Source organism: Bifidobacterium sp. M0399, assembly GCF_016100595.1.
GTDB classification, from domain to species: Bacteria; Actinomycetota; Actinomycetes; order Actinomycetales; family Bifidobacteriaceae; genus Bombiscardovia; species Bombiscardovia polysaccharolytica.
In genome coordinates, this window is the sequence record NZ_JACFSD010000004.1 from 1 (window position 1) to 57,671 (window position 57,671).

At 58.2% G+C, this 57,671-nt stretch carries 41 protein-coding genes and 2 tRNA genes (1 of these 43 running past the window's edge); 20 read left to right on the plus strand and 23 right to left on the minus strand.

All coding sequences use genetic code 11. The annotated features are described in order from the left end of the window. The first annotated feature begins 390 nt into the window (after window positions 1–390). The 4 genes from H3V09_RS08270 to H3V09_RS08285 all read left to right on the plus strand — a co-directional run bounded on the left by H3V09_RS08270 (window position 391) and on the right by H3V09_RS08285 (window position 3,481). Window positions 391–1,056 carry an NAD(P)H-binding protein gene (locus tag H3V09_RS08270; RefSeq protein WP_198191631.1) on the plus strand — a complete coding sequence of 222 codons (666 nt, stop codon included), beginning with the start codon at window positions 391–393 and terminating at the stop codon, window positions 1,054–1,056. A gap of 194 nt (window positions 1,057–1,250) precedes the next feature. Continuing rightward, entirely contained in the window at window positions 1,251–2,003 is a 753-nt protein-coding gene (locus tag H3V09_RS08275) for a tyrosine-protein phosphatase (RefSeq protein WP_198191632.1), read from the plus strand. A 68-nt stretch (window positions 2,004–2,071) separates the two neighbouring features. Next, window positions 2,072–3,010 (plus strand): aldo/keto reductase, encoded by a 939-nt coding sequence (locus tag H3V09_RS08280; RefSeq protein ID WP_110424647.1) that lies wholly within the window; start codon window positions 2,072–2,074, stop codon window positions 3,008–3,010. Window positions 3,011–3,229: 219 nt separating this feature from the next. Then, window positions 3,230–3,481, plus strand: a complete 252-nt coding sequence (locus tag H3V09_RS08285; protein ID WP_046322106.1) for a hypothetical protein — start codon at window positions 3,230–3,232, stop codon at window positions 3,479–3,481. A gap of 213 nt (window positions 3,482–3,694) precedes the next feature. Here the strand turns inward: H3V09_RS08285 and H3V09_RS08290 are convergent, their stop codons facing one another. The 10 genes from H3V09_RS08290 to H3V09_RS08330 form a co-directional block, all read right to left on the minus strand. Next, a complete protein-coding gene (locus H3V09_RS08290; protein ID WP_198191633.1) occupies window positions 3,695–4,513 on the minus strand; it encodes a nitroreductase family protein in 819 nt (272 codons plus the stop codon). A gap of 327 nt (window positions 4,514–4,840) precedes the next feature. After that, on the minus strand, window positions 4,841–4,999 hold the full coding sequence (locus H3V09_RS08295; RefSeq protein WP_198191634.1) for a hypothetical protein: 159 nt from the start codon (window positions 4,997–4,999) through the stop codon (window positions 4,841–4,843). Window positions 5,000–5,092: 93 nt separating this feature from the next. After that, complete coding sequence (locus H3V09_RS09090) at window positions 5,093–5,224, minus strand: hypothetical protein (RefSeq protein WP_269748592.1); 132 nt, start codon at window positions 5,222–5,224, stop codon at window positions 5,093–5,095. Window positions 5,225–5,349: 125 nt separating this feature from the next. Then, window positions 5,350–6,192, minus strand: coding sequence for a formate/nitrite transporter family protein (locus H3V09_RS08300; protein ID WP_232339546.1), 843 nt, complete (start codon window positions 6,190–6,192; stop codon window positions 5,350–5,352). Window positions 6,193–6,313: 121 nt separating this feature from the next. Then, complete coding sequence (locus H3V09_RS08305) at window positions 6,314–9,139, minus strand: ABC transporter ATP-binding protein/permease (protein ID WP_198191636.1); 2,826 nt, start codon at window positions 9,137–9,139, stop codon at window positions 6,314–6,316. Window positions 9,140–9,242: 103 nt separating this feature from the next. Beyond that, window positions 9,243–12,701 (minus strand): FtsX-like permease family protein, encoded by a 3,459-nt coding sequence (locus H3V09_RS08310; protein WP_198191637.1) that lies wholly within the window; start codon window positions 12,699–12,701, stop codon window positions 9,243–9,245. A gap of 2 nt (window positions 12,702–12,703) precedes the next feature. Beyond that, complete coding sequence (locus tag H3V09_RS08315; RefSeq protein ID WP_198191692.1) at window positions 12,704–13,405, minus strand: ABC transporter ATP-binding protein; 702 nt, start codon at window positions 13,403–13,405, stop codon at window positions 12,704–12,706. A gap of 163 nt (window positions 13,406–13,568) precedes the next feature. Next, entirely contained in the window at window positions 13,569–15,020 is a 1,452-nt protein-coding gene (locus tag H3V09_RS08320) for an ABC transporter ATP-binding protein (RefSeq protein ID WP_198199051.1), read from the minus strand. Further along, entirely contained in the window at window positions 14,998–15,696 is a 699-nt protein-coding gene (locus tag H3V09_RS08325) for an energy-coupling factor transporter transmembrane component T (RefSeq protein WP_110412247.1), read from the minus strand. Before H3V09_RS08325 ends, H3V09_RS08320 begins: the two co-directional genes overlap by 23 nt. Continuing rightward, a complete protein-coding gene (locus H3V09_RS08330; RefSeq protein ID WP_198191639.1) occupies window positions 15,693–16,301 on the minus strand; it encodes an MptD family putative ECF transporter S component in 609 nt (202 codons plus the stop codon). Before H3V09_RS08330 ends, H3V09_RS08325 begins: the two co-directional genes overlap by 4 nt. Window positions 16,302–16,520: 219 nt before the next feature. Here H3V09_RS08330 and H3V09_RS08335 point away from each other — a divergent pair, with 219 nt between their 5' ends. The 5 genes from H3V09_RS08335 (at window position 16,521) to H3V09_RS08355 (ending at window position 29,150) form a co-directional block, all read left to right on the plus strand. After that, entirely contained in the window at window positions 16,521–18,656 is a 2,136-nt protein-coding gene (locus tag H3V09_RS08335; protein ID WP_198191640.1) for an ATP-binding cassette domain-containing protein, read from the plus strand. 4 nt (window positions 18,657–18,660) lie between these two features. Next, window positions 18,661–20,388, plus strand: a complete 1,728-nt coding sequence (locus tag H3V09_RS08340) for an amino acid ABC transporter ATP-binding/permease protein (protein WP_198191641.1) — start codon at window positions 18,661–18,663, stop codon at window positions 20,386–20,388. Between the two features lie 592 nt (window positions 20,389–20,980). After that, complete coding sequence (locus H3V09_RS08345; RefSeq protein WP_198191642.1) at window positions 20,981–21,763, plus strand: Na+/H+ antiporter NhaC family protein; 783 nt, start codon at window positions 20,981–20,983, stop codon at window positions 21,761–21,763. A gap of 639 nt (window positions 21,764–22,402) precedes the next feature. Next, the gene (locus tag H3V09_RS08350; protein WP_198191643.1) at window positions 22,403–23,443 is read left to right on the plus strand and encodes an Abi family protein; all 1,041 of its coding nucleotides are present in this window, start codon (window positions 22,403–22,405) and stop codon (window positions 23,441–23,443) included. Window positions 23,444–27,317: 3,874 nt separating this feature from the next. Next, window positions 27,318–29,150, plus strand: coding sequence for a DUF262 domain-containing protein (locus tag H3V09_RS08355; RefSeq protein WP_198191644.1), 1,833 nt, complete (start codon window positions 27,318–27,320; stop codon window positions 29,148–29,150). A 921-nt stretch (window positions 29,151–30,071) separates the two neighbouring features. Here the strand turns inward: H3V09_RS08355 and H3V09_RS08360 are convergent. Beyond that, window positions 30,072–30,983: an MT-A70 family methyltransferase gene (locus H3V09_RS08360; RefSeq protein ID WP_198199052.1), complete on the minus strand. Its 912-nt coding sequence runs from the start codon at window positions 30,981–30,983 to the stop codon at window positions 30,072–30,074. Here H3V09_RS08360 and H3V09_RS08365 point away from each other — a divergent pair. Beyond that, a complete protein-coding gene (locus H3V09_RS08365) occupies window positions 30,977–31,762 on the plus strand; it encodes a BglII/BstYI family type II restriction endonuclease (protein ID WP_198191646.1) in 786 nt (261 codons plus the stop codon). The two genes, H3V09_RS08360 and H3V09_RS08365, sit on opposite strands and share 7 nt — an antisense overlap. A gap of 539 nt (window positions 31,763–32,301) precedes the next feature. Here H3V09_RS08365 and H3V09_RS08370 read toward each other — a convergent pair. Next, window positions 32,302–32,374, minus strand: a tRNA-Ala gene (locus H3V09_RS08370). A 36-nt stretch (window positions 32,375–32,410) separates the two neighbouring features. Further along, window positions 32,411–32,484: transfer RNA gene (locus H3V09_RS08375), tRNA-Ile, on the minus strand. A 104-nt stretch (window positions 32,485–32,588) separates the two neighbouring features. On the opposite strand from H3V09_RS08375, the gene H3V09_RS08380 reads away from it, so the two are divergent. Together H3V09_RS08380 and H3V09_RS08385 are read left to right on the plus strand one after the other, a co-directional pair. Next, window positions 32,589–33,197 (plus strand): M48 family metallopeptidase, encoded by a 609-nt coding sequence (locus H3V09_RS08380; RefSeq protein WP_198191647.1) that lies wholly within the window; start codon window positions 32,589–32,591, stop codon window positions 33,195–33,197. 479 nt (window positions 33,198–33,676) lie between these two features. Further along, window positions 33,677–34,444, plus strand: coding sequence for an SDR family oxidoreductase (locus tag H3V09_RS08385; RefSeq protein WP_110412254.1), 768 nt, complete (start codon window positions 33,677–33,679; stop codon window positions 34,442–34,444). A gap of 109 nt (window positions 34,445–34,553) precedes the next feature. Here the strand turns inward: H3V09_RS08385 and H3V09_RS08390 are convergent, their stop codons facing one another. The 3 genes from H3V09_RS08390 to H3V09_RS08400 all read right to left on the minus strand — a co-directional run bounded on the left by H3V09_RS08390 (window position 34,554) and on the right by H3V09_RS08400 (window position 38,529). After that, window positions 34,554–36,062, minus strand: a complete 1,509-nt coding sequence (locus tag H3V09_RS08390) for a Na+/H+ antiporter NhaA (protein ID WP_269748593.1) — start codon at window positions 36,060–36,062, stop codon at window positions 34,554–34,556. A gap of 235 nt (window positions 36,063–36,297) precedes the next feature. Then, a complete protein-coding gene (locus tag H3V09_RS08395; RefSeq protein WP_015021094.1) occupies window positions 36,298–36,777 on the minus strand; it encodes a Dps family protein in 480 nt (159 codons plus the stop codon). Between the two features lie 375 nt (window positions 36,778–37,152). Further along, window positions 37,153–38,529: a hemolysin family protein gene (locus H3V09_RS08400; protein ID WP_232339547.1), complete on the minus strand. Its 1,377-nt coding sequence runs from the start codon at window positions 38,527–38,529 to the stop codon at window positions 37,153–37,155. A 158-nt stretch (window positions 38,530–38,687) separates the two neighbouring features. On the opposite strand from H3V09_RS08400, the gene H3V09_RS08405 reads away from it, so the two are divergent. From H3V09_RS08405 to H3V09_RS08420, 4 genes are all read left to right on the plus strand, one after another. Continuing rightward, window positions 38,688–39,251: a peroxiredoxin gene (locus tag H3V09_RS08405; RefSeq protein WP_046322122.1), complete on the plus strand. Its 564-nt coding sequence runs from the start codon at window positions 38,688–38,690 to the stop codon at window positions 39,249–39,251. Window positions 39,252–39,371: 120 nt separating this feature from the next. Continuing rightward, on the plus strand, window positions 39,372–41,123 hold the full coding sequence (locus H3V09_RS08410; RefSeq protein WP_198191650.1) for an FAD-dependent oxidoreductase: 1,752 nt from the start codon (window positions 39,372–39,374) through the stop codon (window positions 41,121–41,123). Between the two features lie 432 nt (window positions 41,124–41,555). Then, complete coding sequence (locus H3V09_RS08415) at window positions 41,556–43,676, plus strand: alpha-galactosidase (RefSeq protein ID WP_198191651.1); 2,121 nt, start codon at window positions 41,556–41,558, stop codon at window positions 43,674–43,676. Window positions 43,677–44,048: 372 nt separating this feature from the next. Continuing rightward, window positions 44,049–44,420 carry a hypothetical protein gene (locus H3V09_RS08420; protein ID WP_198191652.1) on the plus strand — a complete coding sequence of 124 codons (372 nt, stop codon included), beginning with the start codon at window positions 44,049–44,051 and terminating at the stop codon, window positions 44,418–44,420. Window positions 44,421–44,729: 309 nt separating this feature from the next. On the opposite strand, the gene H3V09_RS08425 is transcribed toward H3V09_RS08420, so the two are convergent. The 3 genes from H3V09_RS08425 to H3V09_RS08435 form a co-directional block, all read right to left on the minus strand. Further along, window positions 44,730–47,561 (minus strand): InlB B-repeat-containing protein, encoded by a 2,832-nt coding sequence (locus H3V09_RS08425; RefSeq protein WP_198191653.1) that lies wholly within the window; start codon window positions 47,559–47,561, stop codon window positions 44,730–44,732. Window positions 47,562–47,577: 16 nt separating this feature from the next. Then, window positions 47,578–47,895, minus strand: coding sequence for a hypothetical protein (locus H3V09_RS08430; RefSeq protein WP_198191698.1), 318 nt, complete (start codon window positions 47,893–47,895; stop codon window positions 47,578–47,580). 287 nt (window positions 47,896–48,182) lie between these two features. Then, window positions 48,183–50,942 carry a phosphoenolpyruvate carboxylase gene (locus H3V09_RS08435; RefSeq protein ID WP_198191654.1) on the minus strand — a complete coding sequence of 920 codons (2,760 nt, stop codon included), beginning with the start codon at window positions 50,940–50,942 and terminating at the stop codon, window positions 48,183–48,185. A gap of 306 nt (window positions 50,943–51,248) precedes the next feature. On the opposite strand from H3V09_RS08435, the gene H3V09_RS08440 reads away from it, so the two are divergent. After that, the gene (locus H3V09_RS08440; protein WP_415873517.1) at window positions 51,249–53,186 is read left to right on the plus strand and encodes a threonine/serine ThrE exporter family protein; all 1,938 of its coding nucleotides are present in this window, start codon (window positions 51,249–51,251) and stop codon (window positions 53,184–53,186) included. Here the strand turns inward: H3V09_RS08440 and trpS are convergent. Next, window positions 53,183–54,268 (minus strand): tryptophan--tRNA ligase, encoded by a 1,086-nt coding sequence (trpS, locus tag H3V09_RS08445; RefSeq protein ID WP_198191656.1) that lies wholly within the window; start codon window positions 54,266–54,268, stop codon window positions 53,183–53,185. The genes H3V09_RS08440 and trpS overlap by 4 nt on opposite strands. A 153-nt stretch (window positions 54,269–54,421) precedes the next feature. On the opposite strand from trpS, the gene H3V09_RS08450 reads away from it, so the two are divergent. Continuing rightward, window positions 54,422–54,805 carry a DUF3073 domain-containing protein gene (locus H3V09_RS08450; RefSeq protein WP_198191657.1) on the plus strand — a complete coding sequence of 128 codons (384 nt, stop codon included), beginning with the start codon at window positions 54,422–54,424 and terminating at the stop codon, window positions 54,803–54,805. A 27-nt stretch (window positions 54,806–54,832) separates the two neighbouring features. Here H3V09_RS08450 and H3V09_RS08455 read toward each other — a convergent pair whose 3' ends face one another. Both H3V09_RS08455 and H3V09_RS08460 read right to left on the minus strand, forming a co-directional pair. After that, on the minus strand, window positions 54,833–55,252 hold the full coding sequence (locus tag H3V09_RS08455; protein ID WP_121913226.1) for a sterol carrier family protein: 420 nt from the start codon (window positions 55,250–55,252) through the stop codon (window positions 54,833–54,835). Between the two features lie 133 nt (window positions 55,253–55,385). After that, window positions 55,386–55,616 carry a hypothetical protein gene (locus H3V09_RS08460; protein WP_046322139.1) on the minus strand — a complete coding sequence of 77 codons (231 nt, stop codon included), beginning with the start codon at window positions 55,614–55,616 and terminating at the stop codon, window positions 55,386–55,388. 154 nt (window positions 55,617–55,770) lie between these two features. Between H3V09_RS08460 and H3V09_RS08465 the strand changes: the two genes are divergently transcribed. Next, the gene (locus H3V09_RS08465) at window positions 55,771–56,532 is read left to right on the plus strand and encodes a rhomboid family intramembrane serine protease (protein WP_198191658.1); all 762 of its coding nucleotides are present in this window, start codon (window positions 55,771–55,773) and stop codon (window positions 56,530–56,532) included. Window positions 56,533–56,911: 379 nt separating this feature from the next. Here the strand turns inward: H3V09_RS08465 and crgA are convergent, their stop codons facing one another. After that, window positions 56,912–57,358, minus strand: coding sequence for a cell division protein CrgA (gene crgA / locus H3V09_RS08470; protein ID WP_046322141.1), 447 nt, complete (start codon window positions 57,356–57,358; stop codon window positions 56,912–56,914). Window positions 57,359–57,448: 90 nt separating this feature from the next. On the opposite strand from crgA, the gene H3V09_RS08475 reads away from it, so the two are divergent. Further along, window positions 57,449–57,671, plus strand: the 5' end (the start) of a protein-coding gene (locus H3V09_RS08475; RefSeq protein WP_046322142.1) for a DUF881 domain-containing protein. 533 nt of this gene lie beyond the right edge of the window; 223 of the gene's 756 nt are visible here — the first part of the coding sequence; its start codon is at window positions 57,449–57,451; the stop codon falls past the right edge of the window.

Consider the following 57,671-nt stretch of genomic DNA (forward strand, 5'->3'; position numbering starts at 1 on the left):
ACCCGGAAGCTAAGACCCAGCACGGCAATGGTACTGCACCCGGAAGAGTGTGGGAGAGTAGCACACCGCCGCCACAACACGAAAATATGGGAGGCATCCTCAGGAGACAGTTCCTGAGGATGCCTCCTTTTTTATACCCGTCTCAGACCTATATTTGAAAATTCCAGTTTCCGTGCATAAAGACACATGCCAAGCAAGGGAACACGGTTAATCGGGACAAGCAAGGTTGCCTTTCACTTGGGCAGTCTGCGATTTGATCTTCGGGAGCACTGATGCCGCAGCTGTCGCTCGCTTTGCCACCTTGACTTTGCCACCTGTTGTTTATTGTCTAGGACACCTAAAATGAAAACAGCCGAACCAGGCGCGTAAACACATAGGCGAAGAAAGCGGATGAGCATGGGCAAAAGAATCATTCTTGTAGGAGCTACCGGCAGAGTGGGTGCATTGACACTGGAGGATCTGGTCCAAGCCGGCCATGAGGTGGTGGCCTGCGCGCGAGGAGCTTCGAAGATTCCGGCCAGCCAGCAGGTGGAGCCTACGACCCTGGATCTGCATGACCCACTCTCCCAGATAACCGACGCGTTCCGCAAGATGCATGCGGACGCCGTTGTTTTCACTGCTGGTTCGCGTGGCAAAGACATCAACCAGATTGATGCCCTGGGAGCGATGAAGACCATAGAGGCCGCCAAAGCGGTCGGCATCACCAGGTACGTCATGTTGGGGGCCATGTATGCAGCCGACTGGCTGCGTTGGGAGCAGCCCCGGGTCAAGCCTGCCATTGACGCACTCGCTGATTACTACGTGACCAAGAACATGGCAGACCAGTACCTGATCGGCTCCGGACTGGACTACACCATCATCGAGCCGGGTAGCCTGACCGAGCAGAAGGGCACCGGAGCCATTCAGGTAGAGCCAGACGGGCCCGGACCCATACCGATCCCCGATGTGGCACGATGCCTGGCTGACTGCGTCGACCTGCCGCAGACCGTAGGCAGGATCTACAACATCGTCGGAGGCAGCACTCCCATCAGACAAGCCCTCACCGGAACGCGGTGACAGAAACCCATCTAGTTCCTAACAGCGGCTTTTGACGCCCACCTTGGCGTGTCTGCATAGCAACTGGGATGGTACCTTTGGTGCAATGCTTGTTGCTCGTTGCTTGTTGATTGCGCGCTGGTACACCGGGCTCCTGTGATTTTTATGGAGGCGGGAATGGCTTAGAGACAGGGCGGATCTTAAGGAGGTCGTCGATGAACATTACCAATTTTCGGGATTTGGGAGGTATACGGACCATTCATGGCCGTCTAGTCCGTCCCCATAAGTTCATCCGCTCCGGGCAATTAGTGGGTCTAGACGAAGACACTAAGAAGGAGCTGGTCGACCGCTACCAGGTGACCCAGGTCGTGGACTTCCGCCGGCCTTTCGAGATACAGGAAAGTCCAGACGACCGGCTTGAAGGTGTAACCTTTACCAACATTGATCTGCTGGAGCAAAGCGGCACCAACAGCGCCAGCCTGGACGATTTCGCCTCGATAGGTTCGGCGGATCAGGTCAACGGGCACATGCTGAATGTCTACCATGACCTGGTCATGAGTCCTGCGGCCCAGCAGGGGTATGGGAGATTCCTGCGCATCGTCGTGGACAACACCCAGGGGGCCACTCTTTTCCACTGCTTTGCCGGCAAGGACCGAACCGGGTTCGCCGCGGCACTGGTGCTCTGGCTGCTGGAGGTGGACGACGACCAGATATTCGCGGATTATCTGAAGACCAACAAAGAGAGGGTTGCTGCCAACAATCAACTGCTGGACCAATTCCGCGCCAAAGGCTTCGCCCAGGATTCGTTGGATGCGCTGCAAATTGCGCTCTGCGTCAAGAAAGAATACCTAATTCATGCCCAAGAAGCCATGGTCGAGGCCTACGGGGATGTCTTCGCCTATGCGCGTCAGGCTTTGGGGTTCGGGCCGGACCAGGTGGAGGCCCTGCGTAGCAACCTGCTGGAGTAGCCGAACCAGGCTGGAGGTAGCTGATACGGGTAGACTCGAGCTTAGACGTCAATCACGAGGAGGACATTGTGCGATACATGAATTTAGGACGGTCAGGATTCCGGGCCTCCCGTGTGGCCCTGGGGGTCATGCGGATCGATCAGAAGAGCCGCGAGGAGGCGCGGACCATTGTGGAGACGGCCATGAATGCGGGCGTGGACTTCTTTGATACAGCAGACTGCTACCATGCCGGGGCCAGCAGCCGCGCCCTGGGGCAGGCTCTGAAGGATCTGAGCGTAGACCGTGACAGCGTGGGCATCCAGACCAAGTTCGGCATTTTCCGCAACCCGGACAGCGACCAGATCACTCGCTATGACTTCTCCAAGGATCATCTGCTGAAGGCCCTGGATGAGGAGCTGGTCAATCTGCAGACCGACCATGTCGACTTCGTGCTGCTGCATCGCCCCGACACCCTGGTCGACTTGGACGATCTGGCTGAGGCCTTCAACGAACTGCAGTCCAGCGGGAAGGTTCGGCACTTCGGTGTCAGCAACGTCAACCCCATGCAGGTGGAGCTGCTACAGAGCGCGGTAAGCCAGCGGCTGGAGGTCAACCAGCTGCAGTTCGGTCTGGGACACACCGGCATGGTCGACCAGGAGATCCATGTCAATATGGGCGACGATCCCAGCCTGGATCACGATGGCGGTCTTCTGGCCTATTCACGGCTGAAGTCCATGACCATTCAGGCCTGGAGCCCCTTCCAGACCGGATACTTCGACGGGGTCTTCCTGGACAATCCCCACTACCCCGAACTCAATGCGGAGCTGGACAAACTGGCCAAGCAGCATGGAGTGACCAAGAGTGCAATCGCAGTGGCCTGGATTCTGCGGCACCCCGCCGGCATACAGGTGCTCCTGGGATCCATGAACCCTGAGCGCATCACCCAGATGGCCGCTGGTGCAGATGTGGATCTGACCGCCCAGGAATGGTACGACCTCTATCTGAGCGCCGGTCACGACCTACCCTGATCCCTGCCTGCTGTAGGGTCGCTCACGTCCGTTCGGTTTCTGCCCTTACCGCTTCAGATCATGAAGGATTGTGCTCTGCTGGTCTGATCTTGTGTCAATCTTCGTGCATCATCGGTTTGCGTCATTTGGCAGGGTCTATCTGGTCGGGCATTGGGCGTCATGAGTGCAAAAGTGCGCAGAAGGATAGTCGGATCGGTTTCGAGGTAGTCGTACGCTGTCATGCATTATTTTACCCCACGACGTTGCGCCGCTACGTCCAAGATCATGTATCACGATCGGGCCAAGGCCCAGCAGGCCGCCGACCGCAGCATGGTCGAACGCAACGTTCTTCTGTGGGTCTACCGCTGTGATTACTGCGGAAGCTGGCATCTGACCAGCCATGAGCCGGGCTCTTACCAGCGTATGAGGACTGCCTCGCGAGCCTTGAAACCACACAGCCGCAAACGTGGGTACAAGCCCCGTCGCAGGTGAGGCAGTCATTGCCTCTGCAACCCAGCGTTCTTGGTAATTGCCAAGCTGATTCTGATTGATTCCGACGGCCCCGAGCAGCAAGATTGGATTCCACTGATCTCGCTGTTTGGGGCCGATTGGACTTTGTCTATTCACCCAAGGCTGGTGAACTAGGCGGATGTGAACTTATCGGGTGGCCATTGCGGTTGACTGGCTGGCAGGGATTTCGTCGCCTTAGCAGGCTGGGTCGAATCCCTGTCGGCGGATCGAATCCAGCATGGGTTCATGACCAGATGCGGGATTGCGGACCTTGTCAGCCATAATGGCACTGAATGAGCGGTGTGGAGCGTCCATGTGCCGGATGTCCCGATAATAGCGGGTGACCGTCTGGTCGAAGTCAGCCAGGGCATCTTTTATATCCACATCGTCGTCGGCCCTCTGATAGGTGTTGGTGAAGATTTGCGCCTGACGAGGCATCCTGGGCTTGGGATCTGGATCCTGGGCCGGGTGGCCGATGGCAAGCCCCAAGACCGGATAGACCAGTTTGGGCAGCTTGAGCAGATCAATCAATCTGTTGGTGTCATTGATGACGCTGCCCAGAATGACTCCGCCCAGGCCCAAGGCGTTGGCTGCGGTCTCCATGGCGTGCAGGGCCAAGACCGCATCGTTCTGCGACTGCAGGAAGACATACCCGGTGTTGAGCAGGGTGGTATCGGGATCCACATCATCGGCGAAGCGTCGAACCAGATCTGCATTGCGACGCTGGTCGGCTAGGAAGATGTAGAGCAGCGGGGCTTCGGCGACATAGCGCTGATGGGCCATATCGGCGATGGCAAGCGCCTCATCATGATCAGTGACCCTGATGGCCGACCATTCATGGAAATACCGGCTGGTCGCCGCATGCTGGGCCGCCTGCTCCAGCAGGGCGACGGTCTGGTCGTCAACCGGCTCGTCGGTGAATCCGCGGATGGAGCGCCGTTCTAGCAAGGTCCGTATGGTGGGATTGTCGGCCGGATTCGTGGCCGGGGTTTTTAGTGCGTTTGATAAGGTCATTTTGACATTCTGGCCGTCAATGCCTGCCAATGCAAGACCTTGTCGTCAAAATCACGCAATCAGCGTTATCAGGTTCAGCCTGGTTGCCGGTCAGCTCCTATGCTTTCAGCGCTGGTGGCAGCGACCAACCCGAGCCTGGGGACACCACACCTGGGCAGGCCGGAACCAGGGCGGTGACGGCGGCTGACAGAACGCTGAAGAGGGGACCTGGAGGCCCGGACCATTGTGAAGAAAGTCATGGATGCATGAGTGGATTCTCTTCCACACAGACGGGTTGCCGAGCAGGCTGCGATTATAGCGTCGGCAGAACGACATGGAAGCTGGAGGTCAGAAGAGGACGTTGCCGTTGTGGGACTGAACATCTTCCACGTTGTGTTCGATGATGTCCCAGTGCTCAGCCAGCTGGCCGTCCTGCAGCCGGTAGATGTCGCAAACCTTGTTGACATGGCCGTTCTTCAGCGTGCACTTGAAGAAGACATAGACCATGTCGTCTTCGCCGTTCAGTCTGATGATCTCGATTTGCGGGCCCAGAGACAGGAAGCCTTTGATGAACTCCAGGAATCCCGCCTTTCCGTCGGCTCAGGTGGGGTTGTGCTGGATGTAGTCGTCCCGCACGAACCTGTCGATATTGCTGGTGCCTCCCCGAGTGAAGACCTGGTCGTAGAATGCTTGCACCAGGGACTTGTAGGCTGCCGTTTCGGTCTCGCTCATCAGGAATCTTCGTTTTCTGCTTATACATAGGCTTTCGAGTTTTTCATGATGGGTGTCTTCGCTCAGGCTCGTAGGCACGCATAAAACCAAGATGAGCAGGTGGATGGCGGCTGACGGGAAGGCTATCAGGCCTTGAAGTGGCGCTCGTCGTTCATTGTGGCGAAGTTCAGGCCGATCAGGATGCCGCCGCCTATGTAGTTACCAAGCATAGCCACCAGGACCACCAGAATCGTCTTCCAGGCGTTGACCCGCCCGAAGAGACCCAGGATGAGGAAAAGGGCCGAATCCGCTATCGAGTGCTCGAAACCGCAGAAGGCGAAGACGAAGACGGCCACGACCATGATGATGCACTTGGTGAAGTCGTTGGAAAGCTTGCCGTTGTAGACCATGAGCATGGCGATGTTGATGCAGAAGTTGCACAGGATGCCGCGCACGAACAGGTCAGCGAAGCCCATGGGGCCGCCGGAGACGTAGCCGGTCTTGGTCGCCGCGGCCGCAAGCATCTGGTCCAGGGTGGGACCGCTGACGATGGATGAGAAGCGCAGGATGACGGCCACGATCAGGGCTCCGGCCAGGTTGCCCAGAAGGCAGAGGACGAGGATCCTCAGGGAGGCCAGCCAGCCCAGGCGCTTGTGATAGGCGCCTATGGTGACCACCATCATGTTGGACGTCAGCAGTTCCGAGTTGGTGTAGTAGATCAGGACCAGGGCCCAGCCGAAGGTGGTCGCCGCCAGGACCCGGCCTGCCAGGATCAGGCCGTGGTCGGCGGGGTTCTGGCCGGCCTGGCCCATGATGACGAAGAAGGCCGTGAAGAAGATACCCACAAAAAGGCCCGCCATGGTGGCTCGCTGCATGTACTTGCCGGTCAGGGCGCCGCTCATGGTCTTCTTGCTCTCGACCACGTCCAGGACGGTGCTGATGAAGGCCCGCCCGGGGAAGAGGGGCTGTCTGTTCTGTTGATCTGTCATCTGATTGGGTTGCTCATTCACGGGGTTCATTATGGCATTCCAGAGTAAAGTGAGACCGCCCTTAGGGCCCGACTGTGCGGGAATTCACTTCTTTGCCAGTGTCGCCCAGTGTCACCCAGCCTCACTCGGTGCGCAGGGCGGTGGCAGGATCCTGCTTGGCTGCCTTCCGTGAGGGGATCAGGCCGCCGATCAGGGTCAGGACCACGCTCAGAATGACCAGAGCCACGCCGCCCGAGGCAGGTAGGGCTGCATTGACTTCGGTAGTCCCCATGAAGTGATGCATGATGCTGTTGGCCGGAATGATCAGCAGCAGGGTGATGCCCACCCCCAGCAGGCCGGCCAGAAGACCGATGAGGCCGGTCTCGGCGTTGAAGACGTTGGAGACGTTCCGCTTGGAGGCCCCCATGGCGCGCAGGATGCCGATCTCCTTGGTCCGCTCCAGAACCGATATGTAGGTGATGATGCCGATCATGATGGAGGAGACCACCAGCGAGACCCCGACGAAGGCTATCAGCACGTAGGTGATGACGTTGATGATGGTGGTGACCGAATTCATCATCAGGCCCACGTAGTCGGTATAGACGATCCTGTTCTTCTCCGCAGCCTTGTCGTTGTAGTGCTTGATGGAGTCGCCCACAGAATTCTTGTTCTCGAAGCTGTCCGTGTAGATGCTGATCCGGGAGGGGGCGTCCCGGGAGATCAGGCCGAAGTCACTTAGGTTGTCGGCGTAGGTTCCTGTGGAGACGTACTGGTTGTATATGGCGACCAGGGCCTCCTGCGGGGCGGTGGCGATGTACTGGTCGAAGGCCTGGGCCGTCTGTTGCTCAGCTGAGGCTCCCGTGGGGATGCCTGCAGAACCTTGGGCTCTTGCAGCGGCTCCGGCCCGACCCTGGGCCTCCTGGCCGGCCATGGCTGCCGAGCCTTTCATGATCTCCTGGGCCATGCTGGCCTTCTGGCTAACGCCCAAGGATGCGATGTAGGCCTTGGCATCGTTGGCCTTGGCCGCATCGTCGGAGGGAGCGAAGGCCATTCCGTTGAGGACGCTGTGGCCCTGGTCAGCCTCCTGGTCGGTGACGATGGGGCTGGTCTTGGCCTGGTCAATCAGGTAATCGGTCAGCTGGCGGGTATACCCGACGCCCACCTTGAGCGGCGTGGCCTTGGCCCCCTGGTTGGGGCGAACGATGCCGACGATGTGTAACTGCAGACCCTGGTCGGCGGCCTTGGACATCTGGTCGGTGCTGTCGCCGATGTAGTGGTAGTGGCCGTCGGTCCCCTTGGCATACTGGTTCGCAGCGGGCACCAGGGAGAGCTTCTGGTCCATGGCCTTGGCGTATTCGATGGGCTTGGTGTCGACCTTGACCTCCTGGCCGCTGTTCAGCTTGTTCATCATGTCGGTGTACTGGCTGGAGGGGAGGATGCCCAGTTTGTAGAGGCTGGTGACGGGCATCTGGTTGTTCTTGTCCAGCACCAGGACCACCTGATCCTTGGCCTTGGGCCATGTGCCGTTCACCACCTGGTAGTTGTCGGTCACCACCTTGCTGATGGTGGTCTTGGCATCGGCACCCGGCATGATCTCGCCGAAGATCTCCGGGGCCTTGTTCTTCTCGGTTTTGCCGGTCAGGTAGGACATCTGCATGGACTGGATGTCGCCCATGTCGCTGTCGGTGTTGGCCGTGGCCATCTGGCTGGCGGTGGAGCTGGCGTCGTCCTGCCCGCTCATGGTCACCTTGTCCGCAGAGACCAGCTTGCCGTCCGGGTCGTGCCCGAAGACCGAGAACTTGGTGGCGTAGGAGTACTGGATGCCCACGGACCCCACGTACTGATGGATTTCGCTCTTGGGATTGTCCAGGTATTTTTTGAAGTCTGTCAGATTGTTCTGGGTGATGCTGCTGGTAAGGCTGGAGGCCCCCTTGATGCTGGAGTCGTCCGGCTGGATGGCCTTGAGATCCTTATGGGCCTTGGCCTCCTTCTGGGATTCCTGCGCGGAGTCCACTATCTTGTTCAGGTCGAAGGACTGCTCCTGAATGGTGATGGGGTAGGAGGTCATGGTCTCCCGCTGCACCCTGTCTATGTAGCGGTTGACCCCAGTGGATACGGACAGGATCAGGGCGATGCCGATGATGCCGATGGATCCGGCGAAGGATGTCAGGGCTGTTCGGGCCTTCTTGGTCCGAAGATTGTTGAAGCTCAGCGACAGTGAGGTCAGCAGCCCCATGGAGGCCTTGCCGAAGGTGCGGTGGCGGGCCCGGCGAATGGGCACCTGGTCGTCGGGCAGGGGGTCGGAGTCGCTGATTACGGAGCCGTCGTGCAGCTCCACAATCCTGGTGGCGTACTGGTGGGCCAGCTCGGGGTTGTGAGTGACCATGACCACCAGCCGGTCCTGGGCCACCTCCTTGAGCAGGTCCATGATCTGGATGGAGGTCTCGGAGTCCAGGGCTCCGGTGGGCTCGTCGGCCAGGAGGATGCGGGGGTTGTTGACCAGGGCCCTGGCGATGGCCACCCGCTGCATCTGTCCGCCCGAGAGCTGGTTGGGTCGCTTATTCACGTGCTGGCCCAGCCCCACCTGCTCCAGGGCCTTCCTGGCCCGCTCCCGCCGCTCCTGCCGGTGCACGCCCGAGATGGTCAGGGCCAGCTCAACGTTGGACAGGATGCTCTGGTGGGGGATCAGGTTGTAACTCTGAAAGACGAAGCCCACGGTGTGGTTGCGGTAGGAGTCCCAGTCCCGGTCCTTGTACTTTTTGGTGGAGGTGCCGTTGATGATCAGGTCGCCCTGGTCATAGCGGTCCAGCCCGCCGATGATGTTGAGCAGGGTGGTCTTGCCGGAGCCGGAGGGGCCCAGGATGGCCACGAACTCGTTGTCGCGCAGGTTGACGCTGACATCATTCAAGGCCTGCTGGACGAAGTCCCCTGTTTTGTATTGTTTGGAGATGTGTTCGATCTGCAGCACCGTCGTCCTCCGCTTTCTGGATTCTCAATGGCTCAATGGCATGGACTTATGGACTCTTGGAGTGCCAGCTTACGCCATGAGCATGGGTAAATGCCGATATGGCCTAGTCCACCGACTTAAGAGCCTCGAGCATGTCCACATGCTTGAGCTTGTTGTTGACCATCCAGCCCAGGCCGGCCGTGATGACGGTGATCATGACCAGGGGCACGACGAAGGCCACCCAGCTGATGGAGGGGTCAAAGAGGACGTTGTCCGGAGGGACGGTGGTGATGATGTAGTGGTGCAGCCAGGCCCCGAACCCGTACCCGGCCAGGACGCCGATAGCCGATAGGAGGATGGTCTCCCGGTAGATGTACATGGTCACCTCGCGGTCGTAGAAGCCCAGCACCTTGATGGTGCTCAGCTCGCGGATCCGCTCCTCCACGTTCAGGTTGGTCAGATTGTAGAGGATGACCAGGGCCAGCAGGGTGGCCACGATGATCAGCACTTGCATGATCATGTTCAGGGACGTGACCACGGTGTCAATCTGGCTCATCAGAGTCGTGTTTTGCACCACTCCCTGGATCCCGTCGATCCGCATGAAGGAGGCGGCCTGTCTTCTGGTGTTCTCCGCGCTGGAGTCCTTGAAGGTGACCAGGTGGGCGTTGGGCGAGAAGTCCTGGTGGAAGACGGTCCTGTAAGCCGATGGGCTCATGAAGACGAAGTGCCCCAGGTACATCTCGCAGATGCCATCCACCCGCATGGTTCTGTTCCTGCCACCTGAATCCTGCAGGGTGATTCTGTCGCCGGTCTTGGTCCCTGTCAGCTGAGCGATTCGCTCGGAGAGGATCACACCGTCGCCCTTGAGGTTCAGGGGCTTGTGCCCAGACCGGGTGTTTATGCGGATGAAGTCGTCCAGGTGCTCGGCGCTGGCCGGCGCGATCATGGTGATGGACTGCTTGTCGGCGTTGTGGCCGGCCGTCTTGCTCATCTCTTCGTAGCGCACGTTCAGGGAACGGCTCACATCGGGCTTTTCCAGCCGTTTTTTGATGGATTGACGCTGGTCGGTGGTTGCCTGGCTGTTCTCGGCAGCAATCAGGTCGTAGCGAATGACTTGGCCGAACTGGTGCTCGTTGATGGCCGAGATGGATCCCTGCACGCCGAATCCTGCCATCAGCAGGGCCACTGACCCGCAAACCCCGAAGATGGTCATCAGCATCCGCTGCTTGTAGCGGAAGATGTTCCGGGCGGTGACCTTGTGGGTGAAGTTGAGCCGGTTCCAGATCAGAGGTATGCGCTCTAGGAAGATCTTCGAACCGGCGCTGGGCGGCTTTGGCAGGAGCAGCGCCGACGGCTTCTCGCGCAGCTCCCGCCAGGCGCTCAGGAAGGCCGGAACCACGGCGCTCAGGAAGGCCAGCAGGCAGGCCAAGAGGGTGATGGGCAGGTGGAAGCCGTAGTGGATGGGCGGCATGTCGAAGGCGTGGGCATAGGCCTGGTAGACGATCCAGGGCAGGAGGGTGTGGCCGGTGATGATGCCGAGGAGGGCGCCCAGGGCGGAAGCTGCTCCGCCATAGACCAGGAACTTGGCCATGACATCCCGGTCCCTGTAGCCCAGGGCCTTGAGCGTTCCGGCGTTGATTCGCTCCTCGTCCACGAAGCGCGTCATGGTGGTGAAGGTGACCAGGGCGGCCACCAGGTACATGAAGTAGGGGAAGACCTTGGCCAGCGAGTCCACGATGAAGGAGACGGATGCGTAGACCTTGTAGCCCTCTGAGCCGGGCGCTTCACGGCGTGAGTCCAGGGCGTAGACCGGCTTTTCCAGACGGCTCAGCTGATCGGCCGCCTTGTTCAGCTTCTTCTGGGAGTCGTCGATCTTCTTCTGGGCGTCAGGGCTCTCCCTGTTGAACTTGTCCAGTTTGGTCTGGTATTCCGCGGTTTTCTGATCCAGGGTGGCCTGGGCCTGGTCGATATGCCCCTGGGCCAAGGCGCGGCTGCTGGCCAGCTGCTGCCGGGCCTGGGCTATCTTGGTCTTGCTTTGACCCAGCTGAGCTGAGGCTTGGTCGAGCTGGATCTTACCCTGGGCCAGCTGGCGCTCGCCCTCCTCCACCTTGGCTCTTGCCTGGGTCAGCTCTCGGCGCTTTGCGTCCAGGGTCTGCTGGTTGGCCGCAACCTGGGCCATGCCGGGGGTGTACTGGTTGGTCATGAAGGCATCGCGGCCCGCCTTGGCCTTGGCTGCCAGGGCGTCGATTTGCGGTGACTGTTGGTTGAGCTCGGTCAGCTGGGCCTGGAGTTCGGCCTTCTTGCGGTTGAGCTCGTCCTGCTGCTGGGGGGTCAGTCCGGGCTTGGCCAACTGGGCGTCGATGGTCTGAATGAGGCCGGTGACCTGTGCAATGCCCTGTCTGCATTGCTTCTGCGCTTCCTGGGACTGGGCTACGGCTTGGTCTGCCTGGGTCTTTCCGCCTTCCAGCTGCTGGCGGGAACTATCAAGCTTGGCCTGCCCTTGGTCGATGGCCTGCTGTCCTTGGTCGGCCTGCTGCCTGCCTTGGGCCACCTGACTGGCGGAGGACTGGTACTGCTTCTGCTTTCGGGCCAGCTCGGCCGAGCTCAGGTCTATCTCCTGCTGTCCTTGGTCGATGGCCGCCTGGGCCTGTACCGTCTTGGCGGCCAGTTGGTTCTTTGCGGACTGGATGCTCTGGCCACCCCGGTCCAGATCCTTCCTGGCCTGGTCCAGCTGCTGCCGGTTTCCCTCAAGTTTGTCTCTGGACTGGTTCACCTGGTCCTGCCCCTGGTCCAGCTTCTTCTTTAGGGGGGCCTTGATGGCGTTCAGCCTGGCGGCGGGGCGTCCTGACAGGATCCGGTTCAGGTCGTCCTTGTGGGTTTGCAGGGCCTGGATGTACTGGTCGGAATAGTGGTCCCTGATTCGGTCCAGATCCTTGAAGGTCAGGCGGGCGATCATGTACTCGTCCGAGTCGAAGGCCTTTGGCGTGGTCACTGCGTAGGAGTCCAGGGATCCGGATCCGGCTGTGGAGGGACCCATGTTGACCTTGCTCAGGATTTCGGTTGACCTGACCGTGCCCACCACGCGCAGCTTGTGGTGCTTCAAGACCTTCCTGCCCAGCTGGTCAGCCTTTTCGTCCACCTGGATGCTGCTGCCGATGGGGTGGCTCTCACCCAGGGCCGTGTCGACCGCTATCTGGTCGGGTCTGGTCGGCATGGATCCGTCGACCAGTTCGTAGGTGGAGATCCGGTCGGGGGCGGAGTAGATGCGCAGGCTCTTGTCGGTACCCTTGAGCACCACATCCTTCAGATATCCGTATTCGATTTCCGAGTTGCCCGGGGCGGTGTCGATGGCATCCCGGTCCTCCTGGTCCAGCCCGTAGCTGCTGATGACCATCAGGTCGGCCAGATGGTGGTTGGACAGGTAGGCGTTGCCGGCCTGCCGCATGTCCGGTCCGGTCACGCTCAGCCCGACCAGGGCGAAGGAGCCCAGCGCCACCAGGCATACGATGGAGATGAACCGTCCCAGGGACTTGCGCAGGGAGACCCGGATGTCGTGCCAGAGCACCTTCCTGACGGGCTGCATCCTCACCACTCCACGTTTTCGATGTCTTCGGGGCTGTCATTGGTCTGCACGGCCTGGACCCGGGCGTCGTGCATGCGGATGACCCTGTCGGCGATGGGGGCGATGGCCGCGTTGTGGGTGACGATGACCACGGTGGCGCCCTTCTTGCGGCACTGGTCCTGGAGGATGCGCAGCACCTGTTTGCCGGTCCGGTAGTCCAGGGCCCCGGTGGGTTCGTCGCAGAGCAGGATTTTGGGGTTCTTGGCCACGGCCCGGGCGATGGCCACCCGCTGCTGCTCGCCGCCGGAAAGCTGGGCAGGGAAGTTGTCAATCCGGTCGCCCAGGCCCACGTCGACCAGGGTCTGGACCGGGTCGGCGGCATCGTCCACGATCTCCGAGGCCAGTTCCACATTCTCCCTGGCGGTCAGGTTGGCCACCAGGTTGTAGAACTGGAAGACGAAGCCCACGTCGTAACGGCGGTAGGTGGTCAGTTGTCGCGCGTCATAGCCGGCGATGTCCTTCCCGTCTACGATCACCTGGCCCTCGTTACAGGTGTCCATGCCGCCCAGAATGTTCAGCACGGTCGACTTGCCCGCTCCCGAGGCTCCGAGGATGACCACCAGCTCGCCCCTCTCGATAGAAAAGGTGACGGCATTGTTGGCCACGATGGTCGTCTCGCCGGTCACATACCGTTTCGTCTCTCCGATGACGTCGATATAGCCCATCATGCCCTCTCGTAACCCTGACCGTGCGGCGGGGCCGTCCGACGCGAGGGACGCCCCCTGATGCTCTTTTCCCCACTACTGTATACGTTCGCGGGGTCCGGAACACAGGAGAACCGCCTGCAAGTCGGCGACATATTCACCCACTCTGCAAGGGTTCAGAGGCTCAGAGGGCTTGCAGGAGGTTGCCGAGTTTGCGGCTGTCCCTGACCGGTCTGCCCTGGCGGAAGGTGATGAACCGCTGGCAGGTTTGGGCCAGGAACTCCTGGTCATGCGAGATGACGATCACCATGACCCCCAGGGAGCGCATATAGCGGATCATTCCAGTCACCTGGTTCATGTGGAGCAGGTCCAGACCGCTGGTGGGCTCGTCCAGAACCACCAGGCGCTTGCCCGACAGTATGGCGGCCGCGATGGCCACCCGCTGCTTCTCACCGCCGGAGAGAGTGTTGGGGTGCCGGCCCAGGAGCCGCTCCAGGTCCAGCTTTCGTGCCACCTCCTTGAAGAGGTCGGTCCGTTTGGCCCCAAGGAGCATCTCGCCCTCCACGGTCTCGCTGAAGAGCTGGTAGTTGACATCCTGAAAGACCATGTAGGAGTCCTCGACACGCTCCCTGACGGTCTGCTTGGTCCCATTCAGGCTGATTTCCGACCTGTCGCCAGGTTTGAGCAGACCGGTCAGGACCGAGGCGAAGGTGCTCTTGCCTGCACCGTTGCGGCCGATGATGCCGGTGATGTCGTCGCTGGACAGGGTCAGGTCGTCCACATCCAGGGCAGGAGCCTGGTCGTGATGGTAGGCATAGGTCAGGTTCCTGACCCGGAGCAGGTCGGGGGTCTTCTCGGTAGTGACTCTGGCAGGGGCGCACGCATTCTCGGTCGCATCCAGGTCCAGGGCCCGCAGGCCCATGGCCTGGCGACTCGGGCCATCCAGTCCCCTCATGGCGGCCGGGGTCAGGTGCTCCGCCAGCCTGCCGTCCTTCATGACCAGGAAGTCGTCGGCCAGGCCGTCCAGGTAGTAGAGGCGGTGCTCGATCAGGACCATGGTCAGGCCCCGGTCCTTCAAGCGGCCCAGGATCTGCGCCAGGCCGGCCACCGCTTCGACGTCCAGGTTGCCTGAGGGCTCGTCCAAGACCAGGATCTGCGGGTCCATCATGCAGGAGGAGGCGATGGCGATCATCTGCTTCTCACCCCCGGAAAGGGAAAAGATGTCCCGGTCCATGAGCGGGGCGATGCCGAAGAGGTCAGCCAACTGGTCTATACGCTCCCGGATGGCCTCCGGCTGGACCCCGGTGTTCTCCAGGGGGAAGGCCAGCTCGCTGCGGACATCGGTGGTAAAGAACTGCGTCTTGGGGTTCTGGAAGACCGACCCCACCTGCTCCGAAAGCCGGTAGATGGGCCGGGCCGTGGTGGGCTCGCCCCCGATCAGGCACACTCCCTCCAGCTTGCCCTCGTAGAGTTCGGGAATCAGGCCGTTGATGACCCTGGACAGGGTGGTCTTGCCGCAACCGCTCGGCCCGGTGACCACGGTAAGCCGTCCCTGACCCATCCGGCAGGAGACCTCCTTGAGGGATGGCTGGCTGGCGCCTTCGTAGGTGAAGCTAAGCCTGGAACATTGCAACATAGGCTCCACATCCCATAAGGACCAGGCCCAAGGCGCACATGAGCGCATCCAGTCCGGTGAAGGCAATCCGTTGGATGGAGGTCTTGGGTCCGGGGTCGCCGATCCCCCTGGTCAGGGCGGCCGAGGTCAGGTCGGAGGCCACATTGGTGGCGTTGTTGAGCAGGGGAACGTAGATGTACTCCATGGTTCGCATCGGATGCCGGACCATGTCCCCGGTGGTGACCGCGATCCCCCTGAACTTCATGGCCCGTCTGATCTGGGCATAGTCGTGCCTGACGGTCGGGAAGAAGCGGAAGAGGACGCTGACGGGGATGACCAGCCACTGGGGGGCGTGGATCTTGCGCAGCAGGTAGACCAGCTCCGAGACCTTGGTGGTGCCCATCATGAAGGCCGCCACCAGCACCAGGGGGAGGATCCTGCCCACGCCGACGAAGAGGAAGAGCAGGTAATGCCCCGGCAGATTCTCGGGAAAGACCATGGCCAAGGAGGCGCCCAAAGCGAAGACCAGGCAGACCATAAGCCAGGCCTGGCCCTTCCTCACTCTGCCCACGATGACCTGGAAGCTGCAGAAGTAGATGTTGATGGCCAGGACCAGCGGGGTGGGCAGGGTGACGAAAATCAAGGCGTTGGCGAAGATGACCAGCAGGAATCTGGTGTAGATGGAGATGGGCCTCATTGCTTGGCGGGTATCCGGTTGAAATGCCGGTCGACGATCCGGGAGCCTATCCATGCCCCGAGCAGGGCGCCGACCAGGGTGGCCAGGATGCAGACCAGGAAAGTGGCTCCGGTGATGGGTGCGAAGACCCCGTTGATGTACTCCTGGCTCTTGCCGCGGCGGACCAGGCTGGCCACATAGGCGTCCTTCATGAACCAGAGGGGTAGGACGGGGCCGGTGCAGCCGAAGGTGAGGATGACGTAGCTCAGGTAACGGGCCAGGTTGGGACGGCTCTCCCTTAGCGAGGACTGAACCAGATCAGCCAGCAGGCCGCAGAAGGCGTAGGGGATGAAGGAGAGGGCGAAGTGGCCGAAGACCAGCAGGAAGAGGCCCATGATGACGCCGACGATGGTGATGGCCCCGAACCTGGGCACGCGGCGGATCATCAGCATGTAGACCGGGCCGGAGACCAGCCCCACCACAGCGGGGATGAAGAGGGAGGACAGGCCGGGCATGACCAGGCCAGCCAGGAAGACGGTGATGAAGTTGCCCACCGCCATACTGACGAAGTAGAGGGCCGTAAAAATGCCGACGTTGACCAGGTCTTTTGTCTTCAGTGCTTTCATAAAGGATCGCTCCCATCTGGGTGGCGGTCGCTCGGCCCTAGGCCATATCCGCCGATTTCAGGTTGTGTCGTCAAGTCTAGGAGGGCCGGAAGGGAAAGTAAATGATATTTTTTTATGTCTCTTGCCAGGGCTTCACAATAAGGGTATTGCCTGGCGCGCGAGGATTTTGTTAGTGTCCACTGAGAGAGGCGTATCAGAAAGGCGGCACGGAGGACAGGCATGATCAGCAAGCGACTACTTCATCTACCGGGAGCCAGGATGGGCGCCAGCCTCCTGCTGGCCCTCCTGCAGACGATCGGCGCGTTGGCGGAGGTCCTCCTCCTGCCGGTGGCCATCGCGGCCGTGGGCCGTTCCCTTGGCCTGGCTGTTCCTCATGCCCTTGCCTGGGTGCCTAATCGGCCCGGACCGCTGGCGGCCTTGATAGGCGGGCTGATCCTGGTTCGACTCCTGACCCAGGCGGTCGCCAGATTTGTCAGCGCCCGGCTGGCTGATGGGATGGGCAAGGCGCTCTCCCAGGCCCTATACCTATCCGTGTTCGACCCCAACAGGCAGGAGGACGACCTGGGCGTTCCGGCGCAGACCCTGGCCAGGCTTTCCACCGAGGGGGTCAAGTCGGTCGTCTCCTACTTCACTGCCTACATTCCGGCCTTGGTCCAGACCGCCCTGATGCTGGTCGTGACCCTGGTCGTCCTCCTGCCTGTCAGCCCTTTGGCTGCGGGGATTGTCGTGATTGGTATGGTGGCCCTGCCCCTGGCTTCCAAGCCCACCATGGGCGAGAACATCAAGATTCAGCTGGGCCAGCTGCGCAAGTACGACAAGGTCGGTGTCCACTTCGAGCATGCCCTGAGGGGGCTCAACACCTCGAAGATCTTCGGGGCAGACCAGCGGCAGGCCGACGATCTGGCCGAGGAGTCCGAAGGGTTCCGCCGGATAACTATGGGAGTGCTGGCTGGGCAGCTGCGCTCGCTGATCAAGGCCGACGTGGTTATCTACACCAGCCTCATCCTTGCGGTCGTGGCCACCGTCCTGATCGGGCAGGGCGGGCCCTCACGACTGCTGTCCTGCCTGATTGTCGCCCTGGCTGGGGTCCGGCTCTTTGCACCTGAGCGGCAGCTGGTCTACATGATGCATTCCGGCATGGTCGCCATCAAGCAGGGCAAGGCCATCGACGATATTCTCCAAGCGCGGCTGGGGAGCGACGGGGAGTCGGCGGCTTCAGGGACGACTCCTGAGTCACGTAAGAAAGTGGCGTCGGAAGTTGCTCAGGCAACGATTCCGGAGGCATCCGGGGAAGCGGTTCCGGAAGCGAGTCTTGAAGCATCAGAGGGAGCAGTTCGGGAATCTGACCCGGAACCTGCATCGGAATCTGATTTGAAACCAGCTTCGGACGTTGTCCGAATTTCTGCATCGGGATCTGCTTTGAAACCTGTTTTGGATGCTGTCCGAATGCCTGCACGGGGATCTGCCTCGAAGTCAGCTTTTGGTGCTGTCCAAATTCTTGCACCAGGTTCTGCCGATATTCCTGCATCGAGTTCTGCCGATGCGATGAGACAGAATACTGGTTCGGTGCGATCAAGCTCAGATCAGGCAGATCCGGCGGATATGTCTGGCGACGATTCGCCGGGCATCAACGCTCGCAATCTGACTTTCACCTATCCTGATGGCTTCCAGGCCCTGACCAATCTGAACTTCGACCTACCTGCCAAGGGGCATGTGGGCCTGGTCGGTGCCTCGGGCTCCGGCAAGAGCACCTTGGCGGGCCTGCTGTCCGGACGCTTACAGGGATATGCCGGAGAGCTGACCATCGGCGGGTGCCAGATCTGCGACCTGTCGCGCGAGGATCTGGTCGGTCTGCAGACCGTGGTTCGGGCAACCGACCATCTCTTTACCGGGACCATCAGATCGAATCTCGATCCGGCCGGACTGGGCTACTCGGATTGGGAGCTGCTGGACGCGCTGGATCAGGTCGGTCTGACCGGTCTTGTCCAAAGCAAGGGCGGGCTGGACGCTCACATCGATCCTGAAGGAGGCAACCTATCCGGTGGGCAGCGCCAGCGTCTGTCCATTGCCCGCGGGCTCTTGCGGCGTTCTCCCGTCTATATCTTCGATGAGGCCACCAGCGCCGTGGACCGCGAACATGACGCTACATTGGCAGCCCTGATGGATGCGCTGGGCAAGGAGTCCCTGGTTCTGACCATCACCCACCGCCTGGCTGGGGTCCGCAATGCCGATTCCATCCTCTTCCTGCAGGAGGGGCGTCTGGCGGAGAGCGGCGGTTTCCGTGAACTGATGGATGCCGGGGGCGGATTTGCGGCCCAGTGGAAGGAGCAGGTCCAGTATGAGGACGGGGAGTGACGACATGCAACATACGACGAGCAACCTGACGATGATGCGCCGTATGGCCCGGCTGATGAAGCCCCTGGCTGGCACGGAGGTCAAGGCCATTCTCTGCGGCAGCTTGGGACATCTCTTTGCTGTCTGGAGCATGATGGCTGCCGCTGCAGCCCTGATTGGTCTGGTTACGGACTGGCCGCCGTTGAATGGGCAGTGGGTCGTCTGGGCCCTGGTGGCGGTTCTAACTGCTCTCAGTCGGGGGGTCATGGCCTATGGGGAGCAGTACTACAACCATGAGATGGCCTTTAGCATGCTTCGTGACATCCGCACGACGGTCTTCGACAAGATGCGGTCCCTGGCCCCGGCCGGCCTGCGGGACCAGGCGCGCGGAGACATGGTGACGGTGATCACCAACGACATCGAGCTTCTTGAGATTTTCTACGCCCACACCCTTTCACCCATCGCCATCGCTCTAGTGACCTCATTGGCCAACCTGGCCCTGCTCACCTGGCTCTCGCCCTGGATGGGCCTGGCCGCCCTGGTCTCCTACCTAATCGTCGGTCTGCTCATCCCCATCCTGAGCGCAAGGCCCACCTTCAAGGTAGCCATGAAGGAGCGGACGGCCCAAGCCAATTTGCACTCTCTGCTTCTGGAGACCCTTCAGGGCCGCACTGAGCTGGCGGGGCTGGGCGCTTTGGAGAATACCCGTCGCCGGGTGGGAGCCGCTACGGACCAGATGCTGGATGCCAGGGGACGTACCTCTGGGCGGACCATCGCCAACGACATGGTCACCAACGTGGTCACTCTGATCTGCGCTGGAGTCTTTACGCTGATGGCCTGCTACCTAGGTTCGACGGGGTTGGTGAATCCGGGCCGGGGAATGATTGGACTGGTCGGCTTCCTATCTTCCTTCGCTCCCTTGATACCTGTGGCCCGGCTAGGCGCTGGCCTGCAGCCTACTTTGGCTGCCGCCAGGCGGGTCTTTTCGCTTTTGGACAAGGAGCCGCCTGTACGTGAGGTGGAATCTGATCATGGGAACCACCTGACGGAGTTCACTGGGGAGGATGCTAAGGCTGTCTCCTTCTCCTACGCTGGCAAGACTGACACGGGTACAGACGATTCGCGTGGCTCTGGCAGCCGGACTTCGGTTTTGGATGGTCTGGATCTTTCCATCAAACCTGGCGAGTTGATCGGCATCCAGGGGGCCAACGGGGTTGGCAAGTCCACTTTGATCGACCTGCTGATGCGGTTCCAGGAGCGTGGCGGCGGGGACCTGACGGTTTCCGGCCTGTCTATCGAGACCATCCGCACCGCCGACCTGCGCGCCCAACAGACCTTGGTGAGCCAGGACACCTACATATTCAGTCTCACTCTTGCAGATAACATCGCTCTTGCCCGGCCCGATGCCAGCAGAGAGGATATTGAGCAGGCAGCTCATGAAGCCTGCCTGGATGATCTGATCGACCAGCTGCCTGACGGCTTGGATCATCTACTTGCTGACAACGGCTCGGACCTGTCCGAGGGGCAGCGGCAACGAGTGGCTCTGGCTCGCGCTTTTTTGAGCTCGGCACCCTTCATGCTCCTGGATGAGCCCACCAGCAACATGGACGCCCTCTTAGAGGGCCGGGTTCTGACCAAGCTGATTGAGCGAAAGGGCGACCGTACCTGTCTGATCGTCTCTCACCGTCCCTCGGTCCTTGCCCGGGTTGATCGGTTGCTGACGCTGCAGGATGGCAGGCTTCTTCCCGCCTGACCTTCTCATAAAAGACGAGATGCAATTCATAGTGTCGCTTTGAATTACTGCTAGCAGCCATAATGCTGTCGATGTAATTTGATCCGGTGCCGGCCCATTCCAACGGGTGATTCCGGCAGTGATTCTATCTACTGACTGTGTGAATGGGAAGTTCAATTGGAGTCAGTTCTGAGAAAAGTGGTTCAGTCAAATAGGAGTCTGTTTTTGCTCGGGATGGTGGTATTTCGACAAGGTTCCTGCACAAGTATGGTTCATTGAGCTTGGTCGCCTCAGAACAGCTGAAAGGCGGAAGATTGCTCTTGATAAAGTCGAGGTCGTTTAGTGCATAAGTAAAATTATCGCTTTACTGATTCACATAACTAATTAATAGGTGGATATTAGCTTAGGTCAGCAGCGCCTGTTACGAAGACAAGCTGTCCCTCTGTCTGGAGATCAACCTGGCTGCTGCCATCCCCCATGGGAATGTGTTCACACATATGAAGCACCTGTTGTGGACCACGTCCCCTCCCTGTTAGTGTCAGCGATAGTCATATTCGTGGCGGGCCGTTGAGTCCAATCCATAGGTGGTCGCGGCTTTGACAAGGTCGCTGAGATGAACAACGCGCTTTCGCAGGCCTTCACCTGGAACGTGGTCATGCTACTCATACCCCTCCTGATCATCCTGATTGGATCGGCGTGGAAGAAGCCGACCATCCCGGTTATGCTGCTCTCGTCGGTGGCTGCCATGTTCAATGCCGTCGTCATCCAGCACTTCTCCGTCACCAATGCATTCAACGCCCTCGTCAACGGGTTCGTCACCTCTATGCTCACCAAGGGCTTCAACTTGGGCCCCGCAGCCAAAGACATCATCAGTCTGTTGAACCGGGGTGGCATGGAGAGCATGATGAGCACCCTCCTGATTGCATTCCGCGCCCTGTCCTTCGCAGGGGTGCTTTCGGCCTCCGGGGCTTTGAACAAGATTGTGGAATCTCTGCTCAAGATCAGCAAGAGCAGCGGCTCATTGATTGTCGTCACCCTGCTGACCGGCATCCTGACCATATCCACCACCTGCAACGGCCAGGTCTCCCTCCTGCTGCCTGGCGAGCTGCTGCGGCTTGCCTACATTCGCCGAGGTCTGCATCCCTGCAATCCCGGTCGAGGCATAGAGGATTCCGGCACCATATTCGAGCCGATCCTGCCCTGGACAGCTGCTGGTGCCTATATGGCGGCCACCTTGGGCGTACAAACGCTCTCTTATATGCCTTGTGCAACACTCTGCTGGACCGGCGTGATCTTCGCCACCATCTGGGGACACACCAGCATCGGCATCCGTAAGCTAACGCCGGATGAGCAGAAGACCATGCTCGCCGAGCTGTATAAGGAGAAGGAAGCGTAGAGCCGTTTCTCTGTTATAGTTAATCGGCGCCACAACCAGAAAATGCCCGTTGTGGTGCTTTTCATGTCAGCGGATAAAAAGACAGGGGCCTGCATGGGTTGGTCTTTTCTCATCATCTCGAAAATAGTAAGGCTGGTTAGCTCGGTTTCAATGATCGGTGCTGAGATAAACGGCGTAACAGTGGTTTCTGTGTCTCTATAGATTGCAGGGTCGGCGCGCTTCCCTGTGAAAGCAGCGTTATATAACCAGTCTGATTTACAGTGAATAACTGCGGCTAAGCGATTTATTAATTTTATCTTTACATCGAATACTTTGTTCATACTGTTATGTCGCATTAATAAATCATAATTTTAAATATTCTAAGATTAATTCCATATTCCTGACCTCGGAAACGGCCGAAGTAAAGCGGGTGCATCTTGGGAAAATAGAAAAACTATCCTCTGTTTGTGCCATATTTTATCTTCGACATACGCGAAAACAATTGACATCTCTCTATATGCAATTACTATTGTATATGTAACGTCAAAAGGGGGTTGGCCATATTTGGCTAACTCTCCACTAATGGGGCAGCGCTTTTCGAGGCGGATGCCCCATTAGTTTAGCTGAGGGGCCAATGTGGACAGTTCAAGGCAGAGGTGTTTGGATAAGAGTCTCGATGCTCAGATTGCTAATTTGCAGAGTGATGGTATCGTATTCAATATCTGTGATGAGGAATCTGCTAAAACATATCTAACTGTCAACACTTATCTATTTCGGATTAAACGATATGCTTCTAATTTCAATAAGCATGGTGACGGGAAGTACAAGAATCTTGATTTTGCTGTACTCAAGGATTTGGCGGTCATTGACTATGAGCTCAGGATGGCACTGGAATATCTGGTATCAAACGCGGAACATGATTTGAAAGTACGATTTAATAATTTGCTAATGTCGAATTCTGAGTTCGATGGTAGAAGGGTCGCAAAGTTAGTTGATCCAGCTGAACATTTCGTGTTTGATGAAGCAAGAGGTTATCGAAATCGGCATGGTCGTAGATGGGTGAAGACAGGAACTAGACTTATGTATTCTCCTTATTCAGATGCCATGGTTCGCAAATATTTCTCTGATCCAGAAATCTGGAATCTATGGGAATGCTTCACCCTAGGCGATTTGATTGACTCATACGAGAAGTATTTGAGGTCACTAAAACTGGAGGATAATGCTACAAAATTTTTTGGCAACTTCCGTAGGCTGCGAAATGCAGTATCGCATAGTGACCCGTTACTGTTAGACGTGAATAGGACGAGCGGCAAGGGCAATGTGCCCAAGACTGAGTTTGTTGATGCATGTTTATCCGAATTGTTCGAAATGAAAAAACCTTCGGCGCCGATTCCAAGCCTGATTAAGAAATCGCAACTTGTTTATGACTATTCAAGTTTTCTGTGCATGTTTCTTATAGTCTGCAACAGCATGCCTGTACGACATAAAGCTGCAAAATTGATGTCAGATCTAGAGCAAAGAATATGCAAGAATTACCAGCAGTATTATCGGGGGAACCCTGAGTGCATCCATTTAGGAAATACTCTTGGATGTATTATGCGTATTTCGGAGGCATTCTCGAAATACATTGAAGCTGAAAGTAATCAGCCACATCAAAGCGGAAGATTGCATTTTATCCCCAAGCTTTCTTCAAGTAGGTGAATTTTGTCCAGTCACTGGTTCGGAGACATCATGGTTTTCTCTAGGTCAGTGCTTAACTGATTTTTAGTTGTTTCGCGCGTCTTTTTGAATAATGGATTGTTTGCGTTATGGCATTTCTGCCTACTCTTCTGGCGTCAAGTTGTGCTAAAAGCACTATGTACGAGGTTTTCATTTCTGTTATAACGATCGGCTTTCTTCAGTGGAGTCCGTAATTAAAAGAGTGAGCCCTAGTATCACATTTCGGCCTGGTAGAGGCGGTTGTGCGTCATGAGCAACTGGAAAATAACAAACGTGAATCACTGCGAGAAGAGAATCAATCGACGAGTATCTCAGTCTAATTCTCTAAGCTCTAGTCGTGGCACAAGTCAGATTTATGGCTTCCGCTGTCATAGTTGTAATGGCAATGATTTTTGCTGAGGACACACTGTTTGCTTGGCTCGGTGTTGATTGTCGTTGAGGATTGTAAACAGCCCTGCTATGTCTGAGGCTATCGGCGGTGGAGGTCTGAGGGGGGGGTATTCGGGCAGTAGGTCGGCTAGTTCGATGTCTAACGCCTGGGCGACGGCGAGGATGTCGGGGTTAGTTCCCCGCGTTCAAGTTTCCAGTAAGTAAAGCTCGAGAGGCACGCATCGGCTGCAACCCCGTCTTGGGAGTATCCCTCGGCTGTGCGTGCCCGGGCGATGTTGATACGGAGTTCTTGGGCATAGTCTTTCGAGCCCGAATCAGCTTTGTCCATAAGTTCAATGCAAATATGATGTCATGTTTACATGGTGATGTATGCATGATGTAATGCGCACAGCAGGGTATTCGGCGCAAGGGTGGCTATGCCTGAGTCAGGTGAAGGGGTCCTTACCGGCAATGACTATGGTTTTATGAGAAGGGTTGAAGGGCAAAGGTGGAGGAAACTGAGAATTGTAAAAGCAACAATTCGAAGCGTAGCCTCAACATTGCAGCTGCCTTGGTACTGGTTGTTGCCGTCATCTGTGGCGGCATCGCAATGCTGACCATGAGCACAATCTAGCAATTGTTTTCTAACAGGATAACGACCAAAATCTACAGGGCTCAAGAGAGCGAATACCGCGAGTACTTGGCATCTGACGAGGTGAAGTCTGCCACGGCGGTTACGGATGATCAGGTGAGCGATGCCCAGACGGCTCCAGACTATGGCTAAGAGCGTGCAGACCTTCAAGCCGGACTCCAGCAGGACTACAGGGGCGAAAACTGACTTGACTGGAGACGCATCACCAGTGGATCGAGAAAGACTATAGAAACTCTGAACGCTCAGACCTCGAAGTTGAAATCAAAGCTGAAGATCCTCAAGGCCGATGTGCTTGCTGTTACGACTTCAAGGGTAAATAAGCAACTTTTGATGCGATCGCAAATGGGGATAAGGTCTTGGGTGATTCAGACGACAAATGCCTGATAGGGACCAGACATATAACGATGTGAACAAGGCCCTGGACTCAGATAAGAACGTACTAAATGCCAAGAAGTCAGTCCTCGAGGCTTTTTCTGACGTCAAGGCCGATCTGGATGCAAGGTCATTGTCGTAAATGATGCAGCCTAAGCCAAAGCTTAGGCGGATCAGGATGCGGCTCAGCAGTAGGACGAACAGGTGCGCTCCACTCAGACCGGAAGTGCGTGGACTTCTGCGGGATCATCCAGTTTGTCCGCCCAGTCGAGGCAGGCAGCGAGCACATCCAGACATTCCCAGACACAGTCTAGGGCCGGACGACAGAGCATACCAGCAAATGGGCGGCGGGCCTGCGCCTCATCACCAGGCTCCTGCAGCCAATCTTGTGCTCGCGCCCACGACCCCTCATTACACTCAGGAACAGATAGATGGGGCACATCACCACATGTGCGTGGAGTACCCTGAGATCGCCAGCGGGTGCTGAATTGCCCGACTAAGGTCGTCGCAGACCCTTATCTGTTTGTGCAATGTCGTTTTCCGTCCTCAGCTTGTCATCGGTGCGCCCGAGGTTCGGCGCATCGCCGCATCGTATTGGCCTGCCGTATTTGCAACAGAGTATGGCATGGTCCTGAACCAGGTACTTAGTTAGCTTAGCCCTCTGAATCTGATGCCTAGCGTTGTCATAGTTGCGACGCGATGCCGAGTTGCAAACTTGATTGTAGATCTGCCGATAAGTCTTATAATAACACTGTTCTTACGCGAGAAGCTGCGGGCAGGATGGACTCCTGTGCATGCTCGGCTGAAGTGCCCGGTCAGACTGAGGTGTGCAGTATTGTATGATGTGGCGCAGGAAGCAGTATGTACAGGCAGTTCGTCCAACAGGACGGCAGTTCTCTTCCGTGAATGCGAAAAAGCCAGACACCTCTGTCTGACCACCACAATGAAACAAAATATGACATTGATAGCGTAATAGATCAGCTTTGTTAAGCTCCGCTGCTTATGGGCGGATTATGGGCTCGCTCGTGTCAAACATCCACTCGGTAAGTGCTTTCACTTTCGATACAGTAAACAGTTTCCTTCGCTTCAGCCACATGTCCGTCTGGTTTCGGCTGATTGTTCTGCGCGTCTGCTGTACTTGCATCCAGTTTGCTACATCTTTGGGCATGCGGGTAGAGGTCCGTCATTTGAGCTCGTCGGTTCTGTCCTGTCTGATGACTGTCACGCTTCACACGCTGCTGTATGCTTGGCAGGAGAATATTTTACCATCAGACAGTCCTGGAAAGTCTGCTAGGCACGGTGGGGGGGGGGTTGAGGGAGTGTTCGTGGACGATCCAATTCAGCCATGGCGTGGTTCGCCTCTTGTTATGATGGAGGGTGCTGACCAAATGCATGTAGTCCAGTTCTGAGTTAGGCGAGCCTATCTTTGCTGCTTGTCGGGTTTTCTCTTTTGGGCAAGAAACCTCCTGTGCATAAGGTAAAATCCGGTCATAGGAATGCCCTGAGAGAGTTCATGGAGGATGCTAGAGCGGTTTCCTTGTCATATATTTGTGCAGGACGAACCCATGTAGGATGGCGGCCAGACTTCAGTTTTGAATGGCTTGGTTCTTTCCATTAAGCCTGGTGAGCTGATCGGCATTCAGGGACTAACGGGGCGGCAATCCTGCCCTGATCGAGCTGTTGGCACTTTAAGATGGCAGGCTTAGCCACGCCTGACAATTATTTCAACCGGTAAATAAAGGGAAAATAAAATACTGACCTAGGTTTCTGGTCGTAATTACAGAGCTACATGTGTATATAAAGGTAGGAACTAGTCATTCTTAAAATTTTATACTGTTCTGGATCGGAAACTCTAACTACCTGATTGAAGTTGTTGCTTATTTCGATGTTGTTCTTAGCAGGCCGGTTAAAGACTTGCCCGCCAGGACAATGTGATAGCTGCTCTGACCAATTGCCTGAATTATGGCATCAAACGATAGGCCAGGTTGATGTGTGGGTGTGATCGTTGCGCTGATCAAAATTAGGAGGTCTTAGGGCTCGCTCAGTGATGTCGAGATAATATTTCTGTCGTTTATAATGTTTGACAACAGGATGACGAAGGATATGAGTGCAGTAAATCGTCCTCTCTCTCCCACACACAGCAGATGCGCGAATGGAGATTTAGCAGGGACGATGTTAATGGCGGTAGTTGATCAGGATTATTCAAATTAGTGAGATTAGTGAGTTGGATTAGGAGCGAGGTATTAGCTCTGGGTCTGCCAGGGTAGGAAAACCGACATCAAATATGACTTTAAAATGGGAGCATACAATTGTATTCTTAATAAAATACTAGTATAAAAGAGATGTCAACAGCAATATCGGCGGTTATTTGCTGATAGAACTGGGGATATAATCAGGTAAGAAAGTTGCGTAATTATAAAGTGATAATTATCAACATAATGCAGAAAAAGAGTGGGAGTACCTATGAATATGGAGTTTACGCCTGTAACAAAAACGGTGAAGACTATATTAAATTCAGGCAGTCGGTTGTTAATCCCCCGGTTTCAACGAGAGTATTGCTGGGATAAAAGGATTACTCGAGAGTTCTATAAAGATATTGTCTCTCGATTAGATTTCTCGAATAAACGAATCAAAGAACTTCCCTATTTTATAGGTACGATGCTGTTTTTGCATGAGCATGGTTCTTCAAATAACGACAATACCGAGGATTCAAACGACGATGTGATTGAAATTGTTGACGGGCAGCAAAGATTAACTACTATTACGATCTTTCTTTCTGCTCTCTCGGCCCGCTTTGAATCTGTATCCCCGGCGCTGGCAAAGAAAGCTTTTCAATATGTGAAAACTACAGATGATAATGACAACTCATTTCCAATCTTAACAACTAAAACTAGTTACCCCTTTTATCAAAACTTTATACAGACTCCAGCGCATGAGCGCAAAGAATCTTTGCTCCGTCAGTCGTCTGAGGAAGATAAGTTGTCTGAGGAAGATCAAACTATAAAAGAAGCGTATGAGGCGTTCGATGCATTAATGAGTGGAGACAATCTAAAAAAGCAAATCGTGTCTATTTGTGGTCTTGATAGTAATGCTTTAGACGAATATTCTGATAAAGATGTATTAGTAGCTATTCGAGAAGAACTGCTAGCTACAAAAGTTGTGGTAATAAGTACGAACGATCGCTCATCAGCTAATATGATTTTTGAAATCTTGAATGGAAAGGGTGTCCACTTAGCTAATATAGACCTTATTAAGAATAAATTATTTGAAAAGGTGCCAGATAATGGCACTGTCGACAATGCTGAAGTAATGTGGAAGAAAATTCAGAATAATCTCAGTAAAAGAGGAGACAATATAGGGATTGCAACATTTTATCGTCATTTCTGGATATCAAAATACAAGAAAGTTAGGTCTAATCAGCTGTATGACAGCTTCAAAAAATGGATAACTCCCAGCACCGAGGAGAGGTATATTGCCTTTCTGGCGGAAATGGAAAAAGAGTCTAACCGCTACTCACTCATAGTTCATCCGCGGCTGGAAGATTTTCAAAATCGTAAGGAATATGCGCCGATTGTGCAGAGCATGACAGTTCTCTCCGATTGGTTTAGCGTTGATCAAAGCCGCATAGGGTTGCTGGCACTATTGGATGCGAAAGAACGAAACATTATAACGTATAAGCAATTGTCTGCCTATATAAGCATGATTGAAATGTTTCACTTCAGCTATAATAGTGTTTGTCATTTACCGGCAAACCGCTTCGAATCGATTTATTCGCGTTTCGCTATCTCATTGCGAAAAGCAGATACTCAAGAGGCTGTAACCAAAGCGCTGAAAATATTGTCCGATGGTTTTAATGAACTCATTCCTGAGCGAGATATCTTTATTCAAGGATTCTGCAAGTTAACTTTTTCCGGGCACGGCCAAACACAGATGAATTTAGCCACTAAGTACGCAATCAATGCTATTGCTATGGCGAAAGATAATAAAAAGCAATTTGAAAATGATTTAACAATCGAGCATATTATTCCAGAATCAGACAAGTCCAAATCGCCATCATTCGCTTCTGTGACAAATATCGGGAATCTAATAGCTCTTGAAAATGGTCTAAATGGAAGCGCTGCAGATATGGACAGCAAAGACAAGTTGCAGATATATAAGAAATCTAATTATAATTGGGTGTCTGAATTTTGCCAAAAGTATTCTGAATTTGAAATGAGTGATATATCACAAAGAGCAAAAACGCTTGCAACATACGTGTATGAAAAGATAATCACACCCAAGATGATGGTTAAGTAGTTATAGCTTGCGCTGAATATCTGTATTTAGTTTTAGGCGAGGATCATAAAGATTGGTAGATACCTAGAATCTAACTCATGTGACAGTGGGTGAGAATACCGAGTGCGGGATAGCTTATACGTACCGAGGTCCGCCTGATATGTATGCTTGGAGTGGATATGGATGGACGCTAGTCAAGTTGCATTTGGTTTTGTTGTCTCTGTTACCAAGTCGCCGACGACCAGTTCGCCCAAGAAGTTCCATATCTGATAGTTTGGCATGCTTTCGAGATCTTGGACCACTGTCAATACAAGTGGGAAGTAAACAGCCTCAGCTCCAGACGGTGCCGGGGCTATGTTTTTGTGACCATACGTGGCGTTAGTGCTGCAATGTTTTATTCTATTGGATGTCAAAATGGGTTTCCTGTACTAGGCTTCTGCCCAAATTTAGGCTGAACATGCTTGAATAGTCGATTCTTTATCCGGCTCTCTTTGACTTAGTTAGATGACTTATTCTTCAATGAAGATGGTAAACATATCTGGATTACTTGCGTCGATCTGATTTAGTTAACCGTGGAGCCATTAAAGCATGCCTCGATGCTAATGCAGTTTAAGTAGGTGAACCTTATGCCAGATCGTTTTCAGGAACAACCATGGAATAGGTAAATGGAATATTAATGCCCTAATGGTATGAAAACTAAGAAAATATAAATAGCAAAGTGGTGCTAGCCTGGTTCGAACTAATTACCCTTTGCTTACATTATTCTAATTTTATAAAATATCGTTCTATTGCAGTATTAGTCAAAATACTGAAGTTAAGTCATTTTATTAGAGCGGACAGGTCGCGAGATTACTCATTATAAACCAAGAAATCTCACAGTAATGTCTGCTGTATGTCTATCGAACTGTGAACGCCGCTTTGATGGTCCAAAGCGGCGTTGTATTAGCGAACTTGAGTCAAAGGCGTACGCCCTTGTGGACGAAATTGTGTGTCTACCAAGCTGAGATAACGGCGAACGCGAGCGATTGAATAGTCATGCTCTGCCGCTAAGTCCTTTATAGATTTACCAGTCTGATACTCGTCTCTGAGCAATCTGCCGACTGCAATCTCGCTGTCCTTGGTAAGGCGTTCATGATTTTCAAGCGGTGGAGTACTGTTGATCTCGCCGCCTTCGTAGCCTTTGTAAATCTTGCCCTGCGGAGTAATATCCTCGTCTGCCTCATTGCCCCATACGGTCCAGTGGGGTTGAGGGTATCGTGCGAACATCTCTAAATAAGGGCCTGGAGAACAACTTTGTATGAGTTCGTACTGCTCATCAGGTTTACGCGAATGTTCGCGCTTGCGTGTCTCAATCATGTTGACCTGACGACGGCCGGCATCCAACGTTCGCATGTGCCCTTTAACGCCGAACAAGATCAGCTCAGTCACGTTGCGGAAATAGAAGCCTACACCTCTCCCATCTGGTCCGCCATCTTTGCGTCGTTTTGCCCATACAATGTTGGATACATAGCGAAAACCCCAGGCTTCCATAACTTCGATGCCTTCAGGCAACAAAGCGTTAGGTACCCACAGATAAAGATGAGCATTTTTCGCTGTCACATTTTTGACTGGGAGTGCTTTGATCTCATCCAGTGACATAGTGGCGTATCGGCCAAGTCTCTTGTGCTCAGGGGCGACTTTCCCCGTTCTATTCTCAAAGCGCCATGGCGGATCAGCAAGTATTGTCTTGAAGCCTCCTGCTGTAATTGGCAGAGGTGCGTATGATTTCTCAGTCATGTAGTCAGAATAGCACGAATAGATCTTTAAATAGATCTTTTTGAGGTGTGTCGTGGATCTAGACTTGACGCATGCCATTGACGACTTGCTCCTACGATGATCCTGATGTTCTAGCGAGTGATATTCGCTCCCGCTATGAATTCCACGAAGTGCGCAGCGCGTGTGCTGTAATGAAAGCTGTGTCACCCGAAGAATGGGATGACATTGTTGATGTTCTAGACAGCTTCAGCTTTTCCGCGAACCTGTTGCTCAGGGCAGGTGGTAATAATTCCGAAATGGCGGAGACGTTGAACCGCGCATTTCGAAATCGTGGTTGGAAGGAATGCGCCTACGAATTTGAAACCAGAGGAAAGATCTCTTTTAGAGAATCTGGTGTTCCTGACAAATGTCTAGGTACCATGAACGATGCCTCTTATTGGGTAGATAACCGCAAAGGACGCGTACTTGTTGATATTGAGTGGAATGCCAAGGACGGCAACTTAGACCGTGATCTTGCCTCTTACCGCGCATGGCACGAGGCGGGTTTAATTGACGCGGCGATGATCATCACTAAGCATCGCGAAGATCTGCTTGACCTGGCCATTAAGCTATGGGCTCCACATTTGAATGCAACAAATGACGAGGTATATAAAGCGACTCGTAAAGCGAGAAGGTCGCGCACGGCAGAGGATAAGAGACTTGCACTTCCGCTTGATCTGACAACCACAACAGTCACCAGCCTGACAAAGGCCATTGATCGTATCAATAGAGGAGAGGCAGGTACGTGTCCTGTTGTAGCAGTTGGTATTTCTGGCGCGACGTGGGACGGCACGCCATATCAAGAGACGGGAGAGGAGAATCAGCCTTCGTCGATTTGATCGATAGACTCAAGCAAGTGTCTGCAGGTGTCGATTGCGATTCCACGATTTAGTAACAAGCCGAGTTCTGGATGTTCGGTGTCCATTTCCCCTACTTGAAGCTTTCCTACCTTTTTAACATGTGCTGATTGGTAGCTATTCGTCTCAGCAAGGTATTGTGTCTCTCCCCGGTGTGGTCAGAATATTGTTTGCTTAACGGTTTATTGCTGATGATCCAAACCTTCGTGAAACATGCCGCATAAGTAGCGCGTCGGGGACCTCAGCGGGTAACGATTTAAGAAAACCGGCAACTGGTTCCACTCGAGCCGTGCGCCAAAATCCTCAAGTTCGAAGATAGACTATCCATCATACTCATCCCAAGGATGTCGATAGTCGGTGACGCGATAAATGGATTCAATTGGATTATTGTCGTACATGTATTGTGCTTCCCGAGTGCGTACGGGTTATTTGTCATAGGGGCAGGCTGTTAATGTTAAAAATTGCACGCGTTGATGGTGCACGCCTCAATGGAGGCGGGTGTGAAATCAAAGGTTCTGCTGTGGAGCTAGCCGGATTCGAACCGGCGACCCTCTGCTTGCAAAGCAGATGCGCTACCAGCTGCGCCATAGCCCCGTAATGTGAAAAGAACTTCAACCACGCAAGATTGCGTGGGCCTGGGAGGACTTGAACCTCCGACCTCATCCTTATCAGGGATGCGCTCTAACCAGCTGAGCTACAGGCCCATACCGTGTGACCGAAGAATCACACAAATGGATAGCTTACCATAGTGTCCCCTCAAGTCAATCTCGGCGGCGTCGCGTCGCGTCTTGGCGGAAGAATGGTGGTCATGAGGCGGAAACGGCGTGCGGAACCAGTCCGGTCGGAGCGGCTGGAGGTCGGTGGCGAGACCGTTCTGGTCATCAGGAAACGGATCGCCAACGTCTATTTGCGGGTCAAGCCGCCTGACGGCCATCTGGAAGTGACGGCACCTCTGGCCTTGAGCGATGACCAGATTCGCGCCTTTATCGACGGCAAGCACCGCTGGATCGCAACCACTAGAGATCGTCTGGCCCGCTCACGCGAGGTATACGCCCAAACCGGAGCTGATGGTCAGCTGTCGCCGGACCGATTCGAGGCCGAAGCTAAGAGGATTCTCCAGGAGAGGCTGCCGACTCTGCTTGATCGGTGGGTCCCCGTGGTGGGTCGCCGGCCTGAGCGCATCAGTCTGCGGAAGATGAAAACTCGCTGGGGCTCCTGCACCACCGCCACTGCCAGCATCCGGCTCAACACCGACCTGGCTTGGCTAGATTCTGACCTGCTGGAGTATGTGCTGGTTCACGAGCTGACCCACCTCTACGAGCACGGTCACGGTCCCGGCTTCCGCGCGCGGATGGATCGTTATATGCCCGACTGGGCTGAGCGCCGTCGTCGGCTCAACCGCTATTTAGCTCTGTGACCTCCGAAGCTTCGACATCTGAAGTCATGATTTCCAGAGTCATGATTTCGGGAGTTGTGAACTCGGCGTGATTTCTAAACTTGCGCACTGCGAGCCAGTAAATTATGAACCCACAGCATCATTCGTACTGATGAGCTCCGAATCGGGGTCCCCGCTAGGCCATCTCGTACGAAGTAGGATTGGTTTTTGACGCATCCTTTCGATCCTGATCTAACCTGACTATACGGCCTGATTCAGCCCGATCTGACTTTGATCTATTTTGACTCAACTAATCTGCCTTTGATTCGTTCCGACCCTGCTCAGGTTGGTTTAATGCGCCACATTTGTCATCGAAGACCTAAGAGAGTCTGCCACAGCCCACGCTGGTGCGCTAGCGTTAAAGAAGAAGGGCGATCCTGCAGCAGCTAGGCAGGCTCCCTGCGAACCGGAGGCAAGCGTGGAGTCAATCCGGGGGAATAGATCATGAAGGAGCGGATGAGATGACGGAATCCAAGAAGACAATCAAGCGTGCCGTGGTGACCGGCGCCTCCAGCGGTATCGGCCAGGCCAGTGCTCGGGCCTTGGTGGACAAGGGCTGGAAGGTGGTCGGCCTGGCCCGGCGCGAGGACAATCTCAAGGCTCTGGCCGACCAGCTGGGCCAGAACTTCACCTATGAGGTCTGCGATGTGACTGACGAGGACTCCACACAGGCGGCCGTCGATGCCGTGCTCAAGGGTGGGCCGGTCAAGGCCCTGGTCAACTGCGCCGGTGCAGCCTTCGGCAAGGACCCGGTGGCTACCTCCAGCCTGGACGATTGGCGCGGCATGTACGAGTTGAACGTCATCGGCACTTTGCGGGTCATCCAGAAGCTGCTCCCGGCTCTGAAAGAGTCGGAGGGCACGGTCCTAGTCATCTCCTCGACGGCAGGCATCGAGCCCTACGAGGGCGGCGGCGGATACTGCGCTTCCAAGGCGGCAGAACGGGTCATGGCCCGCATTCTGCGGCTGGAGCTGATCGGTCAGCCGGTGCGCGTAGTAGACATTGCCCCTGGCCTGGTCCACACCGATGAGTTCTCCCTGAAGCGGTTCGGCGGGGATAGCGACCGAGCCGATGCGGTTTACGCCGGGGTGCCTGACCCGCTGACCGCCGACGACATCGCCGGATGCGTCACCTGGGCCCTGGAGCAGCCCGACACTGTGGACATCGACCAAATCGTGGTCCGTCCCCGGGCCGAGGGCTCCTACACCAAGCTCTACCGTCGTAGCTAAGCCTGCTAAGGGACCGATTCTGTCAAAACTGTTTCTGTCAAAACCGAGTTTGGCAGGCTGATTCTGGCAGGAACCGGGTCTGGCAGAGGTTGAGTCTTGGCAGCTAAGCCTATGTGTGCCTGGCAGAACGTAGTCGACCGGGGATGGTGCCGACAGCCACGATGAGCACGGACAGGACCGATCCTGCCAGCACGCCCAGTAGGGCTGACTCCAGATGCGGGGAACCAGCGAAGGCCAAGTTGGCGATCAGGAAGGACATGGTGAAGCCGATTCCGCAGAGCTGGCAGAGGCCAACCATGTTTCCGGTCGTGGAGCCGGCAGGCCGTTGCAGCCCCAGATGACTTGCCAGGATCACCATGGTCATGATTCCCACGGGTTTGCCCAAGGCCAGACCCAGTGTGGCCCCCCAAAAGACCCGGTCAGTCAGCAGTCCGGGTCCCAGCTGATCCAGGGAGATGGACAGCGAGAAGAAGGCGAACACGGGCAGGACCACCAGAGCACTCAAGGGTGTCAGCAGGCGATCCAACTGTTCAGCAGGAGATGATGCCTGGACGTGGCTCGGCCCAATCCCAGTTGTTTTGGTCCCAGCTGGATTGGTTCCGGTCAATTCTGGTCCGGTCGACCTGGTGACAGGGGTCAAGAGACCCATTGCCACTCCCGCCAGCACCGGGTGGATTCCAGCCTTGAAGAGGCCGTACCACGCCAGCAGACCGCCGGCAAGGGCACCCAGCAGGAACAGCGGCATCAAGGGTCGCCAAATCTGAGCGGAACAGCTCGCTGCCCGGACCAGGAGCGCCCAGGCCACAAGGCCAACGAGGCAGGCAAGCAGCCTGCTCGGTTGTCCCAAGCTGGAGTAGCCCAGGGCGATCAGCAGGACACCAATCAGATCGTCGAAGATGGCCAGGGTCATCAAAAAGGCCTGCAGGGCGGGTCCGGCCTTGGGCAGGAGCAGTTGCAGAGCCGCCAGGGAGAAAGCTACATCGGTGGCCGTTGGGACAGCCCAGCCGCGCAACCCGGCCGGGGAGCCCAGGTTGAACAGGCAGTAGATCAGGATCGGAACGGCCACACCGCCCAGAGCGGCCAGCATGGGTAGCAGGACCTGCCTGTGGTCGCGCAGAGTGCCCGTGGCAGCCTCCTGGCGCAGGTCAAGACCCATGGTCAGGAAGAATATGGTCAGCAGCCCGTCCTGTATCCAGTCCTTGAGAGACAGGTTCAGTCCACCGGGCAGGTCTAGAGGAATCCAAGCGGCAAGAGCGTTCAGCCCCGGCCCGGTCTCTGGCAGATTGGCCAGGATCAGCCCGGCCAAGGCACAGGCCATCATGAATAGCCCGGTGATTCGATCGTTTTCAGCCAGCGAAGACAAGGCGGTGAAGAAGTTTGAAAGATGGAGTCGTTTGTGCCGATCCCTGTCAGATCCGCTCTGCCCACGCTGAGGACTTGATGGTTGGGCGTTCGATGGCTTGGAATCCGATTGTCCGGAATTCAGTTGGGGGTCTGAGGGTTGGAGGTCCGACCGCCTTGGATTGAACAGTTTAGGATTCCGCTGCGAATTCGAATCGTCGCAATCCTGACGATGCGAATTGACTTGGAATGTTGGGAATGTAGGCGTGGGCGGCATGATGCTCCTGGTCGGGCGGGTAGGGTTCGGTCTTCCGTGGCCGACCAGTCTTCCCGGCGTGAGGCAGCGCCCGGCCGTCTCCCAAGTGTCAATTCTATCCTGAAGCGCAGCAGGCTATCTCGGTTAGAGAAAATGCCAGCGGCCCCGCACCTTTCACGATGCAGGGCCGCTGGCTTACCACTTATCGGAGCTGTGACGAGCTCTCAGAACTCAGCAACTCAGTAACTCAACAAACTCAGAACAGGTGGCTGCGCATGAACCACTGGAAGTGCTCGAGCTCCTGCACGTGGTCCTGCAGAATGTTGGAGCTGACGATGTCCAGGTCGTCCAGCTCCTTGATGGCCTCACGGTCGCGCTTGATGAAGGTGGTGTAGTAGGTGTCCAGGGCCTTCAGGTAGTCCAGGGCATCCTGGCGGCCGGTCATGGTGATGCCATCCCAGTCGCGGTTCTTCATGATGTCGTCAGGCCGTCCGGCGGGGGAGCCGCCCAGGGTGGCGATGCGCTCTGCGGTCTCGTCGGCCATGTTCAGGACCGAATCAACCTCGGGGTCCATCATCTCATGAATGCCGATGAATTCCTTGCCCTTCATGTTCCAATGGGCGTGCTTGAGGATCAGGGCAGTCTCCTGTTCCTGGCTCAGACGGCTCTGCAGGATGGCGATGACCTTCTCGCTGGTCGCTTCGTCGAGTCCCGGTACGGTAAAGTTCAATGCCATAATCGCTCCTTAAATATGAAATTATGCCTTCGGTCGGGTCAGCCCGACCTTGTATCTCCAGACTAGAGGAAAAAGCAAGGAAACGCTTGGATTTTGCGGGAATCAACCAGTGAAATCATTCACGGACCATCGGCTACGCTGATAGTCATTTTTTCTTGACTGGCGTCAGAGCGGTCACCGGCTGACTACCAGCCCAGCACTGGCTAGATGATAGAAGGGATTCGGTTAGACGATAGCTAGGCTCTGGTCGCAGTATCGTCTCGGCTCGTGTTGGATTGTCGTCTTCCTTCTTAGCTTCGACCAACCTCGGTCAGGTTAGAGCCGGCAAAGCTATCCTCGGTCAAGTCAGTCTTGCTCAGATTAGATCCGGTCCGGTTATCCTCGGTCCGCTCCTGCTTCGGAATTCGACCTGTCTTCATCCTTCCTGTTCTCACCCTCGTCATCCTCGTCGGCCTCGGCCTCCTGCCGCCGCCTGACCTCGATGGTCTCGATGCGCCGCCCGTCCACCTTGGTCACCACCATGTCATACCCATCGTCGGAGTGGATCACGTCGCCCACCTGCCCCATCCGTCCGGTCTGGGCCAGGAAGTAGCCGGCCAGAGTCTCGTAGGGGCCATCCTCCAGTTCGATTCCGGTCAGGTCTGCGAAGTCCTCGATGGTCATGCCGCCGTCGACCGTGGCAACCCCATTGACGAAGGCAGTTGCCTGGGGATGGGCCGGGTTCTGCTCCTCGGGCAGGTCGTACTCGTCGCGGATATCGCCCACCAGCTCCTCGGTCATGTCCTCCAAGGTGACGATGCCGTCGGTGCCACCGTACTCGTCGATGACCACGGCCAGGTGGATGCCCTTCTTGCGCAGCTTCTCCAGACTGGGCAGGAGCTTGGAGGTGCCGGGCAGGGCGATGCCGGGCCTGGTCACGTCGGCCACGGTCCTGGCCTGGGGATTGCGCACGTCCATCAGATCGCGAACGTGGACGAAGCCCAGCACATCGTCGAAGTCGCGTCCGGTCACCGGGTAGCGCGAGTAGGGCTCGTCGTGCACGAATTCGACCGCCTCCTGCAGCGGCATGTCCCCGGCGATGAAGACCACGTCGGCCCGGGGGCGCATGACCTCGGCCACGCTGGTCTCGGAGGCGTCGAAGACGTCGCCCAGGATCATCCGCTCGTCCTTGCTCAGGTTGGTGTTGGAGGAGACCAGCATCCGCAGCTCGTCGTCGCTGACCTCGGTGTCGGTCTGCTGGGGGTCGAAGCCCAGGATGCGCACGATGAGGTCGGTGTTCTTGCCGATCAGCCAGATCAGCGGCCTGCACAGGGTGGTGAAGACGTCGATGGCCGGAACGACGGCCCTGGCGATGGCCTCGGTGCGCTGCATGGCGATCCGCTTGGGCACCAGCTCGGAGATGACGATGGAGCAGTAGGAGATGATCAGGGTCAGAATCACCGTGGTCAGAGTGCCGGCCAGACCCTCGTGCACGCCCCACCCGGTCAGGACGGGCACCACGTAGGGGGCGATGGATGATGCGCCGAAGGAGGCCGAGAGGAAGCCCGTCAGCGTCACACCGATCTGTACGGCGGAAAGAAAGGTGTTGGGGTCGCGGGCGATGCGGGCCACCCGGGCGCCGCGCGCGTCCTGCTGCTCCATCTGCTCCAGCTGCGAGCCTCGCAGGGAGACCAGCGCCAGTTCAGTCCCCGAGAAGACGGATCCGAGCAGAAGGAAGAAGAGAATGAGCAGGATGTTCAGCCATAATGCCATGCCTCCAATGCTAGGGTATGGACGCCCCATGTGCCCTATGTCACACCCCAGCGGCGAACCTCCGTCTTCCCCATACAGCGCTACCTGACTAGCATGAAATACGGAGACAGGTTCGGCTTCAGGCCGACGTTCCCAATGCTCCCGAAAGGATTTTTTTCATGTCACAGCTTCAGCACGAATTGACTGAGTTCACCACGCAGGCCTACCAGGATAACAAGACCTTCCCGGTCTCAAAGAAGGATCTGCTGGGCCACTGGTCCCTGCTCTTCTTCTACCCTGCGGACTTCAGCTTCGTCTGCCCCACCGAGCTGGAGGATCTGGCCAGCAAGTACGAAGACTTCAAGAAGATCGGCTGCGAGATCTACTCCGTCTCCTGCGACACCGAGTTCGTCCACAAGGCCTGGCACGAGGCCAACGACAAGATCGCCAAGGTCCAGTACCCCATGCTGGCCGATCCGACCGCGACCCTGGCCAAGGACCTGCAGACCTACAACGAGGCCGAGGGCAAGGCCGAGCGTGGCGACTTCATTCTGACCCCTGAGGGCAAGGTCGTGGCCTACGAGGTCATCTCCTCCAACGTGGGCCGCAACGCCGACGAGCTGCTGCGCCGCGTCCAGGCCTCCCAGTTCGTCTACGAGCACGGCGATCAGGTCTGCCCTGCCAAGTGGGAGCCCGGCGAGGACACCATCGAGCCCAGCCTGGATCTGGTCGGCCAGCTCTGATCCGCAGCTGCCAACATCGGGAACTCGCCGATCGGAAGCGACCAGGGCGGGTTCCCTTTTCTATATTTACGACCAGCATTCAAAACAGCACATCCGTGCATTCCTTCGGAAGAGGCATTCATGACGGAAGATAAGAATCTTTATGACGTGGTCGTCATTGGCGGCGGCCCTGCAGGCCTGAGCGCAGGACTCTACCTGGCCCGGGCGCGGTATCGCACCCTGATTCTGGAGAAGGACGACTTCGGCGGCCAGATCACCATTACGGCCGACGTGGTCAACTACCCGGGCGTGGCCAGCACAGACGGCCGCAAGCTGACCGAGACCATGCGCCAGCAGGCCCAGAACTTCGGAGCCGAGTTCATGAGCGCCGAGGCCACGGGCATCGAGGCCCAGGGCGACATCAAGGTGGTCCACACCTCCCGGGGCGACCTGCGCACCTTCGGCATCCTGATCGCCACCGGCGCCAGCCCCCGCAAGATCGGCTTCCAGGGCGAGCAGGAGTATGCGGGCCGCGGTGTGGCCTACTGCGCCACCTGCGATGGCGAGTTCTTCACCGGGCGCGAGGTCCTGGTGGTCGGCGGCGGGTTCGCGGCAGCCGAGGAGTCGGTCTTCCTGACCAAGTACGCCACCAAGGTGACCCTGCTGGTGCGCGAGGAGGACTTCACCTGCGACGCTGCCGTGGCTGACGAGGCCCGGAACAACGACAAGATCGAAATTCACTACTCCACCGAGCTCAAGGGTGTCTCCGCAGGCCCCGGCGGGTTGGTCGAGGCCACTCTCCTGGACCGCAAGAGCGGGCAGACCACCACCTGGAAGCCCCAGGACGGCGGCACCTTCGGCGTCTTCGTCTTCGCTGGCTACGTGCCCCAGACCGGTATGCTCAAGGGCGTGGTGGATTTGGACGATCACGGCTACGTGCTGACCCACGACTACCTGGAGACCTCGGTGCCGGGCATCTACGCCGCCGGGGATCTGCGGGTCAAGAACCTGCGCCAGGTCATCACCGCCACCGCCGATGGGGCTGTGGCCGCTGTGGAGCTGGAGCGCTACGCCTCCAACATGTCGGACAAGACTGGTCTGGTACCGCCGCGACCCGAGGATTCTCCCTATGCCCGTTCTGAGCGGCAGGCCGAGAATTCCGCACTGGCCTCGGGCACCTCGCCCGCGCCTGTGGCCCAGGAGCACGACCAGGCCCCTGCCAAGACCTCCGGCTTCTTCGGACCGGACATCCGCAAGCAGCTGGATATGGTCTTCGGCAAGATGACCGGAAAGCTGGAACTGGCCCTGGACCTGGACGGCAGTCAGGTCTCCAAGGAGCTGGAGGCCTTCGTGGACGAGCTGGTCGGGCTCTCCGACGGCAAGCTGACCTCCAGGGTGGACTCCCGCACGGATGAGGACGGCAAGGAATACGATCCCGCCGGCGACCTGCCCGATGCCCGACCCAGCGTGCGCATCTGCCGGCTGGACGACCAGGGCGTCTCCCAGCCGACCGGGTTGGCTTTCCATGGCGTGCCCAGCGGCCACGAGTTCAACTCCTTCGTCCTGGCCCTATACAATGCGGCGGGCCCCGGCCAGCAGGTGGATCAGCCTACCTCGGACCGGATCGACGCCATCAAGGACCAGGTGGACGTGATGATGCTGGTCTCCCTGACCTGCACCATGTGCCCGACCACGGTCCTATCCGCCCAGCGTGTGGCTGCCCAGAACGGCAAGGTGCGTGCCGAGGCTTACGACCTGGCCCACTTCCCCGAGCTGAAGGACCAGTACCAGGTCATGAGCGTCCCCTGCATCGTGATCCGCAAGGACGGCCAGGAGACTGTGGAGTTCGGCAAGAAGTCCGTCCCCGAAATGCTGGATCTGATCGGAGCCTGATCTGGGTTCGAGCCTGAACAGAGTCTGAAAGGGCGCTGGCGTTACTGCCTTTGCGGTGTGACGTCAGCGCCTTTTCTGATTTAAGTCCCTAAAATTATATTAATGATAAACTGCTGATGCTATCCATGGTCTACATGGTCCGCCACATTCATGGCGCATGCGGCGATTGTTGTCATCATGACCGGCTCGACACAGTCTGGAATGACTACGCTCTATCCCACTGCATCCTTAATTGAGCAGGTCCCATGAGAGGTGAGGGGGGGGGGTCGCTTACACGTTCCTGCGGAGACACTTCAATGCGGTGTTAATGGCCGGAGCAGTCAAGTAGTCTATTAATCAGGAGCTGCCTAACCGCAGTGGAGCGGGCGGCTCAGTGGTTCATCAAGCATTGTTGTTTTGCACATGTGTGTCGTAGCTACAAAAGGATTTTTCATGCTCTTCCCACAGTCGGTCCATTCAAATCAGCCGCTCACCTACATGGCCCTGGGGCCCATCACCCCGGGTGCCGATATTCCTGACATCAGGGGACTGTATGCAGGCCCGAACCTGAATGGCTTGGAACAGACTCCCGCCTGGACCTCAACCCATTCGCCCCTGCTGCTGGAGCATGCGCAGAACACCTACCTGCATCCGGGTCTGACCGGGCATCGGATCGCCCAAGGCCCCGAGGGCATCCAAGCCGGGCGCTCATGGTCGCCGCGATTCCTGGTGGAAAGTCAGCCCGAGCAGACCCACGACTCGCTGACCATCAGGGCCTGTGATGAGGATGCCCAGCTTGGGTTGGAGACCAGGGTGGAGGCCATGGCCGGCGGTTCCCTGCGGATTCGCCACACCCTGCGCAACTTGGGTGCCGATCCCTTCCTGGTTGAGAATCTGGAGGTCCGCCTGCCCCTGGACGACCAGCAGACCCAGATTCTGGACTTCGCCGGCAGACACGAGCGTGAGCGCAGCCCCCAGCGCCATGACTTGGCCGACGGGGCCTGGGTGCGCGAGTTTCGCTGGGGTCGCACCGGCTTCGAGGGGCCTGTGGTCATGGTGGGCACCCCCGGGTTCAACTTCCATCATGGCAGGGTGCTCTGCGTCCAGCCGGCCTGGAGCGGGAACACCGTGCTCCGGGTGGACCGGAACAGCGCCACCCCGGCCGGCGTTAGCGCTGGCGAACTGCTCCTGCCCGGCGAGGTGGTTTTGAGCCAGGGCCAGGAGTACAGCACGCCCTGGATTGTGGTCACGGCCTCCGACCATGGCATGGATCCGATCATGAACAGCCTGCATGACTGGGAGCGAACCCTGCCCGAGCACCCCCGCGAGCAGCCGGTCATCCTGAACGTCTGGGAGGCCATCGGCTTCAAGCATGACTTCAACACCTTGCGCGACCTGGCCGACCGCGCTGCCCGCATCGGGGTGGAACGCCTTGTTCTGGACGACGGCTGGTTCCACCTGCGCCGGGACGACACGGCTGGTCTGGGCGACTGGTGGGTGGACCCTGCGGTCTGGCCCCAGGGATTGGAGCCTTTAGTTGATTATGTCCACAAATTGGAGATGCAGTTCGGCCTCTGGTTCGAGCCGGAGATGATTAACCCGAATTCGGACGCCTTCCGCGACCATCCTGAGTGGGTCATGAGGGCATCCTCCAGAACCCCGGAGCTCCAGCGCAACCAGCTGGTCCTGGACCTGACCAATCCCCAGGCCTTCAACCATGTGCTGGAGGCCATGACCCGGGTTCTGGAGTCCTGCCAGATCGACTACGTCAAGTGGGACCACAACCGCGACCTTCTTGAGGCTGGTTCCCAGGCCCGTGGAGGCGCGCCGGCCATCCATGAACAGACCTTGGCCTACTACCGCCTTCTGGATACTCTCCGCGCTCGCTTCCCCAAGGTGGAGTGGGAGTCCTGCGCTTCGGGCGGCGGCCGCATCGATTTGGGCGTGATCGAGAAGATCCGCCGCTTCTGGACCTCTGACATGACCGATGCCCTGAGCAGGCAGATGATCCAACGCTGGACCGAGCAGACCGTAGCCCCCGAGTATATCGGCGCCCACATCTCCCAACCCTCCTCCCAGCAGACCGGCAGAACCTACAGCCTGGATTTCCGGGCAGCCACGGCCGTCTTCGGATCCATGGGCATCGAGTGGGACATCCGCCGGGCCAGCGAGGAGGACCTGGAGCGACTCAAGGAATGGATTGCCTGGTACAAGGCCAACCGTGACTTCCTCCACTCCGGCCGTGTGGTCCGCCTGGACCTGGCCGACCCCTCGGTACTGGCCCATGGCGTGGTGGCCCCCGACCGCAGCCGGGCCATCCTGGCCCACGTCCAGTTGGATGAATCCCTGCATAATCGTGGTGTTTATCTACGCATACCCGGCCTGGACCCCAAGGCCCGGTATCGGCTGGCCTGGACCGGCCCCGCCAAGCCCAGGGCCTCGCTGGAGCACTTGGATCCGACGGGTCCGCTGGGCATCGCTGAGGTCACCGGCACCTATCTGGAGCGTGTGGGCATCCGCATACCCCGCTGCCAGCCTGAGACCATCCGCCTGATCGACCTGGTCCGGGTCTGACCCGCCGCCATATGCCGCACCGCAGGAATGAAGGAGCACTGAATCATGAACCCAACCAGCCTTAGCCTGGGAGAGCCGGGCTGGATTACGCTGACCACCGATGCCGACAGGGAGACAGCGCCCACAGGCCCAGGACTACATCCGTAAGGACATCGCTTAGCTGGAGGAGTGAGCTACCAGCGGTCAAACAGCTCTACCGGGCCTCTTCGAGCAGACCGCTAAGACCGGAATGCTGGTCCAGGGTTGCAACGTGGTAGGACACCTGGGCATCGGCTTTATGCAGATCAACCGGACCGGCACCCCGCTCTTCTTCTCGGCCCGCCCGGCAGCCTAACCGGCGCCCAGGAGGACCAGCTCCGGCAGGCGTTGGCCATGGCCGCGACCGGTGGCGCCCAGGCTATTCCGTCGGACTGTCTAGTCAACGACTGCCATGAGATCTGGACTTACAATGCCGGCACCCGCCGATATTCCTGGTATCAGCCGGCTGGCCTGGAGCTCTCGGACATGCCCAATCGCTACGACGGGTATCTTTCCGCCGTTTTAGAAGTAGATGACGGCCGTGCTCGGTTGGGATGGGCACAGCCGCCAGTTCGCCGGATTGCAGTGATGGGAATCCGACCTTACTCGTGCGAAGTACAGTGGGGGATATTCGATAACGCCATTTACAGAGCCTCCCAAGAACTCTACCGACTGACTCCCCAGCAGCCGGTGCAGCTAATTCGTTTCCGCGTCTTTGTACAGTGATACAACCTTATCATCGCGCAATGACTATGGCAGCCTGATCCAGTGTCGGCGGAACTCATGGTTGACAGGTTAAGTAAACAGCGGCCAGGCCGGCTGCGGGTTTCTGCCCACGGCTGGCCCAGCCGTGTTTCCCTCCCCTTCCAGGCGGGGCGGGGCGTTCATGCCTGCCTTGAACTCCAGCAGGCGGAAGTGTGGTGGGGGCGCGGGAGGGAGTGTCGGCTCACTTGGGGTTGAGCCTTGACTGACACCGGCCTCCCTGCCCCCTTTTGTGGGCCGGGGGCGGGGGGATTGATCCGCCCGCGGCTCGTCTTACTCGTGTGTAGTGTGCGACAGCAGGCGTGTTTCTCTCTGGTGGCGTCGGGATGCCAGGACCCCGCCCATGCTGGTCATGCCGGTGGCCAGGGCGAGCAGGATGCCTTCCCCGCCTGCCTTTGGGAGCACGCCTGCAGCCAGGTATGTGTATTTGAGGGAGGTGTCCGGCTGTTGGGCTGCGCCGCCTATCGTGTAGTCCACGCTGACGGTGACCGTGCCCGGCATGTGCGCGGGCGTAGTCACGGTCACGCTGCCGCCAACGCCGGGCTTCAGTTCTGATACGGGGGTCTGGTCGAATCTGACGCCGGTGATCGCAAGCTGCAGGTTGAACACCGGCGGCACAGGAACATTCGTGTCAATGGTGTTGTTGTTGCCGAGCTGGCCATAGTAGTTGTATCCCCATGCGTAGGCGTTCCCATCGCTACCCATGGCCAGCGAATAATGGTATCCACCGCTGACCTGTACGACTTTCAGCCCTTTGTTTGTATCAGTGGGGCTGGCGGGGTCGCGCACGCGCACAGGAACAGCCGAATCCGTTGTGCTGTTATTGCCGAGCTGGCCATCATTTCCGTTCCATCCCCATGCGTAGGCGTATCCGTCGCTGCCTACGGCCAGCGAATGATTGCCTCCGGCGCTGACCTGCACGTAGGTGAAATCCGTCGGCGCACCTACAGGTATGCGCACCCTGACCGGCGTATTCTGCTCGGTGGTCGTCCCGTCGCCGAGCTGGCCATAGTAGTTGCTTCCCCATGCGTAGGCGTTTCCGTCGCTGCCCAGGGCCAGAGTATGACTGCCTCCGGCGCTAACTAGTACGTAGGCGAAGTCCGCTGGTTTTCCCACTATGTTCGGCGTTTTCCGGTTGTTGTAGGTCCCGTCGCCGAGCTGGCCAGAGTTGTTGTATCCCCATGCGTAGGCGTTTCCGTCGCTGCCCAGGGCCAGCGAATGAGTGCTTCCGGTGCTGACCTGTATGTAGGTGAAATCCGGAGGCGTGTTTGCAGGCTTGCTCACCATTACCGGCGTAGTCCGCTTATCGGTCGTCCCGTCGCCGAGCTGGCCATAGTAGTTGCTTCCCCATGCGTAGGCGTTTCCGTCGCTGTCCACCGCCAGGGAAAAGCTGCTGTCTAGTGATCCGCTGACCTGGCTGAACCTGATGCCTCGGCTGGCGCTGTCTGGCGGGGTGATGGTGGTGGGGTCGCCGCCCGCCTGGCTGCCCTGGCTGGGGCTGATGCTCCACGTGTTGTTCCGGCTTGCGGGCGTCCACTTCGCGGTCAAGGTCATGTTGTTGGTGACGGGCCTGCTGAAGTCGTAGGCGACCTGTCCGGTGAACCATCCGTCGAACAGAAAGCCTTCGCGCACCGGGTCGGGGGAAGGCCGCTTCACCCTCCCATACGGGGTGGTGAAATTCTGGTCTGCTGGTTCGGGGCTTCCTCCGCCCGTGTCGAAGTGGACCGTGAGCGTGGCTCTTGGTTCGATGTCTCGTGTCAGCGGCTGGTCGACCGTGTAGTTGAGGCTTCTGGTGAAGGGCTGGCCGTCCTGCCTGCCGGTGATGAGGATGGCGGCTGGCCCAGGATTGCGGGCGGGTATGTCCGCCTGCCATGAGTCGTTGCTCCTGGTGAGTTTGAGCGGTTGGCCATCCATGCTGGCTGATTCCAGTGTGGGCGCGGTGCCGGTGTCGAGTCTTGCTGGCTTGTCTGGATTGCCTTGATGGTCCGGGCTCCACGTGAACATGCTGCCTTGCCGGTCGATGGCGGTGATCCTGTTGCCGACCTTGGCGGCCTGCATGTACTGCTGGCTCCCGTCGTCCGCCCGGATGGGTGTTTCGCCGGGCTTCCAAGCCCATATACGGCCGTCCTTGTCGGTGATCATGGCCTGGTCCTTGTTGGCTGTGATCTGGCTAGCCTTGGCGCCGTCCGGTAGGCCGACTGAGGTCATGCTGGCTGTGCTGTTGGACAGGTACCAGGCCTGCCCGTCCGTGTCCATGAGGAGGAACCCTCGGCTGAGGGCTTGGGCTTGGACGGTGCGCATGCCCGGGTCCTGCTTGACGCGTGCGGGCTTGGCGTTTCCGGTATTGGCCGTGTCCCAGGTCCAGGCCTGCCTGTCAGCGTCCACGATGAGGATCCGGCTGCCGGAGGCGACAGCGGTGACGGCCTGCGCATTTCCAGGCAGGCTGGTTGCGGCCTGCTGTATAAGTTGTGGATTCTGATTCTGGCTGCCGGCCTGTATGGCTTGGAAAGTGTGGGCCTGTCCCTGCCGGTCCACGGTCAGGAGCCGGTCGTCGTTGATGCTGATGCTGGTGAACCTGGTGTCCTGGCCGGTGTCGAGGATCGTGGGCATCGACTGCTGGCTGGTCCGGGTGTAGATCCGCTGGTCGGATCCGAGGGCCGCCTGCCAATGGTTGCCGGCTGCAACCTGCAGGTAGCGGAACCCTTCGGCAGCCTGGGCGGGGGCGGGAACCTGCTTGGGCGTGCTGTCCTGCGTCCAGGCGTGGATGCGGCCGTCGCCGGTCAGACCGATAAACTGGTTTCCTGCGGCTTGGATGCTGGCGAATTGAGGCTCCTGCCTGTCGGGTGGGCTGATGGTCAGTCGCGCGCCGGAGGCGGGCCCGTGGTCGGGGCTCAGCGTCCAGTCCGTGGTCTTCGACCACTGGGCTTTCAGGGTCGTGTCCTGGAGGATGGGGGTCTGGAAGTCATAGGGCAAGCCGTCATGAGTCCACCCGTCGAACCGGAAATCGGGACGTTGGGGGTTCTGTTGCGGGGCAACGGCGAGGGTGCCGGTCTTCACGGTCGCTTGTGTTGGCTTGCTGCCGTTGGCCGGGTCGAAACGCACCATGTGCGAAGCCTGATTATCAGCATGGGATGGCTTGGCGGGAGCTGATGCTGGGCTGTCGGGCGTGCCCGTCGGCGATGACGGGGTGTTTGGACTTGGTGAGGGGTTTAATGACGTGGTGGCTTGTATTGGCGAGGGTGAAGAAAGTGGGGTGTCTGTTGCGCTGCTGGGGGAGCGTGGCGGGGTTTTGCTCAGCTATTGAGGGGTCTGGTGACCCCCTACCCCCGCTAAGCAAAGGAGCGTCCGCTTGGGCGGATGCGATACCCAGGCTTGCCAGCAGGCCCAGCAGGACGACCATCATGGCCATGATGCGACGCAGCCGGGAAACCAGATGCATGAAACCAAACCCCCTCACCGACACTAAGCGGTATCAACGCCGCCTGTCTATGTAAAATTCTTCTTGCCGGAAAGCTCTTCTGCCTGTCAACGCCCGCCCTGCATCAGATTGGAGGAACCATGGCGGAAGCCGACCGTCTTCTCGACATCCCCTGTTTTCACCCTACCACCCCTGCACACAAACAACACAAACAAGGTCACGTGAGAGGGCAGGCGGATACAACAAGACCCCGCCTCCTGCTATTCGCAAGAGAACGGGGCCCACATCCTTAAACCGTCAGGTTGGAATCAGCCGGTGTTCTGCAGGCCGGCGGCGACTCCCGAAACGGTGCAGAGGATCAGGTAGATGAAGTCGGCCTGTTGGCTCTTGCTGAGCTCCTCCTTGTCGTTGCGACGACGCAGGGCCCGCAGGGCGCGCACCTGGGTCACCGACAGGGCATCCACATACGGAGAGCGGATCCGGATGGCCTGGCCCAGCACGTGGCGGTGCTGCAGGGGCCACTCGTCGCCCACGATCTGCAGAACCCACTTGCGGGTCAGCTCCATCTCCGAGAGGACCTTCTGGCTCAGGTCGTCCCGGTCTCCCAGGGAGAGGTACATCTTGGCGATGCGCTCGTCGGTCTTGGCCAGGCTCATCTCGATGTTGTCGATGAAGGTGCTGAAGAGCGGCCATTCCTCGTAGGCCTGACGCAGGGTCTCCAGGTCGCCGAACTTCTCGCAGGCGGTGCCCAGGCCGTACCAGGCGGCCAGGTTGATGCGGGCCTGCGCCCAGGAGAAGACCCAGGGTATGGTCCGCAGATCGTCCAGGGACTTGGCGCCCAGGCCGCGTTTGGCCGGCCGGGAGCCGATGGGCAGCAGGCCAATCTCGTTCAGGGGCGTCACGATGGAGAACCAGGGGGCGAAGTCCGGCGTGTGCAGCAGGTCCAGGAAGCGCTCGTGGGCGGCCTGGTCCAGCTTGTCGGCCATGTCCGCGTACTTCTCGGTCATGGTGGTGTTGCGCTCCTCCACGCTGGGCGCGGACTGGAGCAGGGTGGCCGCAGCCACGGACTCGATGTGGCGGATGGCCAGGACCGGGTTGCCGTAGCGGGCGAAGATGACCTCGCCCTGTTCGGTCAGCTTGAACCGGCAGTTGACCGAGCCCACAGGCTGGGCCAGCACGGCCCGGTTGGCAGGGCCGCCGCCACGGCCTACGGCGCCGCCGCGTCCGTGGAAGAGGGTCAGGTCGATGTCATGGCTCTCGGCCCACTTGGCGATGCGCTCCTGGGCGGAGTGCAGGGCCAGGGTCGCCGAGACAGGGCCTGCGTCCTTGGAGGAGTCGGAGTAGCCCAGCATGACCTCCATCTTGTTGCCGGTCTCCTTGAGTCGGGCCTGGACCTCGGGGATCTTGATGATCTCCTCAAGCACGTCCACCGAATTCTGCAGGTCCTCCAGCTGTTCGAACAGAGGGATCACGTCGATGACCGGCACGTCCTCGGCATGCTCGAAGGCCAGCCGGTTGAGCTCGTAGACGTCCTTGACGTTCTGCGCCGACTTGGTGAAGGAGATGATGTAGCGGCGGGCGGCCTTCTGGCCGTTGCGCTTCTGGATGGCTCCCAGGGCCCGGAAGGTGTCGAGCACCTCGTGGGTCATGGGCTGCAGCTCGCCGCGCTCGCCGTGCAGGCCATGCTCGCGTATGTCTTCCAGGGCGCGGGCGTGGACCAGGGAGTGCTGGCGGAACTCCATCTCCACCATGTGGAAGCCGAAGGTCTGGGCCTGCCAGATCAGATCCTGCAGAGGGCCGTAGGCCTGACGGACCGCGCCCGCCTTGGCCAGGGAGTCCTGGACCACGCGCAGGTCGGCGATGAAGTCGTCGCAGTCGGCATACATGAGGTCGGCGTCACGCTGGATGGTGGCCTGCAGACGATCGGCGATGACCAGAACCACGGCCCTGTGAAGCTCGTTATGCGAGATGGTGGTGGCCCGGTCGGTCAGGCGCTCGCTCATCTCCTTCTGGTGGCTCCACAGGCTCCTCAGCTCGGAGCTGGGAGGGGTGGTGGTCACCTCCATGGTCATATTGCGGCCCACGGTGGTGGTGGCCTTGACCAGTGCCTCAAGCATGTGGTCGGAGAACTTGCGCGCCACCTTGCGAGAGACCTTGGCGGTCACGTTGGGGTTGCCGTCGCGGTCGGAACCGATCCAGCTGCCCGGGTGGAAGAAGGCAGGGCAGACGGGCTTGACCATGCCGGCCTTCTTGCCCAGCATCCAGTCGTCGAAGCGGCGGTAGACCTTGGGAATGGTCTCGAAGAGCGTGGCGTCGAAGATGTCCAAAATAGTGTTGGCCTCTTCGACGGGCGTCGGCTTCTTGGCTGCGATGGGCGAAGTGCGGAAGAGGGCGTCGATCTCGTTGTGCAGCAGACGCTCATTCTCCTCCAGCTCGGAACCGCCCAGGCCGCGGCGAACGGCCAGCAGGTTGGCGATGCGCCGGATCTTGCCCTCCACGGCCTTGCGCCGCGCCTCGGTGGGGTGGGCGGTGAAGACGGGGTGGAACTCCAGCTTCTCCAGCAGCTCCGAGGCCTTGGCCGGGCCCATCTCCTGAAGGAGCTGGCTGTAGGCGCTGGTCATCTCGTTGATGGGGTCGGTGCCCTTGACCTTCAGGTCCACCTTGCCCTCGCGCTCATGCAGGACCTTCACCCGGTAGTTCTCCTCGCAGAGGTTGGCCAGATGGAAGTAGGTGGTCAAAGCGCGGGCCAGCAACTGGGAATCCTTGACTGAGGTGTCGTCGATCAGGGCTACGGCCTTGGACAGGCCGTCCTCGTCAGGCACGGGGTCCGAGGGGTGGCGGTTGAAGTGCTCGGCGCTGGCCGTCATCACGTCCTCGCGCAGGGAGTCGAAGCGCTTGAGCAGCTGTTGATCGAATTCCCCCAACACATCCCTGAGCAACCGCAGGCACAAGGCCATGTCCTCATCCAACGATTGAGGCAGCTTGCGTTCCTCCGGCCCCTTGGTCCCGGTGCCGGATGTGACCAGGGTCGCATCGGCAGCCGTGATTTGCTGATTACTATCTGTCATCAGTCCTCCTTGTCGAATCGCAGGTTGCCCGGTCTTCGGCCATTCCACGGCTCCTCCGCGGTTATTGGTGGTCGGCGTTGCAGGCCCACAGCCTTCGGTTCGATGGCTCGCGGCCCATTCTAGGACGCTTTCAGGTCGAATACGTTTCATGGTCCCATGCGGCGGTGCAAGCTCACGTGACCCGGGTGGAGTATGAATGTGGGTGTGAAATTCAAGAGCAGGAGTTCCAAGGACAGCTATCGCGGCAGGGCCGCAGCCGAGGTCAGACGGGTGAGCAAGTACCACACCCACTCCATTCCGCTGGATATGGAGGATATTGAACGCGACTACGACAAGCCTATCGTCGAGGCCTGCATCGCGGCCAAGACCAGCCTGATTGTGCGGGTGGGCATGCTGGAGCTGGGGGCTGGAACGGGAAGCTTCCGCGTGCGCGAGATGATGCACAGGATTGCCTACCCCATGGGCGTGCATGTGCGAGCCGACGTGAACCTGACCGACATCGAGGCCACCTGCACGGATGGCGTGTCTCGGATCACCGAGGTGGTGGACCTGCCCACCACCGGGGTCAACACCGAGCGGATCTGGCTCCTGGAGCACTTCGCGGACTGGCTCAGCGTCAAGTGCGGGCAGGCGGGGACCTACCACGCCATGTCGGTGGTCTCCAGGGAGCTGGTGGACAACTTGGACGAGCCGAACGTCTACGCAGCGGCCCGCAAGGCGGTCAAGGAGGTGCTGGCCCAGGACCAGGATGCGGCCAAGGTGTTCAAGGATGCGGTGGCCACCGCCGTGCACAACGAGGACGAGATCAGCCAGAACCGGATCGATGCGGCGGCCATAGACACCAGGACGGCCGCCGGTCTGGGCACCGTAGGCTCCACGCCTCGGCCGGAGGCCACGCCGACCGCCGCAGCCTTGGAGGATTCCGAAGATTCCAAAGCTGCTTCTGTTTCTGCTGCCTACGCGATTGAGAATTCAGATTCGAGTGCCGCTGGTTGCGCAGCCATTGGATCATCTGCAACCAGCCAAGGGCGCGACTCCGCGTCTGAGCAGCCTGGGTCTGGACGGCCTGCGTCAGCCCAAGGCCAAGCACATGAAAAGGCCAAGTCTTCCGAGGGTGCGGCACCCTCCGAACAGCCGGTGTCTTCCGACGGGTCCGCATTGTTCAGAGAGGCAACAGACTCCGCAAAGGCTGCATTTTCCGATGAGCCTGCCTCCTCTGACAAATCAGCGTCCCCAAAGCCGCAGGCAAGGGGTGGCATCACGGTCCGGCAGGCGCATGAGCGTCTGGACCTGATCGAGCGACGCAAGCCCCTCTACTCGCCCCTCTTCTCGGGCTTCGCTTCGGCCGTGGCCTGCGCAGCCTTCGTCTTCCTGCTGGGCGGCGGTCCCTATGACATGGCTGGAGCTTTTGTCGGCGCTGGCATAGGCCAGTGGGTGCGTCGACAGATGCTGGGCAGGCGGATCAACCAGTTCTTCGCTACCGGGGTGGCGGTCATCATCGCCGCCCTGGCCTGCGTCGGCACGCTGAGGCTGGTGGGTATCTTCGATCCAGTGGCCCTCAGGCACGACACGGCTTACATCGGCGCTATTCTCTTCGTCATTCCCGGCTTCCCCCTGGTCACCGGCGGCCTGGACATCGCCAAGCTGGACTTTCCCTCGGGGGTGCAGCGCATCACCTACGCCTTCTCGATCATCCTGGTGGCCACACTGGGAGGCTGGGCCGTGGCGCGGATGGTCATGCTCAACCCCCAGGGCTTTGAACCGATGAACCTGAGTCCCCTGCTGATGGCCGGACTGCGCATGATTGCAGCATTCTGCGGGGTCTGGGGCTTCTCGGTCCTCTTCAACTCACCCCAGCGCATGGCCTTGGTGGCCGCCGTCATCGGCGCTCTGACCGACACCATGCGCCTGGAGATGCAGGACCTGCTTCATGTCCCTCCGGAGATGGCCGCTTTTCTGGGTGCCTTCCTGGCCGGCATGCTGGCTACGGTCTGGCGCTCCTCGGTCCGTCACGGCCTGCTGCCGCCTCACCTGGGCTATCCAAGAATCAGCCTGACCGTGCCATCCATCGTCATCATGGTGCCTGGCCTGTATATGTACCGGGCCATGTTCTATCTGGGGCAGTTCAATACGCTCAACGCCTTGGACTGGGCCTTCCGGGCCTTCATGGTCATCATCTGCCTGCCCATCGGCCTGGTCACGGCCCGGGTGCTGACCGACCGCTCCTGGCGGTACGACGTCTAGTAGCGCATGCCCATGGCCGAGCGGACCTGATCAAGGGTTTCCTCGGCTATCTGGTTGGCCCGCTTGTTGCCCTCGACCAGGATGTCGCGCACGGTGTCCATGTCCTTGGCCAGCTCGGCACGGCGCTCGCGGTGGGGTGCCAGGAATTCGTTGACGGACTTGGTCACGTAGGCCTTGAGGGCGCCTGAGCCGGCATCGCCGATCTCTTCGGCGATCTCCTCGGGCTTCCGGTCGGTCACCAGGCCGGCCGTGGTCAGCAGGGCCGAGACCTGGGGGCGGTTCACAGGGTCGAACGTGATCTTTCGCTCGGAGTCGGTGGGTGACTTGCGGATCAGCTTGGCCGTCTCCTCTGCGGTGGCGCCCAGCATGATGGAGTTGCCATAGGACTTGCTCATCTTGCGTCCATCAAGACCAGGAATCTCAGGGGTGTCAGACAGGATGGCATCAGGCTCGGGGAAGACCGGCGCCTGGCCGGGGTAGCGCTCGTCGAAGCGACGGGCGATGGTCCGGGTCAGCTCCACGTGCGGCAGGTTGTCCTTGCCGATGGGGACCACGTTGGCCTTGCAGAAGAGTATGTCACAGGCCTGGTGGACCGGGTAGGTCAGCAGCAGGCCGGTAAGAGCGTGGCCGCTGGCCTCCATCTCGGCCTTGACGGTGGGGTTGCGGTGGAGCTCCGCCTCGGTCACCAGCGAGAGGAAGGGCAGCAGCAGCTGGTTCTCTGCAGGGGTGGACGAATGGGTGAAGATCATGGTCTTCTTGGGGTCGATGCCCGCAGCCAGATAGTCAAGCACCAGGTTGAGCACGTTGTCGCGGATGTGCTCGGTGGTGTCCCGGTCGGTGATGACCTGGTAGTCGGCGATGACGATGTTGGTGTGCACGCCGCGATTCTGCATCTGGACACGTTCGCGGATGGAGCCGAAATAATGGCCCAGGTGAAGCCTGCCGGTCGGGCGGTCGCCGGTCAGCATGGTGTAGCGGCTAGGATTCTTGTCCAGTTCGGCCAGCACCTGGTCGGACCGATGCTTGGCAGCTCTGAAGCTGTCGCTGATCTCGTTGCCTGCCGCTGTGACTTCTTCCTGCATGGTCCCACCCTCGTCGTCGTGCCGAATGTCCTTCTGGGAATTGCTTTTATGGTAAAAGTCCGAGCCGACAAGATGCGTAGGTGGTACTCTCATAAATGATGCAAATTCACATTCAAGTTGCCTAAGTGCACGTTACCTGGCGAAGGGGGTCGGATGGGCCGCGGACGTCAGAAGGCTAAGCAGACGAAAATAGCCCGGAAGCTCAAATATCTGACAACGGACACGGATTACGACGAGCTGGCCAAAGAGCTCAGCAGCAAGGAACCCGGAACCAGGGGCAAAGATCCCTTCAAAATGGTTGAAGAGGAATACTCCAAACCGGATTCGCGCAAATCGGGGGGCCAGGACCCCGAGGATTCCCCGGACGATGATCTGAGTGATTATGCCCGGTGGGCCGCCGAGGCTGCTGCCAAGGCCACCTCTGGGGAGATGCCGGCTACGCCCAAGCCGCACAAGCGCATACCCATCCCCGTGCCAAGCGCGCTCAAACACCATAAAGATAAGAAGACCGCAGCAAAGGGGTCGTCGAGCAAGTAGCCGGCCGCAGAGGTGGCCGACTATTGGTTATACCAGTGGCAGTAGCTCGTGCAGATCGTCGCGCTCGCCCACGGCGCTGATATGCCCGGCGGCGGCTTCTTCACTCCAGCTGGTGATGCCAGCGGCCAGCCGCAACCAGACATCCGGGTCCAGTTCGATTACGTCAGGCGGAGTCAGGTTATGCGGGTCGGACGCAGGCCCGTCCAAAATCTTGATGGCTCCCCAGGGGGCTACCCTGACCTCTACGCCGGGACCAGGGGCCTTGATCTCCAGCATATGCAGGGAATAGCGGACGGCCATGGCCTTGCTGCGCCTATCGGTTTGCGGGGCCACTGTCAGGCGGTTGCCCTCCGGGCCTAAATTGCCTGCAGCCTCCTTGGCCGCATCGCGCCAGGCCAGAAAATCCCGGCGGCCTTCTTCCATGTCTGCTTCCCGTATGGCACTCATGGCTCCATTGTGACGCGCCGCCCCAACAGGCGTGTCCGGTAGGCTGCGATCAAGCCAAAATCAGGCATGAAAAAAGGAACCCGTTGCCCTCACGTTCTTGACGCTGGGTCGGATTCCTTCCCGACCGGAACGGTCAGGCCTGTGCGCCCGCTTGCAGAGGGGCCTCGGGATCTTCAGACCCCTTGTCCTCCTCATCCTTGGCCAGGCCCAGGTCGACTGGCGATGAGCTGTTCTCCCAAGGCTCCTCCCAGGGATCGTAATCCGGGTTCTGCTGCTTGTATACGAACAGAGCGACAACGCCGGCCAGCAGCGTGCCGAAGAGCAGTGCAAAGAACTTCCAGCCGTTTGAAGATGAATTCTCCATGTTTGGCTCCTTTCGACGACTTTCGTCGGTCCTGCCCACTTCGACCGACCTAGTCAACATCCTAGTAGAAAGCGGTGAACTGTGGGGCACATCGGTGCCGTTGCGGCACGGAAACCGCACACCCCGGGCCGGACGGTCAGGTAAGGTATGGTTCATGGTCAATGGCACTGGCACCAGTTTCGCAGGCGGAGGGAATGGTCGGGGGCCGCTGGGATGGATCCGGCGGCACTGGGGCGACCAGGCTCCGGTGGTGACCGTGGCCATCACCCTGATCTGCATAGTGGCCTGGGTCATCCAGATGGTCCTGTATTTGCTGGCTCCGCTTCGCTACCAGCGGCTTTTGCTGGGCTACTGGGCCTTCGTGCCGATTACCGCCATTCATGAGCCCTGGATGTTTGTGACCAACATATTTCTGCACGCCACCAATGTCTCGCATATCCTCTTCAACATGATCACCCTGTGGGTTGTGGGGCCGGTGCTGGAAAATCTGATAGGGCATGGGCGTTTCCTGGCGCTCTATATGATCAGCGGGCTGGGCGGAGACCTGGGGCTGATGGTCTATGCGGTCCTGGCGCCCAATGGCTGGGGCACGTCGGCCATCGGGGCCTCAGGCGCGCTCTTCGGACTTTTTGCCGCCATCCTGGTGGTCTATCGTCGTTTGGGGATTGACATCGTTTCCATGGTGGTCTGGATGGCCATCAACTTCTGCATGCCCCTGTTCGTGCCCGGCATTGCCTGGCAGGACCATGTGGGCGGTTTCATAGTCGGCGGCCTCTTCATGCTGGCCCTGCTGCACATGGGCCGGCCCGGCTCGCGCGTGCATGGCCTACTCTCCTGGTTGCTGCCCATGCTGATCTTCCTGGTGGTCCTGGTCCTGCTGGCTCTGGGTTGCAACATGTTCAACCCCATGCGCTGACAATCAGCAGCTGTCTGCTGCTTTACACCTTCCGTGATAGATAAATGACATGGATGTCACCTATCCACATTTGTTGACAATCGTGTGGATAACCTGGGAATAAGTAACCAGAACTGGTGCATATATATCGGCAAAAAGTGGATAAGTAAACACAGAACCCAATCAGCAGTAGGGTTGTGGACAGGTGTCTTAAGCTGTCCACGATAAATTCGGGCGATTGTGGATAACTTTGGTTTGAGTCTCGAAACAGTGGATGAAATAGGTGGAGCCGGGAAATTGAATCCACACATGCCTGACGCTCTGGGATGGATGGATATGCAAAGAACCCCACATCCGTGCCTGGGCGGTTGCAGGGTTCCTGAAGAGTAAAGCAGCTGGATCAGTGCCACCACATGGTCATGAGGAAGCCGACCAGCAGGATGCCGAAGCCTACGGCCAGGTTCCAGTTGCCGATGCCGGGGATTGGGAAGACATTGCCCCTGGTGGAAGCGATGTAGTAGACCACGATCCAAATCAGGCCCACTACCATCAGCGTGACGAAGAGAGGCACAAACCAGCGCGGATTGGCCTTGGTGCTTTTGATGGTGTCTTCCACGCGGCGGGTGTTCTCTTCTTGACGCTGCACGATGCGGCGCATCTGCGGAGTCATGTGCTTTTTGTCAACGCTCTCGTTGAGCACGGCCTCCACCTTGTCCATGGACAGGCCATACTCCTCGTCCTCTGCATCCTCGCCAGCGCCAGCGGTCTTGTTCTCGGCCTCGGCCTGGGTCTTCTTGGCCTCGTCCACCGCCTCGTCCTCGTCATCATGGAGTTGATGCTCTGCCATGAGGTTATTCTCCTTCATTAGATCTACTAAGCCATAGTAGCGGTTAGACTCGAACGTAATACTATCGCAGACGAGGATGAGGGTATGCCTATGACCAGACGGACGGGACGGCACGGAGCACGCAGGTCCCTGGTCGGCACATTGTCCGTGGCTGTGGTGCTGGCCCTGGTCGGGTACATGCTGACCACCAACATCCGTGTCAACAGGACGGTCACGGTCACCTCGGATACGGCCGGGCTGGTGGAAGAGCGCGAGAACAAGGCTGCGGAGCTGCGCAAGGACATCAATGACATGAGCTCGCAGATCAACGCTC

Bases quoted from the DNA above. Each gene is read 5' to 3' on its own strand.
- H3V09_RS08270 (WP_198191631.1), top strand. From the start codon at position 391: ATGAGCATGGGCAAAAGAATCATTCTTGTAGGAGCTACCGGCAGAGTG.
- H3V09_RS08275 (WP_198191632.1), top strand. From the start codon at position 1,251: ATGAACATTACCAATTTTCGGGATTTGGGAGGTATACGGACCATTCAT.
- H3V09_RS08285 (WP_046322106.1), top strand. From the start codon at position 3,230: ATGCATTATTTTACCCCACGACGTTGCGCCGCTACGTCCAAGATCATG.
- H3V09_RS08290 (WP_198191633.1), bottom strand. From the start codon at position 4,513: ATGACCTTATCAAACGCACTAAAAACCCCGGCCACGAATCCGGCCGAC.
- H3V09_RS08295 (WP_198191634.1), bottom strand. From the start codon at position 4,999: ATGGTCTATGTCTTCTTCAAGTGCACGCTGAAGAACGGCCATGTCAAC.
- H3V09_RS09090 (WP_269748592.1), bottom strand. From the start codon at position 5,224: ATGAGCGAGACCGAAACGGCAGCCTACAAGTCCCTGGTGCAAGCATTC.
- H3V09_RS08300 (WP_232339546.1), bottom strand. From the start codon at position 6,192: ATGACAGATCAACAGAACAGACAGCCCCTCTTCCCCGGGCGGGCCTTC.
- H3V09_RS08310 (WP_198191637.1), bottom strand. From the start codon at position 12,701: ATGCAGCCCGTCAGGAAGGTGCTCTGGCACGACATCCGGGTCTCCCTG.
- H3V09_RS08315 (WP_198191692.1), bottom strand. From the start codon at position 13,405: ATGGGCTATATCGACGTCATCGGAGAGACGAAACGGTATGTGACCGGC.
- H3V09_RS08320 (WP_198199051.1), bottom strand. From the start codon at position 15,020: ATGTTGCAATGTTCCAGGCTTAGCTTCACCTACGAAGGCGCCAGCCAG.
- H3V09_RS08325 (WP_110412247.1), bottom strand. From the start codon at position 15,696: ATGAGGCCCATCTCCATCTACACCAGATTCCTGCTGGTCATCTTCGCC.
- H3V09_RS08330 (WP_198191639.1), bottom strand. From the start codon at position 16,301: ATGAAAGCACTGAAGACAAAAGACCTGGTCAACGTCGGCATTTTTACG.
- H3V09_RS08335 (WP_198191640.1), top strand. From the start codon at position 16,521: ATGATCAGCAAGCGACTACTTCATCTACCGGGAGCCAGGATGGGCGCC.
- H3V09_RS08340 (WP_198191641.1), top strand. From the start codon at position 18,661: ATGCAACATACGACGAGCAACCTGACGATGATGCGCCGTATGGCCCGG.
- H3V09_RS08345 (WP_198191642.1), top strand. From the start codon at position 20,981: ATGAACAACGCGCTTTCGCAGGCCTTCACCTGGAACGTGGTCATGCTA.
- H3V09_RS08355 (WP_198191644.1), top strand. From the start codon at position 27,318: ATGAATATGGAGTTTACGCCTGTAACAAAAACGGTGAAGACTATATTA.
- H3V09_RS08365 (WP_198191646.1), top strand. From the start codon at position 30,977: ATGCCATTGACGACTTGCTCCTACGATGATCCTGATGTTCTAGCGAGT.
- H3V09_RS08360 (WP_198199052.1), bottom strand. From the start codon at position 30,983: ATGGCATGCGTCAAGTCTAGATCCACGACACACCTCAAAAAGATCTAT.
- H3V09_RS08380 (WP_198191647.1), top strand. From the start codon at position 32,589: ATGAGGCGGAAACGGCGTGCGGAACCAGTCCGGTCGGAGCGGCTGGAG.
- H3V09_RS08385 (WP_110412254.1), top strand. From the start codon at position 33,677: ATGACGGAATCCAAGAAGACAATCAAGCGTGCCGTGGTGACCGGCGCC.
- H3V09_RS08390 (WP_269748593.1), bottom strand. From the start codon at position 36,062: ATGCCGCCCACGCCTACATTCCCAACATTCCAAGTCAATTCGCATCGT.
- H3V09_RS08395 (WP_015021094.1), bottom strand. From the start codon at position 36,777: ATGGCATTGAACTTTACCGTACCGGGACTCGACGAAGCGACCAGCGAG.
- H3V09_RS08400 (WP_232339547.1), bottom strand. From the start codon at position 38,529: ATGGCATTATGGCTGAACATCCTGCTCATTCTCTTCTTCCTTCTGCTC.
- H3V09_RS08405 (WP_046322122.1), top strand. From the start codon at position 38,688: ATGTCACAGCTTCAGCACGAATTGACTGAGTTCACCACGCAGGCCTAC.
- H3V09_RS08410 (WP_198191650.1), top strand. From the start codon at position 39,372: ATGACGGAAGATAAGAATCTTTATGACGTGGTCGTCATTGGCGGCGGC.
- H3V09_RS08415 (WP_198191651.1), top strand. From the start codon at position 41,556: ATGCTCTTCCCACAGTCGGTCCATTCAAATCAGCCGCTCACCTACATG.
- H3V09_RS08420 (WP_198191652.1), top strand. From the start codon at position 44,049: ATGGCCGCGACCGGTGGCGCCCAGGCTATTCCGTCGGACTGTCTAGTC.
- H3V09_RS08425 (WP_198191653.1), bottom strand. From the start codon at position 47,561: ATGGTGCGTTTCGACCCGGCCAACGGCAGCAAGCCAACACAAGCGACC.
- H3V09_RS08430 (WP_198191698.1), bottom strand. From the start codon at position 47,895: ATGCATCTGGTTTCCCGGCTGCGTCGCATCATGGCCATGATGGTCGTC.
- H3V09_RS08435 (WP_198191654.1), bottom strand. From the start codon at position 50,942: ATGACAGATAGTAATCAGCAAATCACGGCTGCCGATGCGACCCTGGTC.
- H3V09_RS08440 (WP_415873517.1), top strand. From the start codon at position 51,249: ATGGAGGATATTGAACGCGACTACGACAAGCCTATCGTCGAGGCCTGC.
- trpS (WP_198191656.1), bottom strand. From the start codon at position 54,268: ATGCAGGAAGAAGTCACAGCGGCAGGCAACGAGATCAGCGACAGCTTC.
- H3V09_RS08450 (WP_198191657.1), top strand. From the start codon at position 54,422: ATGGGCCGCGGACGTCAGAAGGCTAAGCAGACGAAAATAGCCCGGAAG.
- H3V09_RS08455 (WP_121913226.1), bottom strand. From the start codon at position 55,252: ATGAGTGCCATACGGGAAGCAGACATGGAAGAAGGCCGCCGGGATTTT.
- H3V09_RS08460 (WP_046322139.1), bottom strand. From the start codon at position 55,616: ATGGAGAATTCATCTTCAAACGGCTGGAAGTTCTTTGCACTGCTCTTC.
- H3V09_RS08465 (WP_198191658.1), top strand. From the start codon at position 55,771: ATGGTCAATGGCACTGGCACCAGTTTCGCAGGCGGAGGGAATGGTCGG.
- crgA (WP_046322141.1), bottom strand. From the start codon at position 57,358: ATGGCAGAGCATCAACTCCATGATGACGAGGACGAGGCGGTGGACGAG.